General features: G+C 59.6%; 51 protein-coding genes and 1 pseudogene (1 of these 52 running past the window's edge). 30 read left to right on the forward strand and 22 right to left on the reverse strand.

Going from position 1 to position 57,671, the window contains the following annotated elements:
• From HB393_RS19105 to HB393_RS19140, 8 genes and pseudogenes are all read left to right on the forward strand, one after another.
• Positions 1 to 803 (forward strand): annotated as a pseudogene (locus HB393_RS19105) (DNA mismatch repair protein MutL); the annotation flags it as partial.
• A gap of 216 nt (positions 804 to 1,019) precedes the next feature.
• Complete coding sequence (locus tag HB393_RS19110) at positions 1,020 to 1,907, forward strand: sugar phosphate isomerase/epimerase (RefSeq protein ID WP_213806802.1); 888 nt, start codon at positions 1,020 to 1,022, stop codon at positions 1,905 to 1,907.
• A gap of 310 nt (positions 1,908 to 2,217) precedes the next feature.
• Positions 2,218 to 2,673 (forward strand): cupin domain-containing protein, encoded by a 456-nt coding sequence (locus HB393_RS19115; RefSeq protein ID WP_213806803.1) that lies wholly within the window; start codon positions 2,218 to 2,220, stop codon positions 2,671 to 2,673.
• A gap of 329 nt (positions 2,674 to 3,002) precedes the next feature.
• Positions 3,003 to 5,378: a hypothetical protein gene (locus tag HB393_RS19120; RefSeq protein WP_213806804.1), complete on the forward strand. Its 2,376-nt coding sequence runs from the start codon at positions 3,003 to 3,005 to the stop codon at positions 5,376 to 5,378.
• A gap of 512 nt (positions 5,379 to 5,890) precedes the next feature.
• Positions 5,891 to 6,706 carry a (d)CMP kinase gene (cmk, locus tag HB393_RS19125; RefSeq protein WP_213806805.1) on the forward strand — a complete coding sequence of 272 codons (816 nt, stop codon included), beginning with the start codon at positions 5,891 to 5,893 and terminating at the stop codon, positions 6,704 to 6,706.
• A 162-nt stretch (positions 6,707 to 6,868) separates the two neighbouring features.
• Positions 6,869 to 7,069 (forward strand): cold-shock protein, encoded by a 201-nt coding sequence (locus tag HB393_RS19130; protein WP_013581125.1) that lies wholly within the window; start codon positions 6,869 to 6,871, stop codon positions 7,067 to 7,069.
• Positions 7,070 to 7,194: 125 nt separating this feature from the next.
• Entirely contained in the window at positions 7,195 to 8,121 is a 927-nt protein-coding gene (locus HB393_RS19135; RefSeq protein ID WP_213806806.1) for a hypothetical protein, read from the forward strand.
• A gap of 149 nt (positions 8,122 to 8,270) precedes the next feature.
• The gene (locus HB393_RS19140) at positions 8,271 to 10,751 is read left to right on the forward strand and encodes a 2-oxoglutarate dehydrogenase E1 component (RefSeq protein WP_213806807.1); all 2,481 of its coding nucleotides are present in this window, start codon (positions 8,271 to 8,273) and stop codon (positions 10,749 to 10,751) included.
• 212 nt (positions 10,752 to 10,963) lie between these two features.
• Here the strand turns inward: HB393_RS19140 and HB393_RS19145 are convergent, their stop codons facing one another.
• Entirely contained in the window at positions 10,964 to 12,316 is a 1,353-nt protein-coding gene (locus HB393_RS19145) for a Gfo/Idh/MocA family oxidoreductase (RefSeq protein WP_213806808.1), read from the reverse strand.
• Between the two features lie 276 nt (positions 12,317 to 12,592).
• A complete protein-coding gene (locus HB393_RS19150; protein ID WP_213806809.1) occupies positions 12,593 to 14,311 on the reverse strand; it encodes an MFS transporter in 1,719 nt (572 codons plus the stop codon).
• Positions 14,312 to 14,693: 382 nt separating this feature from the next.
• Here HB393_RS19150 and HB393_RS19155 point away from each other — a divergent pair, with 382 nt between their 5' ends.
• Entirely contained in the window at positions 14,694 to 15,344 is a 651-nt protein-coding gene (locus tag HB393_RS19155; protein WP_213806810.1) for a PEP-CTERM sorting domain-containing protein, read from the forward strand.
• Positions 15,345 to 15,682: 338 nt separating this feature from the next.
• Here the strand turns inward: HB393_RS19155 and HB393_RS19160 are convergent, their stop codons facing one another.
• A complete protein-coding gene (locus tag HB393_RS19160) occupies positions 15,683 to 17,518 on the reverse strand; it encodes a phosphoenolpyruvate carboxykinase (GTP) (RefSeq protein WP_213806811.1) in 1,836 nt (611 codons plus the stop codon).
• A 181-nt stretch (positions 17,519 to 17,699) separates the two neighbouring features.
• Between HB393_RS19160 and HB393_RS19165 the strand changes: the two genes are divergently transcribed.
• Complete coding sequence (locus HB393_RS19165) at positions 17,700 to 19,181, forward strand: rhamnogalacturonan acetylesterase (RefSeq protein ID WP_213806812.1); 1,482 nt, start codon at positions 17,700 to 17,702, stop codon at positions 19,179 to 19,181.
• Positions 19,182 to 19,199: 18 nt separating this feature from the next.
• On the opposite strand, the gene HB393_RS19170 is transcribed toward HB393_RS19165, so the two are convergent.
• Genes HB393_RS19170 through pgm form a run of 3 tightly spaced genes read right to left on the reverse strand, consistent with a single transcriptional unit; the run spans position 19,200 to position 22,231 of the window.
• Entirely contained in the window at positions 19,200 to 19,721 is a 522-nt protein-coding gene (locus tag HB393_RS19170) for a hypothetical protein (protein WP_213806813.1), read from the reverse strand.
• On the reverse strand, positions 19,711 to 20,538 hold the full coding sequence (locus tag HB393_RS19175; protein ID WP_213806814.1) for a hypothetical protein: 828 nt from the start codon (positions 20,536 to 20,538) through the stop codon (positions 19,711 to 19,713). The genes HB393_RS19170 and HB393_RS19175 overlap by 11 nt, the downstream gene beginning before the upstream one ends.
• 28 nt (positions 20,539 to 20,566) lie before the next feature.
• Positions 20,567 to 22,231, reverse strand: coding sequence for a phosphoglucomutase (alpha-D-glucose-1,6-bisphosphate-dependent) (gene pgm / locus HB393_RS19180; RefSeq protein WP_213806815.1), 1,665 nt, complete (start codon positions 22,229 to 22,231; stop codon positions 20,567 to 20,569).
• Between the two features lie 234 nt (positions 22,232 to 22,465).
• On the opposite strand from pgm, the gene HB393_RS25555 reads away from it, so the two are divergent.
• A complete protein-coding gene (locus HB393_RS25555; RefSeq protein WP_213806816.1) occupies positions 22,466 to 24,529 on the forward strand; it encodes a DNRLRE domain-containing protein in 2,064 nt (687 codons plus the stop codon).
• A 166-nt stretch (positions 24,530 to 24,695) separates the two neighbouring features.
• On the forward strand, positions 24,696 to 26,630 hold the full coding sequence (locus HB393_RS19190; RefSeq protein ID WP_213806817.1) for a glycoside hydrolase family 88 protein: 1,935 nt from the start codon (positions 24,696 to 24,698) through the stop codon (positions 26,628 to 26,630).
• Between the two features lie 8 nt (positions 26,631 to 26,638).
• On the opposite strand, the gene HB393_RS19195 is transcribed toward HB393_RS19190, so the two are convergent.
• From HB393_RS19195 to HB393_RS19210, 4 genes are all read right to left on the reverse strand, one after another.
• On the reverse strand, positions 26,639 to 26,962 hold the full coding sequence (locus tag HB393_RS19195; RefSeq protein ID WP_213806818.1) for an Hpt domain-containing protein: 324 nt from the start codon (positions 26,960 to 26,962) through the stop codon (positions 26,639 to 26,641).
• Positions 26,963 to 27,055: 93 nt separating this feature from the next.
• A complete protein-coding gene (locus HB393_RS19200) occupies positions 27,056 to 27,436 on the reverse strand; it encodes a response regulator (RefSeq protein ID WP_213806819.1) in 381 nt (126 codons plus the stop codon).
• Positions 27,437 to 27,510: 74 nt separating this feature from the next.
• Positions 27,511 to 29,214: a response regulator gene (locus tag HB393_RS19205; RefSeq protein ID WP_213806820.1), complete on the reverse strand. Its 1,704-nt coding sequence runs from the start codon at positions 29,212 to 29,214 to the stop codon at positions 27,511 to 27,513.
• A 368-nt stretch (positions 29,215 to 29,582) separates the two neighbouring features.
• Entirely contained in the window at positions 29,583 to 30,656 is a 1,074-nt protein-coding gene (locus tag HB393_RS19210; protein WP_213806821.1) for a deoxyhypusine synthase, read from the reverse strand.
• 163 nt (positions 30,657 to 30,819) lie between these two features.
• Here HB393_RS19210 and HB393_RS19215 point away from each other — a divergent pair, with 163 nt between their 5' ends.
• Together HB393_RS19215 and HB393_RS19220 are read left to right on the forward strand one after the other, a co-directional pair.
• Entirely contained in the window at positions 30,820 to 32,142 is a 1,323-nt protein-coding gene (locus HB393_RS19215) for a nicotinate phosphoribosyltransferase (RefSeq protein WP_213806822.1), read from the forward strand.
• Between the two features lie 39 nt (positions 32,143 to 32,181).
• Positions 32,182 to 33,114 carry a nuclease gene (locus HB393_RS19220; protein WP_255551373.1) on the forward strand — a complete coding sequence of 311 codons (933 nt, stop codon included), beginning with the start codon at positions 32,182 to 32,184 and terminating at the stop codon, positions 33,112 to 33,114.
• Between the two features lie 23 nt (positions 33,115 to 33,137).
• Here the strand turns inward: HB393_RS19220 and HB393_RS19225 are convergent, their stop codons facing one another.
• Positions 33,138 to 33,662, reverse strand: coding sequence for a DUF2062 domain-containing protein (locus tag HB393_RS19225; protein WP_345945312.1), 525 nt, complete (start codon positions 33,660 to 33,662; stop codon positions 33,138 to 33,140).
• 90 nt (positions 33,663 to 33,752) lie between these two features.
• Between HB393_RS19225 and HB393_RS19230 the strand changes: the two genes are divergently transcribed.
• From HB393_RS19230 to HB393_RS19240, 3 genes are all read left to right on the forward strand, one after another.
• Positions 33,753 to 34,520 carry a lysophospholipid acyltransferase family protein gene (locus HB393_RS19230; protein ID WP_345945313.1) on the forward strand — a complete coding sequence of 256 codons (768 nt, stop codon included), beginning with the start codon at positions 33,753 to 33,755 and terminating at the stop codon, positions 34,518 to 34,520.
• A gap of 107 nt (positions 34,521 to 34,627) precedes the next feature.
• Positions 34,628 to 35,434, forward strand: a complete 807-nt coding sequence (locus HB393_RS19235) for a GNAT family N-acyltransferase (protein ID WP_213806823.1) — start codon at positions 34,628 to 34,630, stop codon at positions 35,432 to 35,434.
• The gene (locus HB393_RS19240) at positions 35,434 to 36,186 is read left to right on the forward strand and encodes a 1-acyl-sn-glycerol-3-phosphate acyltransferase (RefSeq protein WP_213806824.1); all 753 of its coding nucleotides are present in this window, start codon (positions 35,434 to 35,436) and stop codon (positions 36,184 to 36,186) included. Before HB393_RS19235 ends, HB393_RS19240 begins: the two co-directional genes overlap by 1 nt.
• Here HB393_RS19240 and udk read toward each other — a convergent pair.
• Together udk and HB393_RS19250 are read right to left on the reverse strand one after the other, a co-directional pair.
• Positions 36,151 to 36,786, reverse strand: coding sequence for a uridine kinase (udk, locus tag HB393_RS19245; RefSeq protein WP_213806825.1), 636 nt, complete (start codon positions 36,784 to 36,786; stop codon positions 36,151 to 36,153). The two genes, HB393_RS19240 and udk, sit on opposite strands and share 36 nt — an antisense overlap.
• Before the next feature lie 16 nt (positions 36,787 to 36,802).
• Positions 36,803 to 37,654, reverse strand: coding sequence for a purine-nucleoside phosphorylase (locus HB393_RS19250; RefSeq protein ID WP_213806826.1), 852 nt, complete (start codon positions 37,652 to 37,654; stop codon positions 36,803 to 36,805).
• Between the two features lie 174 nt (positions 37,655 to 37,828).
• Here HB393_RS19250 and HB393_RS19255 point away from each other — a divergent pair, with 174 nt between their 5' ends.
• The 9 genes from HB393_RS19255 (at position 37,829) to HB393_RS19295 (ending at position 45,391) form a co-directional block, all read left to right on the forward strand.
• Complete coding sequence (locus HB393_RS19255) at positions 37,829 to 38,239, forward strand: helix-turn-helix domain-containing protein (RefSeq protein ID WP_345945315.1); 411 nt, start codon at positions 37,829 to 37,831, stop codon at positions 38,237 to 38,239.
• Between the two features lie 38 nt (positions 38,240 to 38,277).
• Entirely contained in the window at positions 38,278 to 38,706 is a 429-nt protein-coding gene (locus HB393_RS19260; RefSeq protein ID WP_213806828.1) for a DoxX family protein, read from the forward strand.
• A gap of 62 nt (positions 38,707 to 38,768) precedes the next feature.
• Positions 38,769 to 39,887: a sialidase family protein gene (locus tag HB393_RS19265; protein WP_213806829.1), complete on the forward strand. Its 1,119-nt coding sequence runs from the start codon at positions 38,769 to 38,771 to the stop codon at positions 39,885 to 39,887.
• A complete protein-coding gene (locus HB393_RS19270; RefSeq protein ID WP_213806830.1) occupies positions 39,884 to 40,189 on the forward strand; it encodes a MoaD/ThiS family protein in 306 nt (101 codons plus the stop codon). The genes HB393_RS19265 and HB393_RS19270 overlap by 4 nt, the downstream gene beginning before the upstream one ends.
• A gap of 121 nt (positions 40,190 to 40,310) precedes the next feature.
• Positions 40,311 to 40,895, forward strand: coding sequence for a sigma-70 family RNA polymerase sigma factor (locus HB393_RS19275; RefSeq protein WP_213806831.1), 585 nt, complete (start codon positions 40,311 to 40,313; stop codon positions 40,893 to 40,895).
• Positions 40,892 to 41,614: a hypothetical protein gene (locus HB393_RS19280; protein ID WP_213806832.1), complete on the forward strand. Its 723-nt coding sequence runs from the start codon at positions 40,892 to 40,894 to the stop codon at positions 41,612 to 41,614. Before HB393_RS19275 ends, HB393_RS19280 begins: the two co-directional genes overlap by 4 nt.
• Positions 41,615 to 41,667: 53 nt before the next feature.
• Positions 41,668 to 42,669, forward strand: coding sequence for a HEAT repeat domain-containing protein (locus tag HB393_RS19285; RefSeq protein WP_213806833.1), 1,002 nt, complete (start codon positions 41,668 to 41,670; stop codon positions 42,667 to 42,669).
• Positions 42,670 to 42,711: 42 nt separating this feature from the next.
• Positions 42,712 to 43,737: a HEAT repeat domain-containing protein gene (locus HB393_RS19290; protein WP_213806834.1), complete on the forward strand. Its 1,026-nt coding sequence runs from the start codon at positions 42,712 to 42,714 to the stop codon at positions 43,735 to 43,737.
• A 100-nt stretch (positions 43,738 to 43,837) separates the two neighbouring features.
• Positions 43,838 to 45,391 carry a PAS domain-containing sensor histidine kinase gene (locus HB393_RS19295; RefSeq protein ID WP_213806835.1) on the forward strand — a complete coding sequence of 518 codons (1,554 nt, stop codon included), beginning with the start codon at positions 43,838 to 43,840 and terminating at the stop codon, positions 45,389 to 45,391.
• Here the strand turns inward: HB393_RS19295 and HB393_RS19300 are convergent.
• Together HB393_RS19300 and HB393_RS19305 are read right to left on the reverse strand one after the other, a co-directional pair.
• The gene (locus HB393_RS19300) at positions 45,363 to 46,898 is read right to left on the reverse strand and encodes a GAF domain-containing protein (protein ID WP_213806836.1); all 1,536 of its coding nucleotides are present in this window, start codon (positions 46,896 to 46,898) and stop codon (positions 45,363 to 45,365) included. The two genes, HB393_RS19295 and HB393_RS19300, sit on opposite strands and share 29 nt — an antisense overlap.
• Positions 46,895 to 47,485 (reverse strand): biliverdin-producing heme oxygenase, encoded by a 591-nt coding sequence (locus HB393_RS19305; RefSeq protein WP_213806837.1) that lies wholly within the window; start codon positions 47,483 to 47,485, stop codon positions 46,895 to 46,897. The genes HB393_RS19300 and HB393_RS19305 overlap by 4 nt, the downstream gene beginning before the upstream one ends.
• A gap of 149 nt (positions 47,486 to 47,634) precedes the next feature.
• On the opposite strand from HB393_RS19305, the gene HB393_RS19310 reads away from it, so the two are divergent.
• Positions 47,635 to 48,714 (forward strand): aromatic ring-hydroxylating dioxygenase subunit alpha, encoded by a 1,080-nt coding sequence (locus HB393_RS19310; RefSeq protein WP_213806838.1) that lies wholly within the window; start codon positions 47,635 to 47,637, stop codon positions 48,712 to 48,714.
• 11 nt (positions 48,715 to 48,725) lie between these two features.
• Here the strand turns inward: HB393_RS19310 and HB393_RS19315 are convergent, their stop codons facing one another.
• The 3 genes from HB393_RS19315 to HB393_RS19325 all read right to left on the reverse strand — a co-directional run bounded on the left by HB393_RS19315 (position 48,726) and on the right by HB393_RS19325 (position 51,967).
• Complete coding sequence (locus HB393_RS19315) at positions 48,726 to 49,448, reverse strand: hypothetical protein (RefSeq protein WP_213806839.1); 723 nt, start codon at positions 49,446 to 49,448, stop codon at positions 48,726 to 48,728.
• Positions 49,449 to 49,579: 131 nt separating this feature from the next.
• Positions 49,580 to 50,818, reverse strand: a complete 1,239-nt coding sequence (locus HB393_RS19320) for a nucleoside transporter C-terminal domain-containing protein (RefSeq protein WP_213806840.1) — start codon at positions 50,816 to 50,818, stop codon at positions 49,580 to 49,582.
• A gap of 267 nt (positions 50,819 to 51,085) precedes the next feature.
• Entirely contained in the window at positions 51,086 to 51,967 is an 882-nt protein-coding gene (locus HB393_RS19325; RefSeq protein ID WP_213806841.1) for an FkbM family methyltransferase, read from the reverse strand.
• A 792-nt stretch (positions 51,968 to 52,759) separates the two neighbouring features.
• On the opposite strand from HB393_RS19325, the gene HB393_RS19330 reads away from it, so the two are divergent.
• From HB393_RS19330 to HB393_RS19340, 3 genes are all read left to right on the forward strand, one after another.
• Positions 52,760 to 53,128 (forward strand): hypothetical protein, encoded by a 369-nt coding sequence (locus HB393_RS19330; protein ID WP_213806842.1) that lies wholly within the window; start codon positions 52,760 to 52,762, stop codon positions 53,126 to 53,128.
• Between the two features lie 216 nt (positions 53,129 to 53,344).
• Positions 53,345 to 54,349, forward strand: a complete 1,005-nt coding sequence (locus tag HB393_RS19335; protein ID WP_213806843.1) for an NAD-dependent epimerase/dehydratase family protein — start codon at positions 53,345 to 53,347, stop codon at positions 54,347 to 54,349.
• Positions 54,350 to 54,419: 70 nt separating this feature from the next.
• A complete protein-coding gene (locus tag HB393_RS19340) occupies positions 54,420 to 55,046 on the forward strand; it encodes a TetR family transcriptional regulator (protein ID WP_213806844.1) in 627 nt (208 codons plus the stop codon).
• Between the two features lie 63 nt (positions 55,047 to 55,109).
• Here the strand turns inward: HB393_RS19340 and opgC are convergent, their stop codons facing one another.
• From opgC to HB393_RS19360, 4 genes are all read right to left on the reverse strand, one after another.
• Positions 55,110 to 56,345, reverse strand: coding sequence for an OpgC domain-containing protein (gene opgC / locus HB393_RS19345; protein WP_213806845.1), 1,236 nt, complete (start codon positions 56,343 to 56,345; stop codon positions 55,110 to 55,112).
• 117 nt (positions 56,346 to 56,462) lie between these two features.
• Positions 56,463 to 56,903 (reverse strand): Rrf2 family transcriptional regulator, encoded by a 441-nt coding sequence (locus HB393_RS19350; RefSeq protein WP_213806846.1) that lies wholly within the window; start codon positions 56,901 to 56,903, stop codon positions 56,463 to 56,465.
• Between the two features lie 61 nt (positions 56,904 to 56,964).
• Positions 56,965 to 57,414, reverse strand: a complete 450-nt coding sequence (locus HB393_RS19355) for a globin domain-containing protein (RefSeq protein ID WP_213806847.1) — start codon at positions 57,412 to 57,414, stop codon at positions 56,965 to 56,967.
• A 62-nt stretch (positions 57,415 to 57,476) separates the two neighbouring features.
• A protein-coding gene (locus HB393_RS19360) for a sugar O-acetyltransferase (RefSeq protein WP_213806848.1) crosses the window boundary here: on the reverse strand, positions 57,477 to 57,671 show its 3' end. It continues 381 nt past the right edge of the window; 195 of the gene's 576 nt are visible here — the last part of the coding sequence; its start codon lies beyond the right edge, outside the window; it ends in the stop codon at positions 57,477 to 57,479.

Below are 57,671 nucleotides of genomic sequence, written 5' to 3' on the forward strand. Positions count from 1 at the left end.
CACCCCCCCACCCCACCCCCCCTCCCCCACCGCCCCACCCCAACCCCCCCCCCACCAACCCCCCCCCCTCAACCCACCCCCCCCCCCCCGCCCCGAGTCCCCCGACCCGCCTCTCCTTCTCCGGCCACACCATCCCCGTAGGCTACGCAGCAGATCCCCAAGCCGATCCCTACACCGACGCCGTAACCTCCGGCAGCCCACACGTAGCCGACACCCTCAGTGCCCTCTCCACCCTCAAGCCCCTCGGCCAACTCCGCGACTCCTTCATCCTCGCCGTCAACGAAGAGGGCCTCTGGATCATCGACCAGCACGTCGCCCACGAGCGCGTCCTCTTCGAAAAGGTCCTCCGCGAGCGCGACACAGAACAGGTCCAACGCCAGCGTCTCCTCATGCCCTTGCTCATCGACCTGCTCCCCGCCCAGATGGTCATCTTCGCCACCATCGCCGACGAGCTCGAACGCAACGGCTTCGAAGCCGAGCCCTTCGGCCCACGCACCCTCGCCATCAAAGCCGCACCCGTAGGCCTCGAAGGCCGCGAGCTGGAGATCATGATCGAAGAGCTCCTCGCCCTGCCCGATCCCACCCGCCAGACCGAGAACGCCGACACCCGCCGCCGCCGCATCGCCGCCAGCATAGCCTGCCACGCCGCTATCAAGATCAACCAACCCCTCGACAACCAGAAGATCGCCTGGCTCCTCGAAGCCCTCTCCAAAACCGAGCACCCCACCGCCTGCCCTCACGGCCGCCCCATCGCCCTCCGCTACTCCCACCGCGACATCGCCAAGGCCTTCCAGCGCACCTAGAGCAATTCTCCTGGTGCTGTGGAGTGGATGAAGTTGAGTGGTGCCGTTTTTCTTGATAAAAAACGGCCATCGATTCGAAGCCTCTCCTATACACCCACAGGAGAATTGCTCTAGCACCCACCGATACCACTCAATTCAACAAACAGAGGTACGATGGGTGCGCCGCAAAAACGGCTATGTAACGACACGCGAACCGATCGGAGACCAGCGCGAACCATGTTCACCCCCACCCGTCGAGACTTCCTCAAAACCACCTCCGCCGCCCTCCTTACCGCCGCGGCCTCGCCCAGCACCTTGCTCCACGCCAGCCCCTTCGGCCTGCCCATCGGCATCCAGCTCTACTCCGTCCGCGAGGACATGGCCAAAAACTTCGAGTCCACCCTCGACACCCTCGCCTCTCTCGGCTACCAGGAGGTCGAAGCCGCCGGCTTCTACAACCACTCCGCCGCCGACGTAAAGAAAGCCCTTAAGAACGCCGGTCTCGCCTGCCCCAGCGCCCACTACAACTTCCAGCTCATGAGCACCCAGTTCGACCAGATCGTCTCCTTCGGCCAGGAGCTCGGACTCCAGTACATCGTCTGCGCCAGCCCCGGCAAAGCCCCCGCCAACGCCCAGGCCAAAGGCCCCCACACCCTCGACGACTGGAAGTACAACGCCGACCACTTCAACCAGTGGTCCCAGAAGATCAAGGCCGCCGGCATGACCTTCGCCTACCACAACCACTACGAAGAGTTTCATCCTCTCTCCGACGGAGCCATCCCCTTCGACGAGCTCGTCCGCCTCACTGGCCCCGACGTCCACTTCGAGATGGACTGCGGCTGGGTCGTCGTCGGTGGCGGAGACCCCGTAGCCTGCCTCAAACGCTACCCCACCCGCATCGTCATGCTCCACATCAAGGACTTCGTCGCCTCCAGGCCTAACGCCGACGGCAAGACCCCCACTCCCACCGAACTTGGCCGCGGCGTCATCGACTACCGCCCCATCTTCGCCACCGCCAGCCAGGCCCACATCAAACACGCCTTCGTCGAGCAGGAGGGCTACGACATCCCCCAAAACGAATCCCTCAAAATAGACGCCGACTACATCAAAAAACTCTCCGCCTAACAAAGCACCACAACTCCGGGTGCCCCATCCTTTCCGACAGTCTCATCGTCGGATAGGGTGGGGTATCGTGCGAAGCACGACCGCCTTCCTTCCATTAGTCACAGTAGTCCGGGTGCCCCATCCTGAGGGCGCCTGATCGCCCGATGGTTGGGGAACCACAACCTTTCCAATCCAGTTCTCCCCACAAACCAACCAACCGAGGAATATTAACCCCTCAAACCGTGTCTAACTATCGAAGCGTCCACCCAAAAAGTTCAGACCGCCAAACGCAACAACAATCCGCAACACAACCAAGAGGAGATCCTGAACGATGACAGATAAGACGCAGACACCGGACACAGAACTAAGCAGTGAGTGGTTAGAAGCATTCCCCGGAGAGCGCTTCCTGATTCGCATCCCGGCCTCAGCAACGAACGGCGCATACTCCGTCACCGAGATCGTCTCCCACCCCGGTCACAGCACCCCGATCCACGTCCATTCGAAAGAGGATGAGTACCTGCTCGTACTGGAAGGAACGGTACGCCTCATCCTGGGCGACCAGACCCTCGACGTCACAGCTGGAAACACGATGACCCTTCCTCGCGGAATCCAGCACGCCTTCGGAAACGCCACCGACACTCCCGTCCGCTTGGCGATGACGGCCATGCCCGGCGGCTGCGAAGAAGCGTTAAAAATGATCGCCACCATTCCCATGGACCAACTGGATCTGCCGGCACTCGCAGCCAGGTTTGCTGTCACGACCGTAGCGCCTCCGTTCCTGGGCTAAACCCCGCGGTTGCACCGGAACGTGCAGCCCATTATTGTCAGCACAAGAGCCAAGATAAACGGTCGCTCAGAGCCTCCCCGAGGCTCTGAGCGTGAACACCGGCTGCATCTTCATTTCAATCCAGATCCATCCCCGCACACCGCCCCACACTCCTGTATCCTAAGAGACATAAGTGCAGCCGGCGTCTCAACGCTCCGGGCCGCCCAACGTTCGCTTTGAAAATCTAGATGTATCCCCAGTCCCCGCTTGGTCTATGTGACCTCCGCGCGCGAGTCGAAGGATTGCTGCAGCCCGCAGACGCGAGTCCCCCAGCAGGAAGGTAGTACCCCTTGAGTTCCAGTTCTGTAATCCCCTCGGCCGATCAACTCGCCGCCTCCCGCACGAAGCAGTGGCACCAGGATGGCGAAGCCCTCCTCACCTTCGAGAACGTCCGTAGCTGGATCAACGCCGCCGGTCTCGCACTCTTCGCTCCCCGCGCGTCTCAACTCCCCTCACCCGCGCCGTCCATGGTCGAAGCCGTCCTCGGCGTCGCCAACGCAGCCCCCACCCTCGCCGAAACCGAAGCCGCCCGCACTCTCCTCGCCCGTCTCATCGCCGAAGGAGCAGCCGTCCCGCTCAACCTGCTCGGTAACCCCACCGGCGTCGGTACCGAAACCCCCGACTTCATCGTCGCCACCGCCGTCCTCCCCTACATCTTCACCCTCCGCGGCGACAAGTCCTGGAAGCTTCCCCCCGAGACCAGCGGAGCCAGCAAGGTCTCGCCCCTCGCCCTCGCCACCTACAACCTCCTCACCGAGCGCTCCAAGGATATCGGCGCCGGCTCCCTCATCCCCGGCCTCTCTGCCTACGACCTCGCCACGCAGCTTGGCAAAGAGGTCACCGAGACCGCCGTCCTTCGCGCCCTCACCGAGCTCTGGCAACACCTCCGCGTCCTGCCCATCCCGCAAGAAGGCGCAGCCACCCTCTGGGAGCTGACCACCACCCGCTTCACCAAGCTGCTCAAGGCTGGCTCCAACGCGGGCCAGCCCACCGCCCTCTCCGCCCTCATCACCCTCTACCTCGCCCAGGCCATCGTCGCGACCGAAGAAGAGATCGAGGTCTTCCTCTCCCCGCTCGCCGCCCGCTCGCGCATCCGCGACGTCATCCACGCCCTGCTCGGCGCTCGCCAGTTGGAGACCATCGCCGTCGAAGGTAGAACCGTCCTCCACGTCTCCGGCGATCTGCCCGCCTTCCTCGCTCCCGCAGCCTCCGAAACCGAGGCCGTGCCCGTCGACGACATCGGCGGCCTGGTCGTCACCACCGAGGGCGAACTGACCGTAGCAGACGACGGCACCCCGCAGCCTCGCATCAAGAAGTTCGTCCCCGCGCCCAAGAAGTTCGGCACCGGCTTCATCCGCAAGCCCTTCGGCGCAGCCGCGACGACACCCCGCGAGCGCCGCCCCTTCACCCGCGAGTCCAACCGCCCCGACCGCCCCAGCTTCACCAAGCCCTGGGCGGAAGAGAAGGCAGACCGCCTCGCCGCAGCCAGCGCAGCCTCCAACACCTCAGACTCCTCCGAAGCGCAGACCGGCGAAGCCTCCACCCCGCCAGCCTACCAACAGCGCGAGCGCCCCAGCTACGACCGCAAGCCCAGCTTTGGCGGCAAACCCAGCTACGGCAGCAAACCAGGCTACGACCGGAAACCCAGCTTTGGAAGCAAGCCAAGCTTCGGCAGCCGCCCCAGCTTCGGCAGCAAACCCGGCTTCAGCCGCGATCGCACCGACTCCCGTCCTCCGCGCCGCGACTTCGCTCCCCGTCCCGCAGCCGAATCCGGCGGCAACCCCGGCGACTTCGCTCCCCGCAAGACCTTCTCCAAGCCCGGAACCTTCGGCCGTAAACGCGAAGGCGGCTTCTCTCCACGCCCATCCTTCGGCCGCGACCAGGAAGGCCGTCCCCCCCGCCGCGAGTTCACACCCCGCCCCGGTGGCGACTCACCCCGCGAGTTCACCCCTCGCTCCGGCAGCGACCGCCCGTCCTACGGATCTCGTCCGGAACGCCCCTCCTTCGGAGCCCGTCCCGACCGTCCATCCTTCGGGGCACGCCCCTCGTTCGGCGGCTCACGCCCCCCGCGCGAAGGAGCCGCAGGCGAATCCACCGGCCCCCGCTTCCGCAAGTTCGACGCGCCCCGCGGAGACCGCCCATCGCGCCCCTTCAACTCCGACCGCCCATCCCGGCCCTTTAACTCCGACCGTCCCGCACGCCCGTTCAACTCAGACCGCCCAGCACGCCCTGAGTCGGGCGGCTATCAAGGAAAACCGAGCGGCGGCTACGCAGGCAAGTCCTCTGGCGGCTACGCCGGAAAGCCGTCCGGTGGTTATGCAGGCAAACCAGTAGGTGGTGGCTACGCAGGCAAATCCGGCGGAAGTTACGCGGGCAAATCCAGTGGCGGCTATGCAGGGAAGTCGAGCGGTGGCTACGCCGGTAAATCCGGAGGCTACGAAGGAAAATCCTCCAGCTTCGGCGACAAGAAGCCCTACGGAAAATCCGCCGGCGGCTACGCAGGCAAGTCATCCGGCTACGCGGGCAAATCCGGCAGCTACGCCGGAAAGTCCGCTGGAACCGGCAAACCCGCCGGAACCTTCGACAAGTTCAAAAACAACGCCAAACCCTTCGGAAAACGCCCCCCAGCCCGCAAATGGAAGCCCGAAGAAAGCAAATCCGAGTAACCTTTCGCCACCATACGGAGCAGCACAATCCGGGTGCCCCACCCTTTTTGCAGTCTCATCGCAAATAGGGTGGGGTATCGTGCGAAGCACGACCGCCTTCCTTCCCCAACCCAAACCGCCTCAGGAAAACCTCTTCCTCCTCCGAACCGCCCGATCCCGAACAACTCCGTAGTTCCAAAACCCCAGCAAAATCGCATGTCAAGCCCCCAACACCCAAAAACAAACCGCTCAACCCAGATAAACAAAACAAAATAAACCCCTTAGAACGAAAACAAATATCTCCAACAAGTGGCATGATCCCCCACCCGAATCTTCTACAATAGATATAGGGAAACTTCCACATTCGATCCGAAGCGACCAAAGGGGGCCTAAAGCCAAAACTCCTTTGTTTGCCCATATTTGGAAGTAACTCGTTTATTGAGAATACTTTGCCGGCCCTGGCTCCGCCTAAGCCATTGCAACGAATACGCTTACACCCAGGCAAGGGGGGCACCCCCCGCCAAAGGAGAGGAATGCAGCCGAACGAAACAGCAGGGAAGAAGCGCGACCGTCCCGTAATCGCCATCGACGGTCCCGCCGGAGCCGGTAAGAGCACTCTCGCCGCCCACCTAGCCCGCCGCTTCGGATTCCTCAACCTCGAGACCGGCGCCATGTATCGCGCCCTTGCCCTCAAGGCCATCGACAACGACTACGCCTTCGACGAAGAAGCTCCGCTTCTGGAACTCGCCGACCGCACCCGCATCACCTTGGAACCATTGATCGAAGGCAACCGCGTCCTCCTCGACAACACCGACGTCTCCCGCCGTATCCGCGAGCAGGACGTCACCTCCGCCGCCTCCCAGATCTCAGTCCATCCCCAGCTCCGCTCCTGGATGGTCGACCAGCAACGCACCCTCGGAGCCGCAGGAGGAGTAGTGATGGAAGGCCGCGACATCGGCACCGCCGTCTTCCCCGACGCAGAGGTCAAGATCTTCCTCGACGCCGCACCCGAGGTCCGCGGCAACCGCCGCTTCCGCCAAATCCTCCCCACTCAGGGCTACGCGGAGCCCGCTGGCTCCGACCGCGCTCCCGCCGATCCCGAGACCGCCGACGAGCACCGCCTCGCCGAAGAGGCCATCGTCCGGGAGATGAAGGAGCGCGACTACCGCGACCGTCACCGTGCGCAATCTCCCCTCCAACCTGCCGCCGACGCCGTCATCCTCGACTCGACAGCCATGACTCTCGAGCAGGTTCTGGCCAAAGCCGAAGAAATCGTACGCTCCCATTTACCTCCCGCCACCCGTCAAACTACTGATAAAACACGCCAGTCCGCCCCCACTGCACACTAAATGGTGCACTAGGTAAATTTTGTATTTTTTTCTTGGAATATTTGCCAAACGTGCTAACCTTCACTCATCGTTTGAAACAGATTGGTTTTCTGCACTCGGCTCTACGTTGAACCCCGATTTGGATCTAGCGGCAAATTCTAAAGCAATAAGGAATAAACGGACATGGAACAGGGAACAGTGAAGTGGTTTAACGATGCCAAGGGGTTTGGCTTCATCAGCCGTCAGAACGGCGAGGACGTGTTCGTTCACTACTCGGCGATCAATTCGAACGGTTTCAAAAGCCTCCAAGAAGGCCAGGCCGTGCAGTTCAACGTGGTAAAGGGACCCAAGGGTTGGCAGGCGTCTGACGTTCAGCCCCTCTAAGCTCTAATCGCACCTGCAAGGCGAATACAAGTTCTGCGACAGGAACGGCTTAGGCTGTTCCTGTGCGCTTTTAAAGCCAAATTCGCTTCCGCGCCATTTCTAGAGCCGTCTATATATTGGTAAGAATGCGAAGCCGAGCGGTCATGCTGGTACTGGCGCTGTTCCTCCCACTCACCTTGGGAGCCCTCGCGCAGGAGCCAGCCGCTCCGAGCACCGCTGGCCAAACCCAGGAAGCGGAGCGTCCCCTCCCGGATGTCGCAGCCCTCATGTACGAGGTCGAGGCGCACCAGAAGGCAGCAGAGGCCATCCAGAAGGACTACCTCTACCACTCCGTCGAGACCCAGCAGGAGAGGGACGGCCACGACGCAGTCAAAAAGACGACGACAAGAGAATATGACGTCTTCTGGATCGGCGGAGTTCCAGTCCGCAAACTCGTCAGGAAAGATGGCAAAGAACTGACCTCCGACGAGCAGAAGAAGGAGAGCGAACGGATCGACAAGGAAGTCGCTAAAGCTCGTGATAAGAAGGACAAAGCCGACTCCCAAGGTAAGGAGACCAATCCTCGCGGAGGTGATGACATCACAGTCTCAAGGTTCCTGGAACTCGGCAGCTTCACCAATCCGCGACGCGTGAAGCTCGACGATCGAGACACGATCATGGTCGATTACACCGGAAATCCAAAGGCCAAGACCCGAAATCGAGCCGAAGACGTCGTCCGCGACCTCGTCGGAACCATCTGGATCGACGAACAGGATCGAGTCATCCGCAAGACCGAAGGCCGTTTCCTGAATGCCTTCAAGATCGGCGGAGGTTTGGTGGTCAACATCCGCAAAGACACCAACTTCGGCCTGGAGCAACGGAAGGTGAACGGCGAAGTCTGGCTTCCAGCCCGAATCCAGGCGCAAGGCGCAGCCAGAGCCTTCCTTCTGTTTAGCTTCAACGGCAGCATTCTGGTGCAGATGTCCGACTACAGGAAGTTCAAGGCCACTTCGACCATCCTTCCCGGCGTGAGCACGGTCGAAGAGAAGCCAGGAGATGCCGAGCCGCAATGACCTTGTGGTTCACGGTTACAACTCTTGAGTCGTGCGATCATCGCAAGCTTCCAGCTTGCCACTGTAGCTTATGGTGCAAAAGGTCTAGCATAATAATGAATGCGAGGAAGAACACTTCCTCGCGCGAATCGAATGGAATCGAGGATGGAATGGCCACGAAGGCAGGAACTTTAACCCCGTCAGCTCCGGTGATCGACAGCAACGAACGCGAAGCAACTTTTGATATCTTCCGGCGCTGGGGCTATCTCCAAGCTTCGCTTGATCCCTTGGGCCAGTATCTTCCGCCGGAGCCGTTTCCGACTCCCGCGCCGGAGGGTGAGAGCGCGGTTCAGGCACGAAGCTTTTACTGCGGCACGATTGCTGCCGAGTTCATGCACATCGCCGATCCGGAGCGTCGGCAGTGGCTGCAGGAGCAGATGGAACAGGCGGCTCCGAAGCAGAATCAGAAGCAGATTCTCACGCAGCTCATTCGTGCGGATCTCTTCGAGCAGGTGATTCAGTCGCGTTATCTGGGAACCAAGCGCTTCTCGCTCGAAGGTCTCACGGTGTTGATTCCTTTCCTCGATCGAGTCTTCGAGGCAAGTGTAACCTGCGGAGTTACAAAAGCAATTCTCGCGATGAGCCATCGTGGCCGGTTGAATGTCATGACGAACACCATCGGCCGCAGCGCAGCGGAGATCTTCACTAAGTTTGAAGATGTCGATCCGCGCAGCACGATGGGCGGCGGCGATGTGAAGTACCACATGGGTGCGACTGGTGATTATGTCTCTCCGGATGGAAAGACGATCGCGTTGCATCTGGTCTCGAACCCGAGCCATCTTGAGGCGGTCGATCCGGTCGCGCTGGGACGTGCAAGAGCGAAGCAAGAGCGCATCGGCAAGGATGGTGAAGCTGCGGTGCTGCCGTTGATCATGCATGGCGATGCTGCGTTCGCGGGCCAGGGCATTCTGGCCGAGACGTTGAATATGGCTACGCTGCCTGGTTATCGCGTGGGCGGAACGATCCATGTGATCGTGAATAACCTGCTTGGCTTTACTGCTGTTCCCGAAGAGTCGAACTCCTCGCGCTTTGCTACGGATATTGCGAAGCGGCTGCCGATTCCGATCTTCCATGTGAATGCGGAGGATCCGGATGCGGTGATTCGCGTCGCTGGAATCGCGGCGGAGTATCGGCATCGCTTCCGCTCCGACATCGTTGTGGATCTGGTTGGCTACCGGAAACATGGTCATAGCGAGGTCGACGATCCAACGGTGACGCAACCTCGCCGTTACGCGATCATCAAGGATCGCGCTCCGCTGTATCAGCTCTATGCGAAGCAGGTCGGTGTCGATCCGGCGGCTGAGGTTCAGGCTGTTCAAGCGGCTCTGCTGGAAGATCAGAAGACTGCGACGAAGGCGGATCACATTCCTCATCTTTCGCAGTTGCCTGATTACTGGAATGGATATCGAGGCGGCGAGTTGCAGGCCGATGATGAGCCGAAGACTGGTTTGCCTGCAGATAAGATCGCTGCGTTGGCTCATGCTACGACCAAGGTCCCTGAAGGCTTTCATCTTCATCCGAAGCTCAAGAAGCTTTTTGAGCAGCGCGAGGAGATGGGTAGCGGTTCGCGTCCCTTCGACTACGGCATGGCCGAGCTGGTGGCGTATGCTTCGCTGCTCGAGACGGGCACCCCGGTGCGGCTCACAGGACAGGACTCCCAGCGAGGTACCTTCAATCAGCGTCATGCGGTGATGGTGGATACGGAGACCGAGGTTCGGTACATTCCGCTCGCGAATATGAGCAAGGACCAGGGTAAGTTCGAGGTCTATAACTCGCTGCTGTCGGAGGCGGCGGTGCTGGGCTTCGACTACGGCTTCTCGCGCGACTATCCCGAGGCGCTGGTGCTGTGGGAGGCTCAGTTCGGCGACTTCGCGAACGGCGCGCAGATCATCATCGACCAGTTCATCTCGGCGAGTGAGGCCAAGTGGGGTCTGCTCTCCGGTATCGCGATGCTGTTGCCGCATGGATACGAGGGCCAGGGGCCGGAGCACTCGAGCGCACGCATCGAGCGGTTCCTGCAGTTGGCTGCTTATGACAATATGCAGATCTGCCAGCCCTCGACGGCTGCTCAGTACTTCCATCTGCTGCGTCGGCAGTCGATGCGTAAGTGGCGTAAGCCGCTGGTGGTATTTACGCCCAAGAGCATGTTGCGGCATCCGGACGCTTCGTCGTCTGTGGCGGACTTTGCGGAGGAGCGCTTCCAGAATGTTCTTCCCGATCACGCAGTGCAGAACCCGAGGAGGCTGCTGGTTTGCAGCGGCAAGATCGGACATAATCTGCGTGTGGAGCGGGAGAAGCGCAAGGACATGGGCGTCGCCATCATCTTTGTCGAACAGCTCTTTCCTTGGCCTGAGACTGAGCTGCAGGCAGCTCTGGACGAACATCCCGATGCAGAGGAGATTGTCTGGGTCCAGGAAGAGCCCGCGAACATGGGCGCCTTTTCGTACGTGATGCCGGAGCTGCGACGCATGGCTGGTCAGCGGGCAGTGCTCAGCGTGAAGCGTACAGCAGCGGCTAGCCCGGCTACCGGTTCGGCTAAGGCGCACGAGATGGAAGAGCGGACTCTGATCGACCTTGCCTTTGGTGTTTAGCTTGAGACTGCTTAACACTGATCTTCACCGATGACACCGATTAAGGCGTGACGGTGATTGAAGGGATCAAAGCGGGATAAGAGGCTTAGTAGGTTTCTTAGCTGGAAAGGAATGGGGAAGGCGATTCATGATCGCCTTCCCCGTTTCTTGTTGTAACTAAGTTAGTCACATTCTATTGGTGTGTCGATGCGCTGCGGGTATCGTGGCTCAGGTTAGGCGAGTTTCATCGTCTTGGGGTTCCACTGAACTACACTGTTGCGTTCTATGCTGAGGTTACTTAAGAGGGCGGCTCCGGCGGCGCGGAAGCCGAACTCGGCGTCTTCGGTTACGGGTTTGCGGCTGCGGACTGCGTCGAAGAAGTTGCGGAAGTGGTCGTAGGTATCGTTGTAGCCTTTGGGTGCGACGAACTTTTCGAGCGTTGCGCTGGTGGGGCCGGTGGGGTTTTCGACGGGATACTTCTGGCGGTACTGATCGAGGTAGCGCTTCTGCATCTCGTTGGTGAAGGTGCTGACGGTGTAGCCAGGCTCTTTTTCGCGGGGAGTGCGGGCCACGACGACAGCTCCGTTGTAGACCTCCATCGATCCTTCGGAGCCTGTGAAGGTGAGGCCTTCGCTCTCTTCGCCGCCGTTAACGAAGTTGACGCGGAGGCTGAGGTTGAAGCCTTCGGGGTAGTCGAAGAGGCCGAGGAGGACGTCCGGGACGTCCCGGCCGTCCTTCCAGAACCGGATGGCTCCGGTGGCCATGGCGCGGGTGGGTCCGAGGGCTCCGGTGATGTAGTGGGTGCCGCTGAAGAGGTGGACGAAGAGGTCGCCGGCGACGCCGGTGCCGTAGTCCTTCCACTTGCGCCACTGGAAGAAGCGTTCGGCGTTGAAGGGGATCTTGGGGGCGGAGCCGAGGAAGCGTGGCCAGTCGCAGGTCTGGCTGTCGGCGTCGAGGGGGACGGAGTAGTTCCAGGCGCCGGTGGAGGAGTTGCGGTCCCAGCGGGCGGTGACCATGTTGAGCTGGCCGATGGCTCCGGCGGCGAGGAGCTCTTTGGCCTTGGCGTAGACGATGTTGCTGACGCGCTGGCTGCCGACCTGGAGGATGCGGTTGGTGGTGCGGGCGGTCTCGATCATCTGCGGGCCGTCGGCGTAGATGTGGATCATGGGCTTTTCGCAGTAGACATCCTTGCCGGCCTTCATGGCGTCGACGGCGATCTGGCGGTGCCAGTGGTCGGGGGTGGCGATGATGACGGCGTCGATGTCTTTGCGGCTAAGAATCTCGCGGTAGTCGCGGGTGGTGAAGATATCGTTGCCCCAAAGCTCCTTGGAGTGGGCGAGGCGGCCATCGTAGGCGTCGGCGACGGCGACGATCTTCGCGCCGGGAACCTGGGCGGCGGTGGCGGCGTCGGACTGGCCGCGAATACCGGCTCCGATGAGGGCGAACTGGATCTGATTGTTGGGCGAGGATGCCTGGCCGGCGGTGAGGGCGAGTTCGTGTGGCGCTTCTGCGAGGAGGTGGAGATTAGTACCCGCCGCGGCAAGGCTGGCGGTCTTGAGGAAGGTCCTGCGGTCCAGAGTAGGCATCGATAGTGGTCTCTTTCGCTGGCGGTGAGTTAAATCAATCCGCCAAGAAAAGGTATTTCAATGAGATGGTGGTGTCCAGTTACCGCTCAATGTTGCTGTACGAGGAACTACGTTCCTACCCATCGCTAGAGACAAAGCGTGATGGATGGGCGTTCGGGATGTCTTGGTGGGGGAAGGAAGGCGGTCGTGCTTCGCACGATACCCCACCCTATTTGCGATGAGACTGCAAAAAGGGTGGGGCACCCGGATTTGTGGCGGATTGTGGCTGAATCGCGGTTAGGATTCGGGGGGTGCGGGGGTGGGGTTGGCGATCTCGCGGGCGTAGAGCTGGTAGGTGATCTTTGGGGGGATAGGTGCTGAGCCGGGTAGGAGGCCGGGGTTGTGGTGGAGGGCGAAGACGCGGTCCTGGATCTCGCGGTCGGCCAGGGTGACGCGCTCGCGGGAGCGGAGGTAGTCGAGCCAGGACTCCATGACGAAGGTCTCGTTGAGGTGGGTGGGGTCGACGGCGTCGCGGAAGATGCCCCAGCGGATGGCGCCGTCGCGGAGACGGACGCCACGGAGTTGGTGGATGGCGTGAGTGAACTCAGCGTAGCGGTCGATGGGGACGACGTACTCGATGGAGATGCGGACGGGGCCTTCGGTAAGGGGCGCGTTTTTTCCGGCGGGAGAGGTGGGGGCGGGGGCGGGGCGCTTCCATTGGTAGGGGGTGTAGTCGGGTGCGGGGCCTTGGAGGATCTTGTAGCGGGGGGCGAGGGGGGGGGTGATGAGCAGGCCGCCGGCGGCAGAGGCGAGGGCTATGGGGGTGGTGGTGTGTTCGGCGACGAAGCCCCAAAGGATGGAGCCGAAGGCCATGCCGCCCTGGAAGGTCATGAGGTAGGTGCCGAGGGCTCGAGCCTGGACCCAGGCGGGGACGGAGAGTTGGACGGAGGTGTTGAGGGTGGCCATGGTGCTGGTCCAGGCGAAGCCCGCGATGATGAGGGTGAGGATGATGATGACGGGTTTGTGGACGAAGGCCAGGACGAGGAGCGTGGCGACGTTGTAGAGGGTGGCGGCGGCGATGATGCGGTCGGCGGGGACGCGGCGGCGGATGCGGGGAAGCTGGGTGGCCGCGATGAGGGCTCCGAGGCCGAGGGCTCCGTTGAGGATACCGTAGCCGAAGGCTCCCTGGCTGAGGTCGCGGCGGGCGACGACGGCGAGCAGGGACCAGATGGCGGAGACGAAGAAGGTAAAGGTAAAGGCGCGGATGAGGGAGGCCTGGAGGTCGGGTGCGTAGCGGACGTAGCGGAGGCCGGAGCGGATTGATCCGGCGATACGTTCGGCGGGCAGAGTGGACTTGAAGAGGGGAGTGCGCTTCCAGTTGACGAGGACCCAGATGACTCCGGCGAAGGAGACGGCGTTGAGGACGAAGACAGCTCCGGTGCCGGTGTCGGTGTGTTTGAAGGCGGCGACCATGAGTCCGCCGAGAGCGGGGCCGAGGGCGCGGGCGAGGTTGTTGGAGGCGGAGTTGAGGGAGACGGTGTCGGGGATGAGGTCGCGGGGGACGAGCTCGGGGACGATGGCTTGCCAGGCGGGGTTGTTCATGGCGGAGCCGATGTTGAGCAGGAAGGTGAAGGCAAGGAGGGCCCAGGGAGAGACGTGTCCGAGGAGGGTGAGGATGGCGAGGATGGCTACGCTGGCGAGCATCCAGACCTGCCAGAAGATGAGGAGGCGGCGGCGGTCGAAGATGTCTGCTGTGGCTCCGGCGAGGAGTCCGAGGAAGAGGACGGGGAGGCTGGCCGCGGTCTGCATGAGAGCGATGAGCAGAGGGGAGGCGGTGAGGGAGGTCATCAGCCAGGTGCCGGCGGTGTCCTGCATCCAGGTGCCGATGGAGGAGATGGTCGAGGCGATCCAGCGGTCGCGGAAGAGAGGGATGCGGAGGGGAGCGAATCCTGAAGCAGTGGGGATGGGGGAGACAGCTTCGGCCGCAGGTGCGGTGTCTGGGGATTCTAATGGCATGCGATGGCTATAGTTTACGGTTTTCCATCATAAGAATGTGAAGGATGACGCCATGAGTTGCATGCGGTTGAGAGCAGGCAAAACTTTGCGGCTGGTGGTTCCTTGCAGATTCCTCATTTTTTTATTTCGGCTAAGTGGGCGCTTAGGGTACTTTAGAGTTATCGAAAACAGCGAAAACCTTTGAATTGAGTTGATTTTCCTATAGCTGAGATGTGAAAAGGGATGGACTTGAAAGAGAAAACTTTTTCTCTGTATGCAAGATTTGTTGGATTGTTCTATGCAAAACATGGCATTGTTTGATTTTACGTTTGGCACTTGGATTGCATCGTACTAAATGTAACTTCAAATGTAACTTTCCCTGCTCTGGGCTAAAAGGTGATTTATGCGCCGCAAGATACAACTTCTGCTCCTGCTACTGCTGATCGCCGCGACGACTGAAACCGGCGTGAGAGCTTCGACCGATTGTGAGCGCTGGATGGCGGCTTATAAGGTCCAATTGGCGCAGACGAAGGCGCTGAAACGAATTCAGGCGGCCCATGCGCGAGCGAAGCACCTTGCGCAGACGAAGCTGGCGAACTATGTGAAGAAGCCCGTAGCTCCGCATCCGCATCCAGCGCATTTCGTAAGACCTAGATATACGCGGCAACAGATTCTGGATCGTTTCAATATCGCTTGCGGCGATCTGCCGGCAGTGATCAAGCCGGGCGATCGGTTGGTAGAAGGAAAGGTTTCTCCGGCAGAGTTTCTCTCTGAGATGGAGCCGTATGAGCCGGTAGAGTTGGCTAGCACTGGAGACGGAGGGTTCATTCCTACGGGGGACACGCCTCCTTTTACGTCGGGCTCGGGTAGCGGCGGAGGATCGAATGGTGGATTTCCGGGGACACCGATCTTTGGTGGCGGCGGCGGTGGCGGCGGTGGGAATACGCCTCCCGATATTCCGGTGACGCCGGTTCCGGAGCCAGGTAGCATTGCTTTGGTTTTGACCGGAATTGTTGGCGCTGCTGGTGTGGTTCGACGTAAGTTGCAAGGATAAATTTTGGCGAGGTTCAGGGCTTGGGGATGGATGGTTATGTCCGCTTCAGGCCCTTTGTAGCGGGTAATAGGTGTTTGCGCTGAGATTCATATGTAGTAAAAGCGGTGGTTTAAAAAGGAAACCCACGCAGCGCGGTGGGGGCTGATGCGTGGGTATTCCGGTAAAGCAACGAAGTGGGTGGACTTCGTTATGACTGACTCAACCCGAAGGGAGTCTTGCCACTCACCTAATGTAGCCGGAATAGGGTATGAAGTCAAGGGGGGAACGGGGTGGAAAGTATGGATTCCTTATTCGGGATTTGCGGGTTTTCTTCGGGGTTTATGGGGGATAGGGGTCGCTTAGAGGCGGCAGATTAGGAGTTCGCGCTCGTAGATCATCTCCGGGGGGAGGTGGTCGTGGAGGAGGAGGAAGAGCTCTTCGTGGCCCATGACCTCCACTCGCCAAGCGGCTCGGTCGACCTTCTGGAGGGTTTCGAAGGTCTCGCGGGGGAAGTCGAGGCCTTTCCAGTTGATGTCGTCGAAGTGCGGGGTCCAGCCGATGGGGGTCTCTTTTCCTTGGGCGCGGCCACGGACGCGGTCGACGATCCATTTGAGGACGCGCATGTTTTCGCTGTAGCCGGGCCAGAGGAAGTTGCCGTCTTGGTCCTTGCGGAACCAGTTGACGTGGAAGATACGCGGGGTGGCGGTGAGGGTGCGCTGCATCTTGAGCCAGTGACGGAAGTAGTCTCCCATGTGATAGCCGCAGAAGGGGAGCATGGCCATGGGGTCGCGGCGGACCTTGCCGACGGGTGCTCCGGCTGCAGCGGTGGTCTCTGAGCCCATGGTGGCGCCTGTGTAGACTCCGCCGGACCAGTTGAAAGCCTGGTAGACGAGGGGCATGGTGGTGGGGCGGCGGCCGCCGAAGATGATGGCGGAGATGGGGACGCCTTCGGGGGCTTCCCAGTCGGGGTCGATGGTGGGGCACTGGCTGGCAGGAGCGGTGAAGCGGCCGTTGGGGTGGGCGGCGGGGAGTCCGGTGGCTTTGCCGATCTCGGGGGTCCACTTGTTGCCGCGCCAGTCAAGGCACTCCTCGGGGGGCGTGTCGGTCATGCCCTCCCACCAGACTCCCCCGTCGGGGGTGAGGGCGACGTTGGTGAAGATGGAGTTCGTGGCGAGGGTGGCCATGGCGTTGGGGTTGGTCTTGGCGGAGGTGCCGGGGGCTACGCCGAAGAAGCCAGCCTCGGGGTTGATGGCGCGGAGCTGGCCGGAGGCGTCGGGTTTGATCCAGGCGATGTCGTCGCCGACGGTCCAGACCTTCCAGCCCTCGAATCCAGCAGGAGGGATGAGCATGGCGAAGTTGGTCTTGCCGCAGGCTGAGGGGAAGGCGGCGGCGACGTAGGTCTTCTCGGAGCGGCCGGATTTGTCCTTGGGGGATTCGACGCCGAGGATGAGCATGTGCTCGGCCATCCAGCCCTCGTCGCGGGCGATGTTGGAGGCGATGCGGAGAGCGAAGCACTTCTTGCCCAGGAGGGCGTTGCCGCCGTAACCGGAGCCGTAGGACCAGATCTCGCGGGTCTCGGGGAAGTGGACGATATACTTCTCGTCGTTGCAGGGCCAGGGGACGTCTTTGTCGCCGGGGCCTAGTGGCGCTCCTACGCTGTGGAGGCAGGGGACGACACGCTTCTGGTCTTTGTCGATCTCGTTGAAAACGGGCAGGCCGATGCGGGCCATGATGCGCATGTTGACGACGGCATAGGCGGAGTCGGTGAGCTGTACGCCGATCTGGGACATGGGCGAGCCGATGGGACCCATGGAGTAGGGAAGCACGTACATGGTGCGCCCGCGCATGGAGCCGCGGAAGAGCTGCTTGAGCTTCTTGCGCATGACAAAGGGGTCTTCCCAGTTGTTGGTGGGACCGGCGTTGTCCTTGGAGAGGGAGCAGATGAAGGTGCGGTCCTCGACACGGGCGACGTCGTTGGGGGCGGAACGGGCGTAGAAGCAGCCAGGCCAGAGCTTCTGGTTGAGCTTGGTGAAGGTGCCTGCGGCGACGAGCTGGTCGCAGAGGTAGTCGTACTCGGCCTGGGAGCCGTCGATCCAATGGATGGTGGCCGGCTGACATAGGTCGGCCATCTTCTCCACCCAGCGGATGAGGTGCTTATTGGTGGTGGGTGGGGTGCTGATGGAGACTGTCTTCATGTACGGGAATGTCCTTTGAACTGCTGAGAGACAATCTTTTGCCTTCTGAGCGGACGTGTCAATGCGGAATCGCACAGGTGTTCGATTATAGAACGATGAGGGGTTTTAGCTTGCTCCTGATGAGGTACGCCTCCCTCCTTGTATGCGGAGTCGGATATGCTGGTTCGGCCAGGAGAGAGCGATGATTGGTTGGACCAGAGCGGCGGTGGCGGTGTGGGGAGTTTCGGGTGCTATGGCGATAGCGCAGGGCGATCCGGGGCGGGCGTTCGATAAGGCTACGGCGGCGGTGCGGCCTTCGGGGACGAAGGTAAGGATCGACCTGATTGGGGATTCGACGCAGACGGATAACGCGGGGTATGGGCGAGGGTTCTGCGCGAACCTGACGGTGGCGGTGGACTGCGTGAACATGGCGAAGGGTGGAGCGAGCACGAAGACGTTTCGGGAGCAGGGGTTGTGGGAGCGGAGTCTGGAGACGAAGCCGGACTACGTCGTGATCCAGTTTGGGCATAACGATATGGAGACCAAGGAGCACCTCGACCGCCAAGTGACGATGGCCGAGTATGAGGCGAATCTGCGGCGGTATGTGGAGGAGGCGAGGGCGGCGGGGATCAAGCCGGTGCTGGTGACTCCGCTGTCGCGGAGGTACTTTGAGGCGGATGGAAAGGTGCACTCCGACTTGCTGGCGCATGCGGCGACGATGAAGAAGGTGGCGGGAGAGATGAAGGTTCCGCTGATCGATCTGCAGACGGAGAGCATCGCTTATCTGGATGGGATCGGCGAGGTGAAGGGTGCGGAGTTGGGGATTACGAAGAAAGATGCGGATGGAAAGACGGTTCCGGATAAGACACATTTGAACTGGGCGGGGTCGTATGTGTTCGGGCGGATGGTGGCGGTGGATCTGGGGAAGGCGGTGCCGGAGTTGAAGGGGTATGTGCGTCCGGAGGCTGCGGCGTTGCCGCCTGCTGGGGCGCGGGCGATGGAGATCTTCAAGGGTGGACCGGCGAAGATTGTGCTGGTGGGGGATTCGACGGTGGCGGTGGGTGGCGGCTGGGGGCCGGGCTTTTGTGCGGTGCTAACTCCGCAGGTGATGTGCGTGGATGTTGCGCTGAACGGGCGGAGTTCGAAGAGCTTTATCGATGAGGGTGCGTGGGCGAAGGCTCTGGAGCAGAAGGGGGATTACTACCTGATCCAGTTTGGCCATAACGACCAGAAGCCGGATGCGGCGAGGCATACGGATGCGGATACGACATATGTCGAGACGATGCGGCGATACATACGGGATGTGAAGGCGATAGGTGCGGTGCCGGTGGTGGTGACGTCATTGTCGCGGAGGACGTACAAGGATGGCAAGGTGGTGGAGGACTTGAAGGAGTATTCGGCTGCGGCGCGGAGGGTGGCTGCGGAGGAGTATGTAACGATGATCGATCTTAATGCGATGTCGACGAAGTTGCTGAATGGGATGACGCAGGAAGAGGCGGACGGCTTCGATGCGGAGGTGCATCCAGATGCCAAGGCGGAGGCTGCTGCGGTTGGAAGTGCGGCTCCAAAGCTGGATCGCACCCATTTGAATGAGAAGGGGAAGGCAGTGTTTGGGAGGATAGTGGCGGACCAGTTGGTGAAGACGCAGGTGGAGTTGGGGCCGGATGTGGTGGGAGCGAAGTAAGAAAAATTTCGCTAGAGCTTACGTAGGAAACAAAAGAGATGAAGCCGGTTCATCAATTTCTAGACCGAACTCCGAGCGAATAAACTCTGCACCGAGGAAACGCAGGAATGGGTCGTAGGTTGTGAGGCGAGCCGCTTTGTAGACAATGGCGGTCGAGAGGATTTCTGAGTCCTTAGATTTGAGTCTCTTTTGGTCGGATGGGCAGCCGAACGCAATAGCCTTGGCTAGAATCTCAGGATCGTTTCGCAAATCGAAGCGGTGGCCTAGCTTGCTGGAAAGTAGGCCGACTTCGCGATTGCTATTGAGTAACTGTATGAATGGAAATTGTAGGAACAGCTCAAGAGATGGATGTGCAGCCGAACCATCTGCTAATCGCGTAATTTCGGATAGCGTCGCAGACGCTATCCCCAGAAGGGCGCGACCTTCATCGCATTCCCTCAACTCATAAGTTAGGCCAGCGATCTTATCTTGTTCTCGATTGAAAAGACCCAATATGCAACAGGAATCCCATGTGATTAGAGCAGGCGATTTATTCGCCATCACGGAGACTCCGAATATATTTCACAGAGTCCATACCATCAGGTGTTGGAATTGGTCGCATCATCGTAAGAAATTCGCTAAGTGAAAGTTCTGGTAGCTTTCGGATTGAACGAACCTCGATTACGGAAGGCCAAATCTCATCTTTTTTATAGTGCAATAACCCTGTCACATCGACGAGTTTTTCAAACGTATCTCCGAGATCTGATATCAACCCCTCATCGGCGTAGGCGCAACGTACTTGTTTTTCAGGTGCCAGAGGTATCCGTAAGCGGAACCATCGTTCCTCTGGATTCCAGCTATTAAGCACAGCCAATCGGCCTCGGATCGTCCCTTCTTGGATATATTCATCCGACGGGAGTGCGCCAATAGCCTCTTTTAATCTCTTTTGTGTGCTCACGGTGATTGGTTGCACAGTAGGGTCTTCACCCGCGCTAATGACAACGCTTAGTCCATTTGCAGTAGAAGAAAACTGTTCCATGTCTCGAATCGTCGTCGAGTTGAGATCTTTCGGAGGTATGCCGGTCGTTTCAATCTCTTTCACTATCCGTTTCCAATCTTTCGCTACAGAGTTAGCAATGATTCCCGTTCGTATATCAACTGGAATAACTTCAAGCAATGCAGAGGAACGTTTAAGTTCTGCAATTTCCCAACGCACATGAAGTCCGCTACCTGATGCGAATGAAGAAAGAGATGCAAGCCACTTTGTTGCAGCTTGTAAGAATTGTTCGGCGTCTACAGGGCGGTCAGGATCATCTATAGGCTTGACTACGAGCGTAAGGCCCGCCTTGTGTTCTTCCGAACTGAAGTTTCTAGCCATAACGGTATCCTACCTAATTTATCGTGGACTAGGCTTCAAAAGCAGCACTGACGAGTTGTTGAGCCTCGGTTTGGATTTGCTTGAGGTGGTCGGGGCCGTTGAAGGATTCGGCGTAGATCTTATAGACGTCTTCGGTGCCGGAGGGACGGGCGGCGAACCAGCCGTTTTCGGTGGTGACTTTGAGTCCGCCGATGGGGGCTTTGTTGCCGGGCGCTTCGGTGAGGATGGCGGTAATGGGGTCTCCGGCCAGCTCTTTGGCGGTGACTTGCGTGGGGGATAGTTTGGAGAGCTTGGCCTTTTGTTCTTTGGTGGCGGCGGCGTCGATGCGCTGGTAGGTGGGGTCGCCGTATTTTCTGGTGAGGTCGCGGTAGAGTTCGCCGGGGTCTTTGCCGGTGCGGGCGGTCATCTCGGCGGAAAGGAGACCGGGGATGAGACCGTCCTTGTCGGTGGTCCAGACCTGGCCGTTGGAGCGGAGGAAGGTGGCGCCGGCGGACTCTTCGCCGACGAAGCCGAGGGTGCCGTCGATGAGGCCGTCGACGAACCACTTGAAGCCGACGGGGACTTCGAGCATGGGGCGGTTGAGGCCCTTGGCGACGCGGTCGATGATGCTGGAGGAGACGAGGGTTTTGCCGATGCCGATGCTGGCGTTCCAACCGGGGCGATGGGTGAAGAGGTACTGGATGCAGACGGCGAGATAGTGGTTGGGGTTGAGCAGACCGGTGGTGCGGGTGACGATGCCGTGGCGGTCGTGGTCGGTGTCGGCGGCGAAGGAGACGTCGTAGTGATCCTTGTTGGTGATCATGGAGGCCATAGCGTAGGGGCTGGAGCAGTCCATGCGGATGCGGCCGTCCCAGTCGCAGGTCATGAAGCGGAAGGTGGGGTCGGTGTCGGGGTTGAGGATTTGTAACGGAAGGCGATACTTGTCGACGATGCGGGGCCAGTAGTGGACGCCTGCTCCGCCGAGGGGGTCGACGGCGAAGGTGAGGGAGGTGCCTGCGAGGGCGGCGAAGTCGATGACGCTGGCGAGATCGTTGACGTAGGCGGTGATGTAGTCGTGGCGGCGGGTGGAGGAGGCGGCCAGGGCTTTGCTGTAGGGGATGCGCTTGATGCTGGTGGTAGCTGGGTTGGCGAGGGCCTCGGCGATGAGGTCGTTGGCGCGGTTCTCGATCCACTTGGTGGCGGTGGTGTCGGCTGGGCCGCCGCTGGGTGGGTTGTACTTAAAGCCGCCGTCCTCGGGTGGGTTGTGGGAGGGGGTGATGACGATGCCGTCGGCGAGGTTGAACTTGCGGCCACGGTTGTAGGTGAGGATGGCGTGGGAGAGAGCGGGGGTGGGGGTGTAGGCGAGCTGATCGTCGACCATGACGTCGATGGAGTTGGCGGCGAGGACCTCGAGGGCGGTGGAAAAGGCGGGCTCGGAGAGGGCGTGGGTGTCCTGGGCGAGGAAGAGGGGGCCGGTGATGCTCTCCTCCTTGCGGTAGTCGACGATGGCCTGGGTGATGGCGGCGATGTGGGCGTCGTTGAAGGAACTGCTAAAGGCGCTGCCGCGGTGGCCCGAGGTTCCGAAGGCGACGCGCTGGCCGGGGATGGCGGGGTCGGGGCGGAGGCCGTAGTAGGCGGTGATGAGGCGAGGAATGTTAACGAGAGAGGCTGGGACGGGACGCTGACCGGGGGTATTGACGGGCTGAGAGCTCATGCGGTGTTTTTCCTCGTGCGAAGGGATGCACTCTTTGCAATATATGGGATGCGGGTAACGGTTGGAATAACGCGCCAAGGCGACTTTCATTCCAGTTCGGAGATGGAGCACGAAAAAACTTGTATTCGGGCTTGACTTGCCCTACAAACGAAGGGTTCCCTTTTTGAGTTGCGGTCTCCGAGATGGGTGGCTGCTGCGGCGTGCACTGTTGAGCTTCTAGCGTTGTGAGGATGGATGGGCCTGTTGATGGGACGGCTGCGCCAGGGCGCGTGGTTGTTGATGATGGTGTGGGGTGGAAAGTCGGCGGTTGCGGTGCAGGCGACGCTGGTCGCCGATGCGCATGTGAACCAGGCTCTGCCAGCGGCGAACAGCGGGACGATCTCGAACCTATATGTGGGGAATGGGTATACGGCGCTGCTGAGGTTCGATCTCGGCACGCTGCCGGTGGGAACCACTGCGACGCAGGTGTCGAAGGCGGTGCTGAAGGTCTATTGCAACCGGGTGGATACGGCCGGTCAAGTAAGTGTGCAGCCGGTGATGGGAGATTGGGCGGAGGACAGCGTCACGTATGCGACGCGTCCGTCGCTGGGTAGCGGGCAGGCGGCTTCGGTGACGTCGGCCGGGATTTACCTGGTCGTGGATGTTACGGGCCTTGTGCAGGGATGGATGGCGGATCCTGGGACGAATCATGGTGTGTCGCTGGCGTCGGCGTCGGCGGCCGTTCAGTTCGACAGCAAAGAGAATGACCTGACGGGGCATGCTGCGGAGTTGGAGGTGGATTTGGCGTCCCAGGGGCCGCAAGGGCTGGTTGGACCGCAGGGGCCTTCGGGAGTGGCTGGGCTGCAGGGACCACAGGGTGTGGCGGGGGTTCAAGGGCCGGTAGGTGCTACTGGAGGTGTGGGGCCTAAGGGGGACAAGGGGGATACAGGCGCGGTAGGACCGCAGGGACCGGCAGGGCCTGCCGGTTCGGGGGGAGGGGGCTTAGGGAGCTATCAAGGGGCGTACTCGTCGGTCATGAACTATGTCCGAGGCGATGTGGTGGCGTTTCAAGGGTCGAGCTATACGTCGCTGGTGGATTCAAATCAGGGAAATACTCCTGATGTATCCGCCGGGGACTGGGGATTGCTGGCGCAGGGTGGAACTGGACCTGCCGGGGCGCAGGGAGTGCAAGGGCCAGTGGGGCCGCAAGGTCCGCAAGGAATGTCCGGGCCGGCGGGAGCACAGGGACCGACGGGCGTGGCCGGGCCACAGGGACCGGCGGGTACTACTGGTCCTATGGGCGCTACTGGTCCGGCTGGACCTGCGGGGGCGGCTGGACCGACTGGGGCTGCTGGTACGGCGGGGCTGAGCTATCGGGGGCTGTACGCGTCAAACGTGAACTATGGGCTGAACGATGCGGTGACGTATATGGGCTCGAGTTATATCTCAGTGGCGGCCAGTAATGCCGGGCATACGCCGCCGGCGAGTCCGGAGTTCTGGAGCCTGCTGGCGGCGCAAGGGGCTGCCGGGGATGTGGGTCTGACTGGAGCGACCGGACCTACCGGACCGGCTGGCGCAAACGGTGCCGCGGGCGCTGCCGGTGCGACGGGGGGCACGGGGCCTCCAGGGGTGGTCTATCGAGGAGCTTGGAATGCTGGAACCGAGTACAGGATTGGGGATGCTGTGGTGCTCGATGGGACGACGTATATCGCGGCGGCGACTACCTCGGGGCTTGAGCCGGACATGTTTCCTGCGGCGTGGGGTGTGCTGGCGAAGCGTGGCGATGAGGGCGCCACTGGGCCTGCGGGAGCCGCGGCTACGGTGGCGGTTGGAACGGTGACAACGGCAGCGGCAGGGACGCTGGCTTCAGTTACAAACAGTGGTACGGCCTCGGCGGCGGTGTTGAATTTTACGATTCCGCAAGGCGCTGCGGGAACCAGCGGTGGCGGCGGGGGTGGTGGAAGTGGGGCTTCGATGTTGTCGATGTATCACGCGATCTCGTTCAACTTCAACTTCTATTCGGTGAGTAATACGAATATGAGTGTGAATGAGGATGCTTCAGTGCTGACCTGGGTGCCAACAGCTTGTACCGTTACCTCATTCTCCGTGTTTTCGCAGCAGACGAATACGATTACGGCGACGTTGCGTCATGGAGTGCCGGGGGCCATGACTACCGCGTTGGTATGTGCGCCAGCGCCAGGGTCGAGCTGCACTGCGACGGGGAGCGTTCCGATAACCGCGGGGAGTTTTCTGGACGTGGGCGTGACGGGCGCTAGTGGGACGCCGCTGGGGGTTTGGACTGCTGTTAGTTGTAATTGATTGCAGTGACTGACTAAGGCGACCGCTGGTCTTCGCGGATTAGCACGGATGAATGACATGCTGATTGATGTGGTGTTCGATTGGATTGTGATTCATGTGGGTTCACGGGGTGGACGTTGAAGGATATGCTGGTTGGCAGGCTTGAAGGCGAGGGTCTGGGAGAGACATGAGACGAGTTCTGGTTGGTTTGGGTGTGGTTCTGACGATGGGTTTGAGGGTGGGGGGCGCGCAGGAGTCTGCGTCGGCGAAGATGGCGGATACGGTGATGAAGGCGTGGCCGGCGGGATTGGTCTCGACCGAGAACAATCCGGGCAAGTGGGCGTATGAGGAAGGCGTTCTGCTGGATGGGCTGGCGGCGGAGTGGCATACGACGGCGGATGGACGGGAGTTCAAGTACATCAAGGCGGCGGTGGACAAGTATGTCTCGGCGGATGGGGAGATCAAGGGTTATTCGGTGGAGGCGCACTCGCTGGACAACATCGAGATGGGGCGGGCGGTGATGCTGGTGTATCGGGTGACGCAGCAGGAGAGGTACTACAAGGCGGCAAAGTTTATCCATGAGCAGCTTGCGGTACAGCCGAGGACGGCGAGTGGCGGGTACTGGCATAAGCAGATCTATCCGAACCAGATGTGGCTGGATGGCGCTTATATGGCAGGGCCCTTTCGTGCTGCTTATGCTGCGACGTTTCAGGAGCGAGGCGACTTCGACGATATCGCGAAGGAACTGCTGCTGATGGATGGGAAGATGCGCGATCCGAAGACTGGCCTGCTGAAGCATGGGTGGGACGAGTCGAAGCAGATGGCGTGGGCCGACAAGACGACTGGGTTGTCTCCGGAGCTGTGGGCTCGGGCGATCGGGTGGTATGCGATGGCGCTGGTGGACGTGTTGGACTGGTTTCCGAAGGACCATCCGGAGCGAGCGAAGTTAGTTGCGGCGTTAAACCGGACGGCGGCGGCAATTGTGCAGTATCAGGATAAGCAGACCGGGCTTTGGTGGCAGGTGATGGATAAGGCAGGGAAGGCGGGGAACTATCCGGAGGCTTCGGCGAGCTGCATGTTTGTGTATGCGCTGGCGAAGGGGGCGCGGATGGGCTATCTGCCGATCGCGGATGAGGCTGTTGCGAAGCGTGGATGGGAGGGTGTTCAGAAGAGGTTTGTGACGGCCGATGCGGATGGGGCTGTGACTCTGCATGGGACGGTGAAGGTAGGTGGGTTGGGTGGTTCGCCGTATCGCAGCGGAACGTATGAGTACTACATCGGGGAGAAGATCATCGACCAGGATGCGAAGGGTGTAGGGGCGTATCTCCTGGCAGGATCTGAGATGGAACAGAGCGCGACGGCAGGGATGGCACGGGGCAAGGTAGTGATGGTGGACGCGTGGTTCAACTCGCAGACGCGGAAGAATGCTGCGGGGCAGACGGAGCTATTTCACTACAAGTGGGACGATGACACGAACAACGGATTTGCGTTCTTTGGCAGGGCATTCCAACGGTATGGGGCGGAGTTGGAGGAGGAGACGGTGGCTCCGGGTACAGCAGAGGGGGCTACGCGGCTGAAGAAGGCGCAGGTCTTCATCATGGCTTCTCCGGATATTCCGATCAAGAATCCTAAGCCGAACTACATGGACAAGGCCAGTGGGGATGCAATCGAGGCGTGGGTGAAGGCGGGTGGCGTGCTGCTATTGATGCAGAACGACGGGCCTAATGCGGAGTTCGAGCACTTCAATACGTTGACCGACCGGTTCGGAATCCACTTCAACGCGGTGCTGCGGAACCATGTGGTGAATGATGATTTTCCAGCGGGGACGTTGATGATTCCTGCGGGAACGGGAGTGTTTGCACAGCCACACAAGGCATATCTGAAGGACACCTCGACCATTACGGTATCGGGACCGGCGAAGGCAGTATTGACTGCGACGACGGAGCCGAAGAGCGATGTGATGATGGCTGTTGCCAAGGTAGGGAAGGGCACGGTGTATGCGGTGGTCGATCCGTGGCTCTATAACGAGTATGTGGACCGGCGGAACAATCTGCCCCTGGACTACGACGGGTTTGCGGCGGCGGTGGATCTGGCGGGATGGACTCTGCGGCAGAGCCGTTAGAGCAGAGACTATCGGGTGGGGAAGATCGCCTCGCGGAGCTCTTTGGTGAGCGGGCCGAGGCGATCCTGATCCACGGAGGGATCGGAGCGGAAGAGGAGCTCAAGCTGCATGGCGACCTCCGTTCCGTGGTGGTAACCATACATCCCAAGAGATCCGGCCAATTTGTGAGAGATGCCGAGTCCCTCGTTGCGGTCCTCGCTGGAGAGTGGGGTGGCGGCAGCGCTGGCTGCAATGCGGTCGAGGGTATCGAGGCGCTGGAGGAGGGCAGGGAGGTGGCGTTGCCAGAGCTCGGCGATCAGTGCTGCGGTTTCAGCTGCGGCGTCCGGTGTCATCGGTTGCCATTCTAGACGACAAGTGCGGGTTGGGGAGAGGGGTTGATGGTCCAGTCTGCGGTACTTCGGACCAATAGGGAACTGTGCGAGTTACTAATCCTTCCAGCCCAGGGCCTCGGAGATCTGCTTGGCCAAGGTTAAGGGATCGAAGGGTTTGAAAAGGACGGCGCTGACTCCCAAATTGGCGAAACGGCGCTGATCGACGCCTTGAACTTTGGCGGTGAGGAGCAGCACGGGAATGTTGGAGATGGCTGGATTTCTCTGCATCAGACCAAAAGTCGTGGGGCCGTCGACCTCGGGCATCATCACATCCATCAGGATGGCGTCGGGCTTAATCTTGGCGTTGACCGCAAGGGCCATGCCTTCGGCACCCGAGCTGGCGGTGCTGATCTCCCAACCGGCGACGGCTTCGAGGGCAAGAGCAGCAACCTCTCGAATATCATCTTCGTCGTCAATGATAAGAATTCTTCGCATGAGCGTTGTAATTCTCTCATGCGAAGAAAGTCTGCGGAGTTTACTGAAGAGGGTCGTTTGCCGGAATAGGAGTCTTAGGAGACGGTGGCGAAGTCCGAAAGCTTGTTGGACCGGAGGTTACGAACCATCGAGAGGACGAGGGTTTCGACCTCCTGCGGTTGTACCTTTGCCTTGGTAAGAAACTCGGTGGGTCCGAGGCGGAGCTTGGCCATATCCTGCTCCGAGACCTCTCGTCCGGAGTAGACGACCAGGGGGAGAGTGCTGAGATTGGGCTGGTTGCGGAGCCATTCGACGAGGGAGAAACCGTCTCCGTCGGGGAGGGTGAGATCCAGGATTAGGAGGTCCGGCCGGCGGGTGATGCAGTGCCGGATGGCCTGCTGGCGGGAGGAGGCGTGATCGAGGTAGACGGCGGCGTCCTGAAAGCTGGAGATGATGACGCTGGCGAGGTCTTCGTCGTCTTCGACGAGAAGGACGTGGGCTGGGCCTTCGCCGGAGTGGAGGACGCGGCCGAGTTCTGCAAAGAGGAGACTCTCGTTGAAGGGTTTCTGGACCCAGCCCTGGGCGTCGCCGGTGAGCTGGGGGCGCAGGGCGGAGGAGAGGACGGAGAGGATGACGACCGGGATGTGCGCCGTGGCTGGGGTGTTCCGGAGACGCTGGAGGGTCTCCCAACCGCTGAGGCCGGGCATGTAGAGATCGAGGAGGATCGCTTCGATGTGGCTCTCGGCGGCGTGAACGAGGGCTTCTTCGCCGGATGCGGCCTCGATGACGGTGTATCCCTGACGGGTGAGGTGGTGGTTGACGATAGTGCGGATACCCTCGTCGTCATCGCAGACCAGGATGGCGCCTTGGGTTTGTGCGACGGGGGGAAGCTGCTGCTCGGCCATGATATCGGTGGATCGGACGGTGCGTGGCAGCATCACGTAGAGGGTAGTTCCGGGGCCGAGATTGCGCTGCGCCCAGATGGAACCGCAGTGTTGCTGGACGATGCTGCGGCAGATCGCGAGGCCGAGGCCGGTGCCACCCTTCTGGCGGGCGTCGGAGGGTTCGACCTGCTGGAAGCGGTCGAAGATGGTGTCGAGCTGGTCTGCGGGGATTCCACGGCCTTCGTCGGAGACTTTGAAGAGGATGGAGTCGGCGGTCGCCTCGGTAAAGATGCGGACCGTTGAGGCCGGAGGAGAGAATTTGACGGCGTTGGAGAGGAGGTTGGTGAGGACCTGAAGGATGCGGTCGGCGTCGCCATCGAAGAAGAGGGAGTCGGCGGTCGCGGCCTGAGCCGGAGTGAGGGGGGCGAGCTCGAGGTGGACGGTGTTGGCTTCGGCCATGCCGGTCATGGACTCGATGGCCTGCTGGGCGATCTCGCGAAGAGAGCAGCGGCGGATCTGGAGAGGGGCGCGGCCGGACTCCATGCGTTCGAGGTCGAGGATGTCGTTGATGAGGCGAATCAGGCGGTCTGTGTTGGTGACTGCGATGCGAAGGAGGTTCTGGGCCTTGGCGTCGACGTCACCGATGACGCCGGAGGAGAGGAGCCCGAGCGCTCCGCGGATGCTGGTGAGAGGGGTGCGCAGCTCGTGAGAGACGGTGGAGATGAACTCATCCTTGAGGGTATCGAGCTCAGAGCGTTGGGTGAGCTGGATCTTATTCTGGTGCTGCTCTTCCCGGGCGAAGGTGAGCTGCTGGGCGAGTTCACGGATAGAACGCTGGGCGCGCATGAAGGCGAATAGAAGGACGCCGCAGGTGCTGAGCAAAGAGAGATAGCAGAGGATTGGCAGGATATGCATTTTTGTTGGTGACCTGTGCAGTAACTTTCTTTGCTGAACAATGGTAATTCATGAAATGGTGACCCGCCGGGGAACTTCATGCGGGGAAGTCTTTCCTGAGGCCCCAGCCCGACTTGTTAAAGGCAGCAATGCAAGTGATATCGGCGGCAGGTTCCTTTATTGAAAGCGCAGATGCATGCTGCAGAATTTCCTGGTTACTGCAAAAAAGGATGACAGAAATGGGGTGACAGCGGGAATAACACCTTGGTGGGTTATCAGTAGTGACAATAGCGAAAGAGCAGATTCAGCTAGGGTTAGGCGTAAAAAGGCCGCCTGGTAAGAGGCGGCCTTTTTTGCATGGACTACGAGTTTTAGAGACTAAAGTTGCATTACGCAGAGACGGTCTCTGAGACCTTATCTAGGATCTCCGCCCAGTTCTTGCCGGAACGGGCTGCGGCGGCCTGTTTGTGGAGGGCGTAGCCGGTGATCAGGGGCAGTGCGAGGGTGGCCTCGGAGTAGACCATCTGTTCGTAGGTGAGGTCCACTTTGCCCCAGGAGCTGGCTTCCTTGAGGGTTGAACCGGAGAGAGCGCCGTCGCGGGCGTCCGCCACGGTGATCTGGATGGCGTACTTATGCATGGAGGCTTCGACTCCGAGGATATCGGCGGCTACGACGATGTCCTGGGCGAAGTTCTTGGGGACGCCGCCACCGATCATGAGGAGACCCGTGGTGGGGTTGGCGATTTTGAGCTGGGTGATCTCGTAGAAGTCCTTGGCGGAGTCGATGGAGACGTGGGGCTTACCCTGACGGGCGTGCTGGTGGGCGACGAGACCGAAGCCGGCGGAGCAGTCGGAGAAGGCGGGGCAGAAGATGGGGACGTTCTTCTCGTAGGCGGCGAGGACGATGGAGTCGCGGCCACCATCCTGCGGGGTCTTGCCGTTTTTGGCGAGGTAGGCTCCCATCTCGCGGATGAACTCGCGGGAGGAGTGGGGGCGGGGGGGCAGCGAGTTGGTGATCTGGTGGGTGGTCTCGTCGCAGATGCGGAGCTCTTCTTCGTCGATGAAGGTGTCGTAGATGCGGTCGATCATGAGCTCGCGGAGGTCGGCGTCGCCCGCTCCGTACTTGTACTCGTCGCCGGCGATGTAGTGGTTGAAGCCGAGGGCTTCGAAGAAGTCCTGATCGACGATGTTGGCGCCGGTGGAGACGATGGCGTCGACCATGTTATTGCGGAGGAGGTCGACGAAGATCTTTTGGAGACCTGCGGAGATGAGGGAGCCGGCGAGGCAGAGGATGACGCCGCAGTCGGTATCACGGAGCATCATGTCGTAGATGTTGGCGGCGCGGGCGGTGTCACGCGCGGAGTAGGCCATGTGAGCCATAGCGTCGACCAGAGGGACGACGTTGTGCTGCGTGATATCGAGGTGCTGGATGGGGTGGGCGAGGAGTTCCTTTTTCGTTGGCATGGCTTTACTAGGATAGCAACGTTTGGGCTGGACTGATGCGGGTTTTCGATGAATTTTGGAGGAGGCGCCAGGGAGCGGGCGCGCGGTTCATTGGGAAAGAGTGATACTTTTTGGGGTTTGGGTTGGTAGGCTAACCGGATGGTGGGGTATGAGGTGATTCGACGTGAATGTCAACTTTGCGGAGCGGGCGCATAACCATAACTGGAAGCTGGATCCGATTGTGCGGTCTCTGCTGGATACGGACTTTTACAAGCTGCTGATGTTGCAGTTCATCTGGAAGAACTTTCCAGCGGTGCAGGTGACGAGCGAGGTGGTGAATCGGACCGTCGAGGTGCGGTTGGCAGAGCGCGTCGACGTGGCGGCGCTGATCGACCAGATGGAGCATGTGCGGGGACTGCGTTTTCGACGGTCGGAGATGGTGTGGCTGGCGGGCAATACGTTTTATGCGACGCGCAGCATCTTCGAGCCGGGGTTCCTGGAGTGGCTGGAGAAGGATTTCAAACTGAGCCGTTATGAGGTACTGGAGGACGATGGGCAACTGGTGCTGCGGTTCAGCGGGCTGTGGACCGAGGTGACGATGTGGGAGGTCTATGCGCTGGCGATCGTGAGCGAGTTGAAGACGCGGTCGGCGCTGGGGCAGTTGAGTGAGTTGGAGCTAGATGTCTTGTATGCGAGGGCGAAGACGAGGTTGTGGGACAAGATCGAGCGGCTGCGAAAGGTGGAGGGGCTGCAGCTCTCGGACTTTGGAACGCGGCGGCGGCACAGCTTTTTGTGGCAGGAGTATTGTGTGCAGGCGATGCGGGTGAGCCTGAATCAAAACGGCGACGAGCGGTTTACAGGGACCTCAAATACGGCACTGGCTTACAAGCATGATCTGGAGGCGATTGGTACGAATGCGCATGAGTTGCCGATGGCTTTGGCGGCGATGGCTTCGGAGGGAAGCGATGAACAGTTGCGGGCTTCGCAGTACAAGGTGCTGGAGCTGTGGCAGAGGAGTTATGGCGGGTCGCTACTGATCATGTTGCCTGACACGTTTGGTACGACGCAATTTTTGCAAGGTGCTCCCGACTGGGTGGCGGACTGGACCGGGCAGAGGATCGATAGCAAGGATCCGGTTGTCGCGGGGGATGAGTACATTGGGTGGCTGATGCAGCGCGGACGCGATCCGAGAGGGAAGCGGTTGATCGCTTCGGATGGATTGGATGTGGAGGACATCGTTCGATTACACGAGTACTTTCGGGGGCGTATTCGATTCAGTGCGGGTTGGGGGACTTTGTTGACGAACGATTTTCGTGGCTGTCATCCGCGGGGCGAGGACACGCTGGGGCCGATCAGCCTGGTGTGCAAGTTGATGACGGTAGAGGGGCGGCCGGCGGTCAAGTTGAGCGACAATGCGCGGAAGGCCACGGGGCCAGCGAGCGAGATTGAACGGTATCGGCAAGTGTTTGGGAGTGGAGCGGAGGTCGGTGCGGCGGTGGTGGTTTAAGATCGCGAACGATTCATCGAGTCTGGTTATACTTTCGGGATGATGAGATTTGGTGGTTTGGTTCGACTGGCGGTAGCGGTGACATTAGTGCCGTGCATGATGGCGACGAGTGTGCTGGCGTGGGGACATGACGGGCATTCGATGATCAACAGGCTGGCGGTAACTTATCTGCCTGGCGATGTGCCGGAGTTTTTGCGGTCGAAGGCGGCGCAGGACGCGATGGATTATTACGGACCGCAGCCGGACCAATTCCGTAACGGGGACCCGACGCTCTTCTCGACGATGGTGCCAGAGCATGACATCAATCTGGAAGAAGCCGACCTGGGGGGACCGCTGCCACGGAGGCGGTATGAGTACATGAAGGCTCTGGCGGCTGCGCAGGCGGCGCATCCGAATATGGATTTGAGTGCGCAGAATGCAGGGCTGCTGCCGTATTCAACCTACGAGTATTACGTGAGCCTGTTGAGCGCGATGCGGGACTACCGGCGGGAGCTGGCCGCGAAGCGGGACACGAAGCCTGCGGAGAACGAGATCGTCTTTCTGGCGGGAGAGTTGGGACATTTTGTGGCGGATGGGTCGCAGCCGCTGCACACGACGATCAACTATAACGGGTGGATCGGGGAGAACCCAAACGGATATTCGACGTCGAAGAAACTCCATGGGCTGGTGGAAGGGGATTACGTGCATTTGAACGTGAAGGCGGCAGATGTGGCGCCGCTGGTGGAGCCGACAAAGCCGATGGTGTTGGCGGACCCGTTCGAAGACTTTGTACGGTATCTGCGGCATTCGCACACCTTCGTGGAAGAAACCTACCGGCTGGAGAAGGCGGGCGGGTTCGCGGGCGCGGGAACTCCCGAGGCAAAGACGTTCACCGATGCGCGGCTGGCAGACGGGGCGATCGAACTGCGGAACATGATTTATACGGCGTGGTTGCGGTCTGGGGATCCGGTTCCCCCCTACAAGCCAAATTAAATAAGGCGTGAATAGCGGGTGCGTTAGTCCTTGGGTGCAGGGAGTACGGGGTAGTCGTGGTGCTGGACTCTGAGAAGGAGCCTACCCAGTAACGGCATAAGACTGAACGCCAGGACGGGGATTAACGCAACGGATACGATCGCCCAAACAACGAGAGCGTGACTCTCCCATAGCCATAGCTGACGAATGAGTGCGACCGGGGTTTCGCGAGCGGCATGGAGGAGTTCTTTGGCCGACAAGGGCATCGGCAAGGTGTGGAAGAGACGGCTGCCCAGGCTGATAAACGGAATCACCAGGAGAAGTTGCAGAGGATAGACCAGGTGATTGGTGATCTGCGAAGCGACGATATTGAGCCGGAAGATAAAAGCCAGCAGCAAGCAGAGCACCGTAGTGGACCCAAGGATGGGATTGATGCCGATGAGAACTCCGGCGGAGAGGCTCCAGGCGAGCTTTTCGGGAGAGGTTCCACGACGAAGCAGAGCCAGTACGGGGAGGGCGATTTGACGATAGGCCCAGCCATGTTGCGGGAGTGTTTGATCCAGGGTCACTGCTAGAGGATAGACTGCGAAGAGTAAGTTGCGGTTGGCCAGGTGTAAAAGGTTGTGCCGGGAGGCGGGTTGGCAGGATTTCTAAGGTCGGTGGGACGAAGTCTTCAGTTGGGGGGAATGTTCGTCGTTGCAGGGACGGAGTTGCTGGTGACTCGTCCGGCGACGCGGCAGGCGCGTGCCGATTGGCTGCACCGGTTCTGTGCGAGGGCGATGAAGCGGTTTGGAGTGGAGATTGAGGTAGTGGGCAGGTATCCGGAGGCGGGTGCCGTGATCTCGAACCACCTGGGTTACCTGGATATTGTGGTGTTCGCGGCGCTGCATCCCTGTGTGTTCGTGTCCAAGGCGGAGATCGCCCGGTGGCCGGTGGTGGGCTGGATGACGACGATGTCAGGAACGGTGTATGTGGAGCGGGGACGTGGGGGATCGGCACGGAGGGCGTCGGGTGGGATGCAGACGGCGGCCAAGGCGGGACTGCCGGTGGTGTTCTTTCCGGAGGGTACGACGACCAATGGAGAAGCGATGCTGAAGTTCCACTCCGGCCTTCTGGCGCAGGCGATGGAGGCAGGGCAGCCGGTGACGGCGGCTTATGTGTCGTATGAGCTGGGCGAGGGAAATGAGGCTGGAGTGACGGTCGCCGACGATGTTGCGTATTGGGGCGACACGCCGATGTGGCCGCATGTGTTCCGATTTCTGGCGTTGCGGAACGTACGGGCGGTGGTGCGGTTTGCGGAGGAGCCGATTCGCTTCTCCAGCGATTTGCTTCACCGGAAGCAGGCGGCGGTGGAGGCTTATAACGCCGTTTCCGCACTTGAAAGGGCCAGTTTGGCACAGATGGGGCGGCAGACAGCCCAGGTTTAGATGCACCATTTGTTGTTCAACGAATCTTCACGTTCTATAGACCTGCTGTAAACGATAGCCGCACAAGATCACATCGAACCACACATTCCTGATTACAAGGAGCGTCGATGCTGATTGCCAGCGAGTCGTCCGTTGTGTCTCTAGTGCCCGGAGTTCTCCTTCCGGAGCTGCAACCAAGGCAAGATGTACGGTTGGAGATGGGAGCGTACGTCGCCCGGCTGGCGTTGACGGAGCATGAACGGGCAGAGGTCTATCGGCTGCGGTTCAGGATCTTCAACCTGGAGCTTCATGAAGGATTGATGTCGGCATATGCAGATGGCAAGGATCAAGATCGCTATGACGCGATCTGCGATCACCTGATTGTGGAGGAGCGCACCACGGGGGAGATCGTGGGGACGTACAGGATCCAGATGGGCAATGTAGCCGCAGAGAATTTTGGATATTACAGTGAACAGGAGTTCTGTTTTGGGCCGTACGAGGGGATGCGCAGGCAGATCGTGGAGTTGGGCCGCGCCTGTATCCACCGGGAGCACCGGTCGCCGGAGGTCTTGCACCTGTTGTGGCGTGGAATTGCGCGCTATGCGCTGGTGAACGGCGGACGGTACATGATGGGTTGCTGCTCGCTGACGTCGCAGGATCCGGAGATGGGATATGCGGTGTACAAGTCTCTGGAGCGCTATAGGGTCGAGCCGGAGCTGCGGACTGCGCCGACGGCGGAGTTCGAGATGCCTGAGATGGCGGGTGGAGTAGACGAGATTAAGGTGCCGAAGCTGTTGCGGGCTTATTTGACGATTGGGGCGAAGATCTGCGGAGTTCCGGCGATCGATCGGGAGTTCGGGACGATCGACTTTTTGACATTGTTGGATCTTGAGACGCTGCATCCGCGGGTCGCGGCGCGGTTTCTAGGACGGTAATGCTGCGTTCCATACTGCGCGGAATGAAACTTCTGTGGCTGTTGCTGGCTGCGGCGGTGGGTTTTGCTCTGCGCAGGCCGAAGACCGCTCTGGAGGGCGCGATGCGAATCCATCAGCTCTGCCGCAAGATTGTGGCGATGCTTAGGATCGAGTGTCGCGTGAGTGGAGAGGTGCCACAGGATGGAGCGGTGGTGTCGAACCACCTGAGCTATCTGGATGTGGTGGTGATGAACGCCGTCAGGCCGTTCGTGATGGTGGCGAAGAGTGAGGTGCGTCGTTGGCCACTGCTCGGTGGACTGACGACGCAGGCTGGAACGGTGTACGTGACGCGTGGCGGAGGGCCGACGACGTATCCGGCAGTAAATGCCGCGATGGCCGCAGCCTACCGGAGCGGATTGCCGGCGTTGTTCTTTCCAGAGGGAACGACCACAAATGGCAGTGAGGTGCTGGCGTTTCGACGAGGTTTGTTTCATTCGGTGTTAAACGAGCGTGTCGCCCTGCGGACGGCGGCTTTGCGGTATTCGGTTGAGCATGGCAGCGTGGAAGAGGACATCTGCTGGTGGGGCGAGATGGGATTGGTACCGCATCTGTTACGTTTTTTGCAGCTCCGGGATGTTCAGGTGGAGTTGCAGTTCGGGACGGAGGTGCGAGATCGTGAGGATCGCTTTGTACTGGCCGTGGCAGCCAGGGAGCAGGTGTTGGAGATGTATGAGGGGTCAGCGCGTGAGGCGGAGCTGGTGGAGGCGCTGTAGGACCTGCTCGATGGACCAGTCGAGAGAGTCGGTGCCTTCGACGGTCATGGTGGCTCGGGTCTGCGAGGGCAGGACGTAGAGGTCGGCCATGGGCTTAGCGGTGGCTTCGAACTGGGCGCGGACGCTCTCTTCGGTGCGGCCACGCTCACGCATGTCGCGATAGATGCGGCGGTTGAGGCAGACCTCGTTGGGGGCGTTGACGTAGATGCTGAAGTCGTAGAGTGGAACGAGCTCAGAGTAGTGGAGGGCGAGAATGCCTTCGACGATGACGACGGCGGTTGGGGTGACGGTCTCGGAGCGGTTGGGCACGCGGGAGTGGGTGGAGAAGTCGTAGACGGGGCGTTGAACGGGATGGCCGGCTGCGAGCGCTCGGACGTGCTCAAGGATGAGTTCACTCTCGAGGGAGTCAGGGTGATCGAAGTTCTGTTTTTCGCGGGCGTCGTGAGGGAGCCGGGAGAGGTCGCGATAGTAGAGATCGAGAGGGAAGAGCGTGGCGTCGAGCTGGGTGGTGAGCTCGCGGGCCAGGGTGGTCTTACCGGAGCCGGAGCAGCCGGCGATGGCGATGACGAGAGGCTGACGTTTGGGAGTTGGAGGCTGCATGGTCGGTCGCCAGCTCTTAGCTGTTTGCTCCAAGCTGAGGGATGAGTGCGGTGAGGAGGGAGGTGAACTGGCGCTCCACGCGGCGGCCTATCTCCATGACCTCTTCGTGGTGGATGGCCTCTCCGGTGACTCCGGCGGCCATGTTGGTGACGAGGGAGAGGCCGAGGATCTGGAGGCCCATGTGGCGGGCGACGATGACCTCGTGGACAGTAGACATACCGACGAGGTCGGCTCCGAGGATGCGGAAGGCGCGGATCTCAGCGGGGGTCTCAAAGGACGGCCCCAGGACGGCGAGGTAGACGCCCTCCGTCAAAGTGAAGCCCTGCCTTTGCGCCTCCGCGACAGCGAGTGCCCGGAGAGCGGGAGAGTAGGCGGTGGTCATGTCGAAGAATCGCTCTCCGGAGCCGGGACTGAGGGCGAAGCGGGGTTCGTTGGGGCCGAGGGCGGCGTTGGTGCCGGTCAGGTTGATGTGGTCGGAGATGGCGACGAGTGAGCCCTGGGGGATGTCGGCGCGGATGCCGCCGGCGGCGTTGGTGACGATGAGGGTTTTGCAACCGAGCAGCCCGAGGACGCGGGTGGGAAAGCTGACCTGAGAGATGGAGTAGCCTTCGTAGGCGTGGACGCGTCCCTGCATAACTGCGACGGGGACTCCGGCGATGGTGCCGAGGACGAGCTGCCCGGAGTGGCCGCTGACGGTGGAGATGGGAAAGTTCGGGATGTTGGCGTAGGGGATGGCGATGGGGTTCTCGACCTGGGAGGCGAAGTTGCCGAGACCGGAGCCAAGGATGATGCCGAGGGTAGGTTGGGTCGTGGTCTGGCTTCGAATGAATTCGACTGCGGATTGGGCTTGGGAGAAGAGATCGCTCATGTGGGTTTCGTATTTCAGGTTACAGGGAAAAGGGAGCTTCGTCGGATGAAGCGAGGTGGCTCGGCCACGGGGAGAATGGCCTATGTAAGAAATACTTGCACATTGCAAGTTTGATTTGCTAGTTTGTTCGGCGTGGCGAAGCGAGCTCCAGGGAAGCGGCGGTCGGGATGTCCGGTGAGCCTTTCGCTGGACATGTTTGGAGATCGCTGGTCTTTGCTGATCATTCGCGACATGATGGTGCGGTCGAATAAGACGTTCAAGGAGTTTCTGGCTTCGGGAGAGGGGATCGCGACGAATATTCTGGCGGACCGTCTGCGGCGGCTGAAAGCTGCCGGGATTCTTATGGCGGAGGTCGAAGCGACTGATGGCAGGAAGGTGAATTACCGATTGACGGAGAAGGGGATCGATCTCGCTCCGGTGCTGTTGGACCTTCTGCTTTGGGGCGCGAAACATGAAGACTCTGGAGCACCTTGCGCTGTGATGGCAGAGATGGCGAAGAACCGGGATTGGGTGTTGGCGGAGACGCGAAGGCGATGGGAGGAGCGGGATCCGACTCCGATTCTGCCGAAGTTTGGGCCAGGTTAGATGGAGTGAGCAGGAACGTTGTAAGGAGGAGGTCGCGTATGACTGTCCTGAACGCTGGCGAAACGACGACGAGGACGAATTCGACAGAGGATGTATCGAAGGCGCAGATGTGGACGGGACGCGGCATCAGCGCGGTGATCGTTCTTCTTCTGCTGATGGATGCAGTGGCGAAGTTCTGGAAGCCACTCCCTGTGCTGGAGGCCTGCGCGAAGCTGGCGCTGCCGGCGGAGATTATCACTCCGATTGGGGTGGTACTGCTGGTGTGCACTTTGTTGTACGCAATTCCCAGAACGATGGTGGTCGGGGCGATTCTACTGACGGGGTATCTGGGGGGTGCGATCTTGACGCATCTGCGCCTGGGCGATCCACTTTGGAGTCAGACACTCTTTCCGGTCTATCTGGGAGTACTGATCTGGCTGGGCCTATATCTGCGGGATAGAAGGGTACGGCGGTTGCTTTTTGCTTGATGGTTGCATCTCGCGTCGCGGGATGCTGGAGTCACAAGACTTATACAAAGAGGAGAGATTCTATGTGTAGAGTTCGAGTGCTGGTTGGAACACGCAAAGGCGCATTTGTACTGACCTCGGATGGGAAGAGGGAGAAGTGGGAGGTGAGCGGGCCGCACTTTGCCGGGTGGGAGATGTATCACTTGAAGGGATCGCCGGTGGATCCGAACCGGATCTACGCGTCGCAGACCAGCGGATGGTTTGGGCAGGTGATGCAGCGGTCGGATGACGGTGGAAAGACGTGGGAGCCAGTAGGGAACAACTTCGCCTACGACGGTGTGCCGGGCACGCATCAGTGGTACGACGGAACGGCGCATCCGTGGGAGTTCAAACGGGTGTGGCATCTGGAGCCTTCACTGACGGACGTGGATACGGTGTATGCAGGGGTAGAAGACGCGGCGCTTTTTAGGTCGACAGATGGTGGGAAGAGTTGGGGTGAGATCTCCGGTCTGCGCAAACACGGCTCCGGACCGCACTGGCAGCCGGGTGCCGGAGGGATGTGTCTTCATACGATCATGCTGGATCCTACGGATGCGCAGAGAATGTTCATTGCAATCTCGTCGGCGGGGGCGTTTCGAACCGACGATGGCGGAGAGACGTGGAAGGCTATCAACAGGGGGCTGCGATCGCAGCACATTCCCGATCCGGCGGCGGAGGTAGGGCACTGCGTCCACCACATTGCAATGCACCCGGAGCGGCCGGGGGTACTGTTCATGCAAAAGCACTGGGATGTCATGCGGAGCGATGATGCAGGAGATAACTGGCATGAGGTGAGCGGCAATCTGCCGACCGACTTCGGATTCTGCATCGATGTGCATGCCCACGAGCCCGAGACGATCTACGTGGTGCCGATCAAGAGCGATGGAGAGCACTTTCCATTGGACGGCAAGCTGCGCGTGTACAGGAGCCGTTCAGGAGGCAATGAGTGGGAGCCACTGACGAAGGGATTGCCGCAGAAGGACTGTTACGTGAATGTGCTGCGGGATGCGATGGCGGTGGACTCCCTGGATCAGTGTGGAGTCTACTTCGGCACGACAGGTGGGCAGGTGTATTGTTCGCCGAACGCGGGTGAGAGCTGGGCTCCGATTGTTCGAGATCTGCCGGCTGTATTGTCTGTCGAGGTGCAGACGTTGCCGGCATGATACGGGTGGAGTTGCCGGGGCATCTGCGGACGTTGGCCGGAGTGTCGGGTGAGGTGACGCTGGAGGTTGAGGGGCAGACGACCGTGCGCACTGTACTGGATGCGTTGGAGGAGCGGCATCCGATGCTGCGCGGAACCATCCGGGACCAGAGGACGGGGGAACGTCGTGCATTCCTGCGATTCTTTGCCTGTGAGGAGGATTTGTCGCACGAGGGACTGGATGTAGTGTTGCCAGAGGCAGTAGCGGCAGGGCGGGAGCCGTTGTTGGTGATTGGGGCGGTCGCTGGCGGGCAGTGGGTCTGACGGCTCCCCTTCCCGGCACAATGGGGAAGAGGATGGGACTCAGTTGGGTGGCGGGGAGAGTTTGTAAAAAAACTTTGCTGACGACCTAACCGGTGGGTGGATTGGTTGTCTAATCGGGCGAATGGACAAGGTTGAGACAGATGCGATTCGGCGAGTGCTGACTGGAGACAGGGACGCATATCGCGTACTGATGGAGCGTTACTTCCATTCGGTGCATCGTATCGCCTTTCGAATCACCGGGAACCAGGAAGACGCGGAGGAGGCGGCGCAGGAGGCCTTTCTGCGTGCCTACAACAAGCTGGCTAGCTTCCGGCAGGACTCGACCTTTTCGACTTGGATTACGCGGATCGCTATGAATACCTCCTTCAATCTCGTGGAACGGCGCAGCCGGGACCTTAGCCAGCATGGACCGCGAATCGCGGAGGAGGCCTCGAAGGCGGAGGGGACGATCCAGTTTGCGGATGAGAAGGCAGGGCCGGAGCGATTGTTGCTGGACCAAGAGGCGATTACGTTGCGGCACGCTGCTCTGGACTCGTTGACGCCGATGGAGCGGACGGCGTTTACGCTGCGCCATATGGAAGAGCTGCCGATCGCAGAGATTGCGGTTGCATTGAATGTCACGAGTAACTCGGCCAAGCAGGCGGTCTTTCGCGCGGTTGGCAAGCTGCGCCAATGTCTTGCGCCGGTAACAGGAGGTCAGGTATGAAGCACTTTTCGGAAGAGGATTTAATCGCATATCAGCTGCATGAGGGGGCGAATGAGGGTGAGATCCGGCGGCACCTGGAGGAGTGCGTGGTGTGTGCCGCCATGTCGGATGCGATCGCGGAGACGTTGCGTGTGTTCTCCGCGGAGCCGGTGCCGGCTCCAGATGTGGAGCGCAATTGGCAGTGGCTGCGTGGGAATCTGACGGTGCTGGAGGCTGCTCCGCGGAGGCGCTTCGGTCTTCTGCGTGCTGGCTGGGTGTGGGGCTCTGCGGGACTGGTCGCAGCGGCTTTGCTGGTCGTGGTGGCTCTGTTCGGAGTACATGTCCGGAGACAAGTTGTGCCGAAGCCGAACTACGCGATCAATGGCCGTGGACCGTTGACGACGCGGCCGGCCGATCCGGCGATTGCAAATCATCTGGATGCGGCGGAGAGATTGTTGACAGAGGTAAACCACGCCTCCGGGCCGCTGGACAATACGATGCGCAGCCAGGCACACAACCTGCTGCTGAAGAATGCCGTGTATGTCCATACGGCACACGAGCAGGGCGATGTAGCCGAGGCTGCGGTGCTCGATAACCTGGGGCGCGTCCTGACGACGATCGACCACACCTCGGATGGTGAGAGCGAGCACAGAACGCTGCAGCTACGAGTCGAGATGAATACAGATGGATTGCTACTGGATCTTCGTATTCTGCGGCAGAACGGACAGGTGGGGCAATGAACTTCTATCGAACCAATACGGCGGCACAATCGGGGCCACACACTATGAAAACTATGACGCGTTTTACTCTTCTCCCTTGCGCACTTCTCTTTGTCTCGGCTGTCTCTCCTCTGCATGCGCTCTTGGCGGAACAGGGGGCGGCACAGAGCCAGCGAGCGGTCCGAAGCGATGGATCGACTTCGAGCTCGACTTCGACCTCGCGTTCCAGCACATCCTCTACGCAGGAGGAGGATGCTGCGTACGCCGCAGGCAGCCGCGCTCTGGAGCAGCAGCAATGGCCGGAGGCAGTGGCGTCCTTCGATAAGGTGATCAACGCCAAAGGCAAGCGGGCGGATGCGGCTCTGTACTGGAAGGCCTATACGCTGAACAAGCTGGGCAAGGGGCCACTAGCGTTGGCTACGTGCAACCAGCTGCGGTCGCAGTATGCGTCGAGTCCGTGGAACACAGATTGCCGTGCGGTATCGATCCCCTTGCGGCGCGATTTTGATGTCGATGTAGAGCTGCCTGAGCCACCATCTCTTCCTATGCCTCCCATGCCGGATATGGATGGTGAGAGACGGCATGGCCGAGATGCGGTTCAGCGAGGCTCGGATGACGATCTTAAGCTTCTGGCGCTGAACTCGCTGCTGAACCAGGATCCAGCGAAGGCTATTCCCGTTCTGCGTGCTATGCTCAGCGGAAACCAATCGATGAGGGTGAAGAAGCATGCGCTGTTTGTGCTGGCGCAGAGCAGGTCTCCGGAGGCGCAGTCCGTGCTGCATGATGCTGTGCTGGGGAAGATGGATCCGGAGCTGCAGCGCGAGGCGATCCAGTCGATGGCGGTCTTTCAAGGCAAGAGGGCGAACGATACGCTGGCGGAGGTGTATCGAAGCACGTCGGACGCCAGCGTCAGGAAGTCGATCATCTCGGCGTTCTTCATCTCGGGTGATGCGCCGAGGATGGTGGAGCTGGCGCGCAACGAGAAGGACCTGAACGTAAAACGCAACATCGTCTCGCAGCTTGCGCTGATGCATGACAAGGCCGCGACCGACTACATGATGGAGCTGCTGAAGTAAGTCGTTGCAACTCGCTGTCTACTGACCAAGAAGGAGAGATCCATGCGCCAATTTATCGGAATGGTTGTGATGGCAGTAGTTTTGTCTGGCGCTGCGGTTAGCGCTCAGCAACCGCAGATCGTTCATGCAGAGCTTACAAGTCGGCCTGCGAGCAAGGGGCTTGCTGGAGAGCTCGAAGCATTGAAGAGCACGAAGGCTACGGCGTGGGTGGGATATAGCATTCCTGCTACGCGAGGGTTTTCTGCAAGGGACAACGGCGGGATGACCTATCTTGAAGGCGATCATGGGAGTGTGGTGAAGAGCCATGAGGAGGAAGGGAAGGCTCCCGCGCAGGCGATGATCTTCCTGCGAGTCACGGCTGGAGCAGTCGAGAAGATTCGGGTGGAGAATATCGAGCGATCCATCGATGCCGGGGGAATGCGGGTGGCCTGGTTGACGAATGTAGGTGCGGAGGACAGCGTGACGACGTTGACGGCGCTGGCAAAGCAGAAGGATTCAAAGAAGCTGCGAGATGGAGCGGTCTTTGCGATCTCGGCTCACGCGGCGCCGGAGGCTACGCCGGCTTTGATTGGACTTGGTGCGCCGGGAAGCGATTTGGAATTGAGAGAGAAGGCAGCTTTCTGGCTGGCGAATCAGCGAGGGCACGATGGATTTCTCGCGATCCAGCACTGGGCGAGGGAGGACGCAGACGATGCGTTCCGGGAGAAGCTGACCTTCGACCTGACCTTGAGCAAGGAATCGGAGGCGATTCCAGAGCTGGTACGGATAGCGCATAACGATAGTTCGGTGCGGGTGCGAAAACAGGCCCAGTTCTGGATGGCACAGAAGGGCGGCAAATTGGTGCTTGGCGACCTGCATGAGATGGCGGAGAACGATCCCGAGGCGAGCCTGCGGAAGTCGGCGGTCTTCGCAATCTCGCGTCTGCCACAGGATGAGGCCACGACCCAACTGATCCAACTCGCCCAGACGGGGAAGGATCCCGCGGTGCGGAAGCAGGCGGTATTCTGGCTGGGACAGCCCAAGGATCCCCGTGCGTTGGATTATCTGACGCAGCTGCTGCAACGATAGTGTTAGGTGAACGACAAATAGCTTAGGAGATGCGTTATAGACTGGGGTTATTCTGCTGCGTCAGGCGCAGACATGAATCCAGAGAGGAGTCCCGTAAGCTGTGGACATCCCACACACTCCCGAGCAAACTGTTGCGGCGACCCAGGCTAAGCGGCTTTCGCTGCCTTCTGCCCTTTTGGATCGGATGCACGACTGTGTGATCTTTACGGATCTGGATGGGGTGATTACGGGATGCAACAGGGTTGTCTCGACAGTCTATGGCTATACTCCGGAGGAGTTGGAATGGCAGAACGTCGCAATCCTCTATCCGCCGGAGGATCGTGAGTTCCTGACTGAGACGCTGATCCCGGCGGTAATGAAGACGGGTGGATTTTCGGGCGAGCTCCGGCACCAGAGGAAGCTGGGAAATTACATCTACATCCATCTCTCGGTTTCGCTGCTGCAGCATGAGGACGGCACGCCGTATGGAATGGTAGGTTTCGCGGTCGATGTGACGCCGCAGAAATTGTCCGGAATTCAGAGCGACGGTCGATTCGAGGTTTTGACCCAGGCTCTACCTGCTCTGATTTGGTGGGCCGATCCGAACGGCGATATGAACTATGCCACCTCTCGCACGTTGGAGTATTTCGGAGTTCCGCTGGAACAGATCAGTGGCCGGCGCTGGATTGAGTTCGTTCATCCTGAAGACCGGGAGCACTCTCTAGCGGTCTGGGAAAGGGCGATTGCGGAGCGAGGAATCTTTGAGACGGAGTATCGGCTCCGTCGTCACGACGGAGAGTATATCTACCACCTGGGCAGAGGCCTACCAGTCTTCGATACCGATGGCAGCCTGACAGCGTTCGTCCGGACCTCCACCGATATCGACTCGCAAAGGAAGACCGAGACGGCGTTGCGTCAGTCGGAGAAGCTGGCGGCGGTAGGAAAGCTGGCTTCGAGCATCTCGCATGAGATCAACAATCCTCTGGCTGCTGTGACAAATCTTGTGTATCTGCTAATCAACAATCCCTCGCTCGATCAAACGGCGCGTGAGTATCTCAACTCCGCGCAGGACGAACTGGCTCGGATCGCGGAGATTACGACCCAGGCGTTGCGTTTCCACAAGCAATCCAGTGCGGCGGTCCCGGTTCGGATCGCGGACGTCCTGGATTCGGTACTGGCAATCTACAAGCCCCGTATCAAGTCGGGCGGCCTCCAGATCCATCGCGAGTATCACGGCACGCCACCCCTTAACTGTTTCGCCGGGGAGATTCGCCAGGTAATCGCCAACATCATTGGGAATGCGATCGACGCCACCCCGCAGGGAGGACGACTGCGGGTCCGGCTGCGATCCTCCACGGATTGGAAGACTCGCCAGCGGCTCGGCGTACACATCACAGTCGGCGATACGGGACATGGGGTTGAAGAGAAGAACCGGAAGCATATCTTCGAGGCTTTTTTCACCACGAAAGGTATTAACGGAACTGGATTAGGACTTTGGATCAGCAAGGATCTCATCGAAAATCATGGCGGCACGATCTCGCTCCGTAGTTCGACGGGCGTGGGTTCGTCCGGAACGGTGATCTCCATCTTTCTTCCGTTTGAGGCGATCCGTCCTCCACAGCCAGTGCAACCTGGGAACTCCGGGGTTATCCTGCCGTCGCTGCGTTCCTCCTAAAGGATGCGGCAGTGACGAGGTTGCGGAGGTCGTCGGCGACGCGGCGCTCACTGGCGGTCCAGGGTGATGCCGTTCCTCGGACCTCTTCCTTCCAGGCTGCAAACGAGGCACGGGGTGCGAGGCGGAAGCCGTCCTCCGTGGGGAGGACGGGCTTGTCGGGATTTCCTGCCCATGTAACTGTCTGAGCGATCTCCGGGCGGAAGTAGAGGATGCATTTGAGGGGATGGCGTGAGATCTCCAGTGCGATCACTCCCGAGGCCGTCTGGGTAAACTTCTCCGCTGCCGCGAAGTTGTTCTTCAGGGAGTTGGTGAAGAAGGTAGACGGGACGTTCATCTTTCGCAAAGAATCGACGAGTGTGAGCAGCTCCGTGTAGCTGGGCGTGATGCCTAGTGTCTGCACCTGATCGCCGACGACGATGGCAGCCCCTGCCGCTGGGATCAGGTTCAAGAGGTTTGGGGTGAACTTCAGTAGCGCGAGCAATGGATCGGACGATCCGGCCATGAGTTCCAGGAAGCGGGCCTGGATGGCGTTGGACTGGGCGCTGTAGGCAGACTCCTCCTCAATCTCGCGGCGTACGATCTCGCCTGAGAGTACCTGACCTAGGAAGGTGCATGCCTTCCTGAGCTCGAAGTGGACCACCTTGGGCGAGTAATGATGGCAGGAGATCAATCCCCAGAGCTTGCCATCCCGCAGGATGGAGATGGACGTCGAGGCCAGGACTCCCATGTTGGTGAGGTACTCGCAATGGATGGGGGAGACGCTTCGCAGGCCAGCGTAGGTGAGGTCGGTCGGCCTGCGGCTCACCGGATTGATGGCAGGCGTAAGGGGTACAGGCTTATAGGCCACGTCGGGGATGGAGCGTATCGGGCTGAGCGCATACATGCGGCGAGCCTGCTCCGGGATATCACTGGCGGGATACCAGAGGCCGAGATAAGGCTCGACGGACGCGATTCGCGACTCTGCGACGACCTCTCCTTCGCCGTTCGGGGCGAAACGATAGATCATCACACGGTCAAATCCGGTGACCTCCCGCAGACCTTCGGCAGCCTCGTCCAGCAGGAACTTCAGAGTGGGGGCCAATTGCAGACGGCCGGTGGTCTTCGAGACCGTCTTGTAGAAGTCGAGAAAGTGAGTGCTGTCTGCGGGAACGGCCGCTTCGAGCTCCAGGATGGAGAAGCCGTCATACCGGTGCCCCACTCCCTGCAACTCGATACCCTCCTGCCGGGAGCGCAGTTGAAGATCGACAGGATTATTTTCAGTCGGGTCTGATGTGTTCAAGGCGAAGCGGACGCGATCGACCTGGGCGGGAAGCAGAAAACTCTCCAGCCCCTTCTCCAAAAGCTGGTTGGGAGAGAGACCAATGAAATATTCGGTGTTATTGCTTACCTGCAGGATCGAGAGGTCGGGCTCGTTCAGAACGAACATGACGCCATGGGGCTGGATGGCGCCGGGAATGTGGATGGGCTCGCGGGCGCAGTTATCCAGATTGACGATGAAATCACTCATTGAAGCTCCTGTGAGGTCGTTCGGTGTATCAACCAATGCTCAAAGGATTGGAACATGGCGCAGGCTGTCTGTGCAGATTGTTCCGGAAAGCTGACGTGCTCTTCCAGTAAGCCTAGGAAGGCCTTCCAGTTAGATCCGGTATTTGTGCCTTGGCCGAAGAAGAAGGACGCTCCAGAGTCCTTGTCGAGGTGGAGGCTTGTTTCTATCTGGCGGTAGATAATCTGGCCGCCGAGCGCTGAGCCTTCGATGACGTAGAGCGCTCCGAGGACGGCATCGAGGGTGTCGAGCTTTGGCAGACCAGGACAATCGGGGATCTGTTCGATCTGATTTACCGTGGCTCCAAGGGATTGCATGTCACGTTCCAGGGGTGGGAGTTTGCTGCACTCCGGCCATTGAATGAGGTCGCGCACTGAAGAGGGCTGTGCGGCGAGCATGCTTTCAAATGGACGGTAGAGGCCAAGGTGGCTGCCCAGTAGACTGCGATATTCCGCGCGGGAGCTCAAGGCTCGCTGGAGATCGATGCGCTCTTCCAGTTGGGAGTGAAGCGCACGAGTTCGCGTTCGAATCAACTCCAACACTGCTGGCATTTCTCTTGAGCGTAGCATGGGCGATATTCCGCTGGACTTCGGGGCGGGTGATCCGATGGCGGCGCGCTTATGGATCGCCACGGGGGCGTCTAGCGACGAGTGGGCGGATTCGTAGAATAAAAAGGCTGCAGATGTGTCTAATATTTACTATGACGACTTCTGCATTCGTTCCGGCCTCTGAACTGACAACCTCTGAATCGCGGCAAGCTGGCATTCTCCCGCGTGGATGTACGTTCTCCGAGTCCGACTGGCGTGCGCTCGCGCCGTTCTGGTATCCGGTGGCCTTCTCGCACGAGATCACGGACCAGCCTTATGCTGCGACCCTTTTGGATGAGCGCGTTGTGGTCTATCGGCTCTCTGACGGCACCTTATCCGCGGCACGGGATATCTGCTATCACCGGGGGGTGCCTCTGAGTCTCGGTCACGTCGAGAGCGACGAGATTATCTGCAAATATCACGGTCTACGATACGACCGAAACGGGAAGTGCACCTGCATTCCTGCGCATCCAAATGGCGCTATCTCGCCCCGTCTAAGGCTGGATATGTTCGGCGTGCAGGAGCGTTACGGGCTGGTCTGGGTCCGTCTGGTAGACGATGGCCCGCTTCCGCTCCCCGAGATGACGGAGTGGGAAGATCCTGATTACCTCAACGTGCTCCCCGACAGCGTTGCGATCAACGCTGCTGCCGGACGCCAGGTTGAAGGCTTTCTCGATGTAAGTCACTTCGCGTTCGTTCATACTGCAAGCTTTGGAGAGCCCGATAATCCTGTCGTGCCGGATTATCCAGTGGTGAAGACCGAAACAGGCTTCGTGGCCGATTACATCAGCACGGTCAGCAACTACTCTCACGAGTTCAAGCACTTGAATCCTCCGGGCTTTCTGTGGAGGCGGCGATTCGAGGTGTTCTTTCCGTTTACCGCCAAGCTGACGGTATTCTTTCCAGGAGATGCACGGCTTCACATCTTGAACGTCGCCTCCCCTGTCTCGGCCCGAAAGACGCGGCTCTTTGTTCCTATCTGCCGAAACTTCGACAAGGATGCGCCGCTGCAGGCGACGCTCGACTTCAACTACCAGGTGTTCGCCGAGGATATTGCCATCGTGGAGCGGCAGTTCCCAGAGGACCTGCCGATCGACCTCCAAGCCGAAGCTCATTTCCCCGCGGACCGAAGTTCGATCGCCTATCGAAGAGGGCTTGCAGGGCTGGGCCTAGGGCGAAGCTACACCGCGTAGAATCGTCTCCTCTAGAACTTGCCGAGCGCGAGATTCGCTACGCTGTGCCAGGCCTTGGTCATGCCGAGGGGGATTCTGAACTGCTGTACGACGATGACGAAGGCCGATGCCCACAAGGTGATGCGGTGAATCCTGCGTAGGGTGAAGAGGTCGTAGGCGGCTAGCAGGACCAGGAAGGCATAGCAGACCATATCTGCTCCCCAATGGCTGCGGACGATGAAGGCGAAGGGCCAGCGGGCGATGGCCGCGTCCAGGATGGCTACGGTGGCGATAAGGATAAGGCGTTTGTGGGCTGCGGAGTCGAAGCGGGCTCGGTAGGCGAGGTAAATGAGCACCGCGAAGACGATCATGTCGGTGATGGGGACGATGAAGAAGGTGGCTGAATCGAGCCCAGGGACTGCGAAGCCGCGGCGGAGGGAGTCGCGTGCGGCGAGAGTGCCGAGGATGACCATGAGGCAGGCCAGACCGAAACCGTAGAGCCCGAGGCGTTTGTGGAGGTCGAGACGGCGGGCTGAGATGAGGCCAGTTTGGACGGTGAGAAGGATGAGCCAACTGGAGAAGATCGCTCCATGGATGTGGATGAGCGCGTTCGGGAGAGGAGCGCGGACGAGTCCGGCGAGGTAATAAGTGCGGGCGAATCCGATCAGGACGGTTGCGAGGATGAGAATCGTCATGAGGGAGAAGAAGATGCGGTCGTAACGCCGATTAATCGGGCGCAGCACGGTCGTAGCCATGTGTTTCTCCAAAGGAAGAAATGAATTCAGGGCCTGTTGGTTCTCTGTGGGGGGAGCCTGCAGTATATACGTCCGGATGCGTCTTCCCGATGAGGAATTTGCCGATGCTTTTGTTAGTTCGCTCCGTTTTCCTAATTCAAAAGCATGGAGACGATGGAGGCGGACATGAGGTTGGCCATGGTGCCGGCGAGCATGGCGCGGAGACCTAGCTGGGCAAGGTCGTTGCGGCGGTTGGGGACGAGGGCTCCGATGCCGCCGATCTGCATCCCGATGCTGCCGACGTTGGCGAAGCCGCATAGGGCGAAGGTGGCGATGGAGAAGGAGCGGGGGAGAAGAGTCGCCTTCATCGCGCCGAGCTGAGTGAAGGCGACGAACTCGTTGATCATGGTGCGTGTGCCGAGGAGATTCCCGATGGCGCGGGCCTCGTGCCAGGGAATGCCGATGAGCCACGCTACCGGGGCTCCGACGACTCCGAGGATGGCGTTGAGGGAGTGTGGGAAGGGAATATGCCCGTGAGCCCAGGCGAAGTTGGAGATACCGAGCATGATGGCGTTGAAGAGGCCGACGAGGGCGACAAAGCTGATGAGCATGATGGCGACGTTGAAGGCGAGCTGACCGCCGTCGATGGTTCCGCGGGCGATGGCGGCGATGAGGTTGTCGTTCTTGTGCTCTTCGTTGGGCGGCATGGTGACGGTTCCGGCGGTCGCGGGAACTTCGGTCTCGGGGACTAGCATTTTGGCGACGAGGATGGTTCCGGGAGCGGTCATGATGACGGCGGAGAGGAGATCCTGGGCGTTGATGCCGAAGCTGATGTAGGCAGCCATGATGCCGCCGGAGACGTGGGCCATTCCGGAGGTCATGATGACCATGAGCTCGGAGCGCGTGGCTCCGGCGAGGAATGGCCGGATGGTGAGAGGCGCTTCGGTCTGACCCATGAAGATGCTCGCGGCGACGTTGGTGCTTTCGGCTCCGCTGGTTCCCATGGTCCACTGCATGATCCAGGCTACGAAGCGGATGACCTGCTGCATGAGGCCGATGTGATAGAGGACGGCGAAGAAGGCACTGACGAAGATGATGGTGGGAAGGACGGCGAAGGCGAAGATGGCGAGTGCGCTCTTGGGATCGCCGAGTGGGCCGAAGACGAGGGATGAGCCATCGGCAGAGTGGGCGAGGAGCGAGGTAATGACGACCGATGTCTTATGGAGGATGACCTGTCCAGCGTTCCACTTGATGACCAGGAAGGCGAAGAGGAGTTGAAGGCCGAGACCCCAAGCTACTGTGCGCCAGCGGATGGCGCGACGATTGGTGGAGAAGGCGTAGGCGAGACCGAGGAAGGTAATAAGGCCTAGAAGTCCGGTGAAACGTGCCAAGGCGATCTCCAACTGCGAATTTGTTTGAGCGTTATGGGGAGTGTACTGGAGAGAGGGGTTGGAGTGGCTATGGTGGGTTGCGGCGTTATCGTGATGTGTAACTCCATGTGACCCCCCTCCCCCCATAATGGGCTAAATTCTTCGAACAAGATCGTTTCGGCCTGGACCTCTGGCCGAGGTTAAATGCGAAGATCCGGCGGTTGGCCGGATCCTGACTTCTGATACTTCTTCTGAGTTAATTATATCGGCGGTGTCAAGGGCTAGTTTTTAATGGACTTTCGTCTCCTCGTGCGGCGTTTGCCGCGCGAGGATATTCCAATCGTCGTAGCCGAGCAGATAGCCGTGGGCTTTCAGGTCGTCGAAGAGTGGCTGACGATCCGCCTTCTTCAGGTGAATGTGTTCAAAGTTGATACATTCAGGCTGCACCGGCATATTCAGCGCCATGCGTACGACGGCCGCGTCGAAGCCTTCGGCGTCGATCTGGAGAAGGTCGATCTTTGTCAGACCCAGTTCTGCCACAAGAGAGGCAAGTGAACGACAAGGTACAGTTATCCGCTCGATCTCATGAGATTTTTTGCCGTGATGCATCAGATGTTTCTCATAGAACGAGGCGACCTGAAGTGTTTGATCGGTCTCAGAGTCTGTCGCGTTCTTCTTGATTCGGTAGAGGTGAGCTTCTCCGTCCTTATCTCCGATTGCAGTTTGAAGGAGGGTGACGTTTGGAAGCCCTTCGTAATTTTTTTTCAGACGGGCGAATGCGAAGGGATTCGGCTCGATCAAGATTGCTCGGGTAGAACCTCTTGTTACGTATTGCCGGATCGGATCGTTCGTGATGCCATCGCATGCCCCGACCTGTAGGATCGTGACCTCTTCTCCGCGCGCATAGTAGCTATCCAAGACCAGATGCAGCGGTTCCAGCGTGGCAGCCGGCAGCGTACGCCGAACTTCGAAGGGTGTCATTGCCACCATCTGTCGCACAAGAGATTTGATTCGACGAATCATCGGTTCATAGTAACAAACGCATTCAATTAAATTTTTCTTTTGTAATAAGTGCCAATGAGGTAGAGAATCACCTATCGCTTCCTTGCCGTAAGCCTGCGATTTTCCTACCGATTTCTTTACTTCCCGATCTTCGACCGCATCACCCAATTCCCATCGAATGGCGCTATATTTGTTCCCAATATCGTTGCGTATCCAACGATGCTGGAAGCAACCAGCAGGTCACTCCGCACCAGGAGCGCTACAGCTCAAACGTCTATCTGAAGGACCAGATAGCCCTTCATCTTGGCATCGTGACGCCGCAGAGCGTTCAGCGATATCTTGCGCTCCATTCGGCGATTGTCGCCGCGAAAGAGAAGAATACGGCCAGGCGGCCAGACTTGGGTGGAATTGGCTCCATGATCCGCGCTCTATTACCAAGCTCTTCGATAGAAAAAGTCTCAAAGACACCAAGAGACTGCTTGTGCCGATCCTGTAGCTACGGGTTGCCGGATAAGTCGTCATAGAGCCGGGGTTAGCCATGTATGCCAATCGCTTTGCGAGAGGCTTATAATCGCGGCGCGGTTGTGTCTTCTCTCTTGAAAGGACTTTGTGCCATGTTTTCTATGCGGTTTTCTATGCGTCGTGGGTTGCAACTTACTGCTGTTTCTTTTGTCCTAAGTCAGATGGTTTATGCGCAGGAGTCTCCGGAGGCTAACCGTAAGGTCGCTGGGGGCGGGATCAGTGCCGCTGGATGGGAAGGCAAGGTCGATGCCAATGCGGAGAAGGCGGGGCAGACCGTAAATGACGCCAAGCTAACGATGGAGGGCAAGAGTCTGCACGTAACTACGGGTCCGGCGATCACTTACTGGAGTCCGAAGGATGTAGCGAAGGGCGACTATACCGTCTCTGCGACGTTTTCCGAGCCGAAGTTTATGAACCTGAATACGCATCCGCATCCTTATGATTGTGATCGCGGGGAACGGCCTGGGGACCGCGGACCAGAGCTTCCTCTACTGTGCTGCGTATGGGAATGGAAGCTTTATCGTGCGGGGATTCGGTCCGGAGGCGTTCCAGATGAACGGCAGGGGCGAGAAGAACGACGCCGTTCACAAGGCGGCGAGAGCGGGAGAGCCAGTGTCGCAGGAGATTGCGATGCAGGTTAAGGGTGACAAGGTGTCGTGCATCATCAACGGAACGACCGTCGGGACCTACGACAAGGCAGCGCTGGTGACGGCAGGAAAGCTGAAGTCGACCGATGGATTGTACGGGATTCGCTTCGCGCACAACACGGATGCGACGGTTACGGATCTGAAGATGACGAAGCCGTAAGAGGTTCGGCGGCGGTCCCTCGCAACAGCCGTCGAAACCCTTCCAACTGTCGCAAGATCGTTGGCAAACGCAACGTTGAATCGCGGGTCGCACCTTCAAGGCTGCGACCCGTTCGATATTGCGCGTTCAGTTAGAAATTTCTCCAATTCGATTAATTGACCAATGGTATGTTAATAGCGTACTGCTGGTTAATTAAGGAGAGCTATGAAGAGGGTTTTGGTCAACGGAATTACTGGTCATCTCGGGTATGCGATCGCAAAACTACTGAAAATCAAAGGATACGAAGTTAGGGGAACGATGCGCAGGCTCTCGCGGCTTTCGAACTTCCCTCACCTTCAAAAACTCGGTATCGAGATCGTCGAAGCCGACAATTTAGACCAAGTCTCGATGGAACGCGCCCTAAGCGGGATGGAAGGGTTCTTCCAGGTCGCAGCAGTCTTCGACATGACCGCGAAAGATCCCGTTAAATCGGTAGTCGATCCCAATCTCCTCGGCACCGAGCGAGCGCTTCACGCGGCAGCCGCGGCAGGAGTCAAGAGAGTGGTGTACACCTCCAGCATCACCGCGGTCGGAACGACTCGTCCGGGGCAGTCTCCGAAAGATGAAGATGACTGGAACTTGAACGCCGTCGAACCCTATACGCGCTCCAAAGCACTCTCCGAAAGACGCGCGTGGGAGCTTGCTGAAGAGCTCCATCTCAATCTGGTCAGCGTGCTGCCTGGCAACATGCTCGGTCCGGACTTCGCCGAACCCACCCCTAACATCGACTTCATCGTAAACGCCTTAAACGGAAAGATTCCGGTGGCCCTTCCTATGTCGCTCAGCTACGTTGACGTTCGCGACGCTGCGGACGCCCATATCCGTGTCTATGAGCATAGGGAAGCTTCCGGAAGATATATCGCCACCGGCGAGACCTGGAGTTTTTCGAAGATGCTGGGAGAGATCAAAAGACTGAGGCCCAAAGCCAAGACCTCTGACAAAGTTGTCCCGATCGCGTTTGCGCGGCTCATGCCTTTTTTCGATGCCACTCTTCATCGAATTACGGGAGCGCCGAGAGTCATAACGAGTGCGACCATCAAGGAATATCTTGGTATGAAACAATTGTTTGCCTCCAAGCGGCTTCAAGAAGGGATGGGCTGGCAAGCGCGACCAATTCAGGAAAGCCTCGCTGATACTCTGGAATGGATCGACCAAATCGCTTTAAAAACCCCAAATGGATAAACAAAGAGCCCGAAGCCCGGAAGAACTCGCGTGTCGAAAGAAGTCCATCGTCGATGCGCTGGAGAAATTGTTGAAAAAACAGCTTCTTCCTCTCCCCTCAACCCAAGAGATCGCGGAAAAAGCGGGAGTAACGAAGGGCGTTATTTACCACTACTTCGAGACGAAAGAAGAGATCTTTCTCACGCTTCTCCGGCGGGAGATCCAAAAGCTGATGGACGCTATCTCAGAGATTCTGGATGGGCCCGAGTACTCAGCCGAGGCCATGCGAGATTGCTTTGTCAAATGCTGCCAGAACGACATTCTGATGTATCTGGGGTCGATCGGCCCGAGCATCCTCGAGGCCAATATCTCGTCTGACTTCACTCTGGGATTCAAGGAGTTCAACTTCGTTGGAACCGATGAACTGGCCAAACGCTGGCATCGGGCTGAGCCGGGGATCTCGCTCGAAGATCTCCGTAAATTCCTAGTAAGAATGTATTTTTCAGCGTTGACTCAGTGGCAGTACTATCATCCACCGAAGGCGGTGAGCGAAGCCTTTTCCAAAAGCCCGGATGATCCGAGAACGACGAACTGGCTTTCGCTCTTTGAGGGGGACTTCGCCACCTCTCTTAGAGAATGCTATGACTGGCTCTGGCACGGAATGCACGCCACTGCGGCGCCCAAGAAGGAGCGTCTGGGTTCGCGTTCTCGAAGATGAATCGGTCTGGTACTTTCAGGTTCTGCACCTCCAATTTTTGTTTCGCCACACCTGGAGCGTGTTTTAGATATGTCTTGGTTCTGACTCGGGCTTCAAGGCCGGGTCAGAGTCGAAGACTGGTGGGCGGCTGTCTGCTCGGTTAGCCTGCTCCTTACGCTTGCGGCGGATCTCGCGCACGGCGACGACGAGCAGTCCGGCGAAGGTGAAGGCGACGAGCAGTCCGGCGGAGAGTCCGTGGAGTTCGGCCACTTGTCCGTAGAGCAGGGCCAAACCGACGAAGACAAAGACGATGTGGGCGCAGAAGACCTCGAGCGATGCCTTGCCGAGGGTGGTGAGAGGCTTGATGAGGACCAGGCGGGTGACGATTCCGCGAGCCCAGTAGATGACGCAGGTGAAGGCGATGAGGTTGATCAGGCGCAGGGGGCCGATCTGCCATTTGTCGAGCGACAGGGCGAGGCGCTCCTGAGTGAGATGGCTTCCCAGCCAGTCGTGACGCACGCCGATGAAGAAGAGGCAGATTGCCGTAGTCAGCGGGAAGACGAAGCGAGGGAGTCGGGCGAAGGGGAGTCTTCCTTCGACCGAAGCTGCTCCCAGCGCCATGCCGCTGATCCAGATGATCTGCCAGACGAAGAGGTTGAAGGCTCCGGTCTCCTGCAATGGGATATGGAGGTGGGTGAGGTGCACGACACCACTGTGGATCCAGGTTTTGAGGCCGAACTGAGCCAGCAGCCAGACGGCCCCGCTGGCGTAGAGAATCTCTTTCCAGCCGCGCCGCGCCGCGATGGCGAGGACGTAGGGTGTGATCAGGAGAAAGATCACATACATGGGCAGGATATCGAGCAGGGGTGGGCAGTAGATGAGCAGCAGCAAGCCGAGGATGGCGGTTACGGGGTGGGCGAGGTAGAAGTTGAGCAGATTGGTGAGAGCGAGCTTGTGGTGGGCGACGGCGAAGGCGGCGGCCAAGGTGAAGGCGAGGGTCAGGAGGATGAGGTGATATCCGTAGATGCGCAACGCCCGCTTCCAGAGCTTGGTGCGGACTTTGACCTCGTCCTCCGCGGCCTTGCGGATGTAGAGGCGGGCGACGAGAAGCGCGGAGAGGAAGACGAAGCCATCGGCGGAGGAGACGAAGCCGAAGGGTTGGTTGACCAGATCGCTGAAGTGCGTGGGGAGGTGGGTGAGGGTCATCCAGACGAGGAAGAGACCGCGCAGGGCATCGAGCTCGGGACGACGTTCCGTCTTGCGTGGAAGCCCGGCGAATCGAAGGACGGAGGTCAGTTGCTTCGGAGGATCAAACGGCACATGGTCTCCACTGCCTCTTAAGACGCAGAAAGAGGCGGAGGGTTGCGGGGAGCTCCTGCACGGGTTTTGAACGGGCTACTTTAATTCAGTGGGGCGAATGGTTTGCGGGATTCGGGCCTAAAGGCTAGTGGTGAGTTGGACGAGGGTTTTGAGGGCCGGCATGGTGGCTATATCCGCCAAGGTGAACTTGTCCATGTGGGCGAAGAAGGCGTTGTAGGCGTCGTCCAAGGCGTGTTTGAGCAGGCACTCGAAGCGCAGGGGGCAGGGCTGGGTAAAGCAATCGACGACGGCGTTTCCGGGTTCGGTGAGACGCAGGACTTCGCCGATGCGGATGGATTCGGGAGGGCGGGAGAGGCGGAGACCGCCGCCCTTGCCTTTGGTGGTGACGATTAATCCGTGCTGGCCGAGTTGATGCACGACCTTGACCATGTGGGTGTAAGGGACATGGAAGAGGGTCGATGTGGCTCGTGCCGTGACCGTTACAGAGGTGACGCGATCACGGCTGGCCAGGTAGATGAGAAGCCGCAGGCTTATATCGGAAAAACGCGTGAGCTGCATAGTTGGAGATCGATCCTGGACTATTATCCAGCCTTTGAACGATGTCCTAAGGTGGTGAGGCTTAGTCGGCTGCGGTCAGATGAGCTTCGTCGTAGAGGATCTTTTCGCGGGCGATCATGATGTCGGCGAGCTGGTTGTAGGCTGCGCCCCAGGCGTCGAGCACTTCGGGTGTCGCTCCGTCGCCGAGTACGGTCTTGATGGCTCCGAGGAGATGCTCACCGACGATGGGATATTGCTCGGGGAGGACGTGGAGTCCGACGTGTTTGTGGGCGATCTTGTCGATGGGGGCGTTGAGTTGGACGAGGCGGTCGATGTTGGCTGCGTAGGCGAGGATGGCGCCTGCGAGACGACGGGCCTGGCTGCCATCTTTCTGATTTTCGGGGTCGAACATGGTTCTGAGCTCGGGGTGAGCGGCGAGCATCTGCTGATAGAAGACCCGGGTGATCTCTTCACCGTGTTTTTGAAGGACGGGAACGGTCGATTTGATGATCTGCGTTTGATTGTCTAGCAAGGTGCACCTCGTATTTATAATATAGATTGTAAATCTATATTCAGAGATACATTTTGCTTGGATTATTTTCTGGATCCGATGGGGCGGGCAGGGTTGCCGGCTACGGTGGCTCCAGCGGGGACATCGTGGGTGACGATGCTGCCGGCTCCGATGATGGCGTCGTCGCCGACGGTGATCCCGGGGAGGAGGATGGCTCCGCCGCCGATCCATACGTTGGCTCCGATGCGGACAGCGCGGCCGCTTTCGAGGTTGGCGCG

Source organism: Granulicella sp. dw_53 (assembly GCF_018449545.1).
Classification (GTDB): Bacteria; Acidobacteriota; Terriglobia; order Terriglobales; family Acidobacteriaceae; genus Edaphobacter.

Bases quoted from the DNA above. Each gene is read 5' to 3' on its own strand.
- HB393_RS19110 (WP_213806802.1), top strand. From the start codon at position 1,020: ATGTTCACCCCCACCCGTCGAGACTTCCTCAAAACCACCTCCGCCGCC.
- HB393_RS19115 (WP_213806803.1), top strand. From the start codon at position 2,218: ATGACAGATAAGACGCAGACACCGGACACAGAACTAAGCAGTGAGTGG.
- cmk (WP_213806805.1), top strand. From the start codon at position 5,891: ATGCAGCCGAACGAAACAGCAGGGAAGAAGCGCGACCGTCCCGTAATC.
- HB393_RS19130 (WP_013581125.1), top strand. From the start codon at position 6,869: ATGGAACAGGGAACAGTGAAGTGGTTTAACGATGCCAAGGGGTTTGGC.
- HB393_RS19135 (WP_213806806.1), top strand. From the start codon at position 7,195: ATGCGAAGCCGAGCGGTCATGCTGGTACTGGCGCTGTTCCTCCCACTC.
- HB393_RS19140 (WP_213806807.1), top strand. From the start codon at position 8,271: ATGGCCACGAAGGCAGGAACTTTAACCCCGTCAGCTCCGGTGATCGAC.
- HB393_RS19145 (WP_213806808.1), bottom strand. From the start codon at position 12,316: ATGCCTACTCTGGACCGCAGGACCTTCCTCAAGACCGCCAGCCTTGCC.
- HB393_RS19150 (WP_213806809.1), bottom strand. From the start codon at position 14,311: ATGCCATTAGAATCCCCAGACACCGCACCTGCGGCCGAAGCTGTCTCC.
- HB393_RS19155 (WP_213806810.1), top strand. From the start codon at position 14,694: ATGCGCCGCAAGATACAACTTCTGCTCCTGCTACTGCTGATCGCCGCG.
- HB393_RS19160 (WP_213806811.1), bottom strand. From the start codon at position 17,518: ATGAAGACAGTCTCCATCAGCACCCCACCCACCACCAATAAGCACCTC.
- HB393_RS19165 (WP_213806812.1), top strand. From the start codon at position 17,700: ATGATTGGTTGGACCAGAGCGGCGGTGGCGGTGTGGGGAGTTTCGGGT.
- HB393_RS19170 (WP_213806813.1), bottom strand. From the start codon at position 19,721: ATGGCGAATAAATCGCCTGCTCTAATCACATGGGATTCCTGTTGCATA.
- HB393_RS19175 (WP_213806814.1), bottom strand. From the start codon at position 20,538: ATGGCTAGAAACTTCAGTTCGGAAGAACACAAGGCGGGCCTTACGCTC.
- pgm (WP_213806815.1), bottom strand. From the start codon at position 22,231: ATGAGCTCTCAGCCCGTCAATACCCCCGGTCAGCGTCCCGTCCCAGCC.
- HB393_RS25555 (WP_213806816.1), top strand. From the start codon at position 22,466: ATGGGCCTGTTGATGGGACGGCTGCGCCAGGGCGCGTGGTTGTTGATG.
- HB393_RS19190 (WP_213806817.1), top strand. From the start codon at position 24,696: ATGAGACGAGTTCTGGTTGGTTTGGGTGTGGTTCTGACGATGGGTTTG.
- HB393_RS19195 (WP_213806818.1), bottom strand. From the start codon at position 26,962: ATGACACCGGACGCCGCAGCTGAAACCGCAGCACTGATCGCCGAGCTC.
- HB393_RS19200 (WP_213806819.1), bottom strand. From the start codon at position 27,436: ATGCGAAGAATTCTTATCATTGACGACGAAGATGATATTCGAGAGGTT.
- HB393_RS19205 (WP_213806820.1), bottom strand. From the start codon at position 29,214: ATGCATATCCTGCCAATCCTCTGCTATCTCTCTTTGCTCAGCACCTGC.
- HB393_RS19210 (WP_213806821.1), bottom strand. From the start codon at position 30,656: ATGCCAACGAAAAAGGAACTCCTCGCCCACCCCATCCAGCACCTCGAT.
- HB393_RS19220 (WP_255551373.1), top strand. From the start codon at position 32,182: ATGATGAGATTTGGTGGTTTGGTTCGACTGGCGGTAGCGGTGACATTA.
- HB393_RS19235 (WP_213806823.1), top strand. From the start codon at position 34,628: ATGCTGATTGCCAGCGAGTCGTCCGTTGTGTCTCTAGTGCCCGGAGTT.
- HB393_RS19240 (WP_213806824.1), top strand. From the start codon at position 35,434: ATGCTGCGTTCCATACTGCGCGGAATGAAACTTCTGTGGCTGTTGCTG.
- udk (WP_213806825.1), bottom strand. From the start codon at position 36,786: ATGCAGCCTCCAACTCCCAAACGTCAGCCTCTCGTCATCGCCATCGCC.
- HB393_RS19250 (WP_213806826.1), bottom strand. From the start codon at position 37,654: ATGAGCGATCTCTTCTCCCAAGCCCAATCCGCAGTCGAATTCATTCGA.
- HB393_RS19260 (WP_213806828.1), top strand. From the start codon at position 38,278: ATGACTGTCCTGAACGCTGGCGAAACGACGACGAGGACGAATTCGACA.
- HB393_RS19265 (WP_213806829.1), top strand. From the start codon at position 38,769: ATGTGTAGAGTTCGAGTGCTGGTTGGAACACGCAAAGGCGCATTTGTA.
- HB393_RS19270 (WP_213806830.1), top strand. From the start codon at position 39,884: ATGATACGGGTGGAGTTGCCGGGGCATCTGCGGACGTTGGCCGGAGTG.
- HB393_RS19275 (WP_213806831.1), top strand. From the start codon at position 40,311: ATGGACAAGGTTGAGACAGATGCGATTCGGCGAGTGCTGACTGGAGAC.
- HB393_RS19280 (WP_213806832.1), top strand. From the start codon at position 40,892: ATGAAGCACTTTTCGGAAGAGGATTTAATCGCATATCAGCTGCATGAG.
- HB393_RS19285 (WP_213806833.1), top strand. From the start codon at position 41,668: ATGACGCGTTTTACTCTTCTCCCTTGCGCACTTCTCTTTGTCTCGGCT.
- HB393_RS19290 (WP_213806834.1), top strand. From the start codon at position 42,712: ATGCGCCAATTTATCGGAATGGTTGTGATGGCAGTAGTTTTGTCTGGC.
- HB393_RS19300 (WP_213806836.1), bottom strand. From the start codon at position 46,898: ATGAGTGATTTCATCGTCAATCTGGATAACTGCGCCCGCGAGCCCATC.
- HB393_RS19305 (WP_213806837.1), bottom strand. From the start codon at position 47,485: ATGCCAGCAGTGTTGGAGTTGATTCGAACGCGAACTCGTGCGCTTCAC.
- HB393_RS19310 (WP_213806838.1), top strand. From the start codon at position 47,635: ATGACGACTTCTGCATTCGTTCCGGCCTCTGAACTGACAACCTCTGAA.
- HB393_RS19315 (WP_213806839.1), bottom strand. From the start codon at position 49,448: ATGGCTACGACCGTGCTGCGCCCGATTAATCGGCGTTACGACCGCATC.
- HB393_RS19330 (WP_213806842.1), top strand. From the start codon at position 52,760: ATGATTGTGATCGCGGGGAACGGCCTGGGGACCGCGGACCAGAGCTTC.
- HB393_RS19350 (WP_213806846.1), bottom strand. From the start codon at position 56,903: ATGCAGCTCACGCGTTTTTCCGATATAAGCCTGCGGCTTCTCATCTAC.